At 66.5% G+C, this 56761-nt stretch carries 59 protein-coding genes and 1 tRNA gene (2 of these 60 cut by a window edge); 42 read left to right on the forward strand and 18 right to left on the reverse strand.

Annotated elements, in window-relative coordinates; all coding sequences use genetic code 11:
* The 9 genes from ACFC0O_RS45555 to ACFC0O_RS45595 form a co-directional block, all read left to right on the forward strand.
* Positions 1 to 528, forward strand: the 3' portion of a protein-coding gene (locus ACFC0O_RS45555; protein WP_375968520.1) for an ROK family protein. The gene continues 501 nt to the left of window position 1, outside the view; only the last 528 of its 1029 coding nucleotides appear in the window; its start codon lies off the left edge, out of view; the stop codon is at positions 526 to 528.
* A gap of 100 nt (positions 529 to 628) precedes the next feature.
* Positions 629 to 1771 carry an SIS domain-containing protein gene (locus ACFC0O_RS45560; protein ID WP_375968521.1) on the forward strand — a complete coding sequence of 381 codons (1143 nt, stop codon included), beginning with the start codon at positions 629 to 631 and terminating at the stop codon, positions 1769 to 1771.
* Between the two features lie 137 nt (positions 1772 to 1908).
* Positions 1909 to 2316 (forward strand): hypothetical protein, encoded by a 408-nt coding sequence (locus ACFC0O_RS45565; protein ID WP_375968522.1) that lies wholly within the window; start codon positions 1909 to 1911, stop codon positions 2314 to 2316.
* A 418-nt stretch (positions 2317 to 2734) separates the two neighbouring features.
* The gene (locus tag ACFC0O_RS45570; RefSeq protein WP_375968523.1) at positions 2735 to 4528 is read left to right on the forward strand and encodes a DEAD/DEAH box helicase; all 1794 of its coding nucleotides are present in this window, start codon (positions 2735 to 2737) and stop codon (positions 4526 to 4528) included.
* Between the two features lie 239 nt (positions 4529 to 4767).
* Positions 4768 to 5559 (forward strand): heavy metal-binding domain-containing protein, encoded by a 792-nt coding sequence (locus ACFC0O_RS45575; protein WP_375968524.1) that lies wholly within the window; start codon positions 4768 to 4770, stop codon positions 5557 to 5559.
* A gap of 3 nt (positions 5560 to 5562) precedes the next feature.
* Complete coding sequence (locus ACFC0O_RS45580; protein WP_364638710.1) at positions 5563 to 5931, forward strand: DUF5073 family protein; 369 nt, start codon at positions 5563 to 5565, stop codon at positions 5929 to 5931.
* A gap of 28 nt (positions 5932 to 5959) precedes the next feature.
* Positions 5960 to 6763 carry a transglutaminase family protein gene (locus ACFC0O_RS45585; protein ID WP_375968525.1) on the forward strand — a complete coding sequence of 268 codons (804 nt, stop codon included), beginning with the start codon at positions 5960 to 5962 and terminating at the stop codon, positions 6761 to 6763.
* Positions 6764 to 7119: 356 nt separating this feature from the next.
* Positions 7120 to 8493 (forward strand): ABC1 kinase family protein, encoded by a 1374-nt coding sequence (locus tag ACFC0O_RS45590; RefSeq protein WP_375968624.1) that lies wholly within the window; start codon positions 7120 to 7122, stop codon positions 8491 to 8493.
* Between the two features lie 182 nt (positions 8494 to 8675).
* Positions 8676 to 9596: a hypothetical protein gene (locus tag ACFC0O_RS45595; protein ID WP_375968526.1), complete on the forward strand. Its 921-nt coding sequence runs from the start codon at positions 8676 to 8678 to the stop codon at positions 9594 to 9596.
* Here ACFC0O_RS45595 and ACFC0O_RS45600 read toward each other — a convergent pair.
* A complete protein-coding gene (locus ACFC0O_RS45600; RefSeq protein ID WP_375968527.1) occupies positions 9589 to 10182 on the reverse strand; it encodes a helix-turn-helix domain-containing protein in 594 nt (197 codons plus the stop codon). The two genes, ACFC0O_RS45595 and ACFC0O_RS45600, sit on opposite strands and share 8 nt — an antisense overlap.
* Positions 10183 to 10328: 146 nt before the next feature.
* Between ACFC0O_RS45600 and ACFC0O_RS45605 the strand changes: the two genes are divergently transcribed.
* The 4 genes from ACFC0O_RS45605 (at position 10329) to ACFC0O_RS45620 (ending at position 17236) form a co-directional block, all read left to right on the forward strand.
* On the forward strand, positions 10329 to 11438 hold the full coding sequence (locus tag ACFC0O_RS45605; RefSeq protein ID WP_375968528.1) for an aryl-sulfate sulfotransferase: 1110 nt from the start codon (positions 10329 to 10331) through the stop codon (positions 11436 to 11438).
* Complete coding sequence (locus ACFC0O_RS45610; protein ID WP_375968529.1) at positions 11435 to 12739, forward strand: uracil-xanthine permease family protein; 1305 nt, start codon at positions 11435 to 11437, stop codon at positions 12737 to 12739. The genes ACFC0O_RS45605 and ACFC0O_RS45610 overlap by 4 nt, the downstream gene beginning before the upstream one ends.
* Positions 12740 to 12808: 69 nt before the next feature.
* Positions 12809 to 13171, forward strand: coding sequence for a hypothetical protein (locus ACFC0O_RS45615; protein ID WP_375968530.1), 363 nt, complete (start codon positions 12809 to 12811; stop codon positions 13169 to 13171).
* 264 nt (positions 13172 to 13435) lie between these two features.
* Positions 13436 to 17236 (forward strand): arabinosyltransferase domain-containing protein, encoded by a 3801-nt coding sequence (locus ACFC0O_RS45620; protein ID WP_375968531.1) that lies wholly within the window; start codon positions 13436 to 13438, stop codon positions 17234 to 17236.
* A gap of 70 nt (positions 17237 to 17306) precedes the next feature.
* Here ACFC0O_RS45620 and ACFC0O_RS45625 read toward each other — a convergent pair whose 3' ends face one another.
* The 4 genes from ACFC0O_RS45625 to ACFC0O_RS45640 form a co-directional block, all read right to left on the reverse strand.
* A complete protein-coding gene (locus ACFC0O_RS45625; protein ID WP_375968532.1) occupies positions 17307 to 18476 on the reverse strand; it encodes an alpha/beta hydrolase in 1170 nt (389 codons plus the stop codon).
* A 29-nt stretch (positions 18477 to 18505) separates the two neighbouring features.
* The gene (locus ACFC0O_RS45630; protein WP_375968533.1) at positions 18506 to 18637 is read right to left on the reverse strand and encodes a hypothetical protein; all 132 of its coding nucleotides are present in this window, start codon (positions 18635 to 18637) and stop codon (positions 18506 to 18508) included.
* A complete protein-coding gene (locus tag ACFC0O_RS45635) occupies positions 18634 to 18975 on the reverse strand; it encodes a hypothetical protein (RefSeq protein ID WP_364638737.1) in 342 nt (113 codons plus the stop codon). Before ACFC0O_RS45635 ends, ACFC0O_RS45630 begins: the two co-directional genes overlap by 4 nt.
* Positions 18976 to 19102: 127 nt before the next feature.
* Complete coding sequence (locus ACFC0O_RS45640; protein ID WP_375968534.1) at positions 19103 to 20017, reverse strand: SDR family oxidoreductase; 915 nt, start codon at positions 20015 to 20017, stop codon at positions 19103 to 19105.
* Positions 20018 to 20124: 107 nt separating this feature from the next.
* Between ACFC0O_RS45640 and ACFC0O_RS45645 the strand changes: the two genes are divergently transcribed.
* A complete protein-coding gene (locus ACFC0O_RS45645) occupies positions 20125 to 20787 on the forward strand; it encodes a TetR/AcrR family transcriptional regulator (protein WP_375968535.1) in 663 nt (220 codons plus the stop codon).
* Here ACFC0O_RS45645 and ACFC0O_RS45650 read toward each other — a convergent pair whose 3' ends face one another.
* On the reverse strand, positions 20788 to 21360 hold the full coding sequence (locus ACFC0O_RS45650) for a DUF664 domain-containing protein (RefSeq protein WP_375968536.1): 573 nt from the start codon (positions 21358 to 21360) through the stop codon (positions 20788 to 20790). It abuts the gene before it with no gap.
* Between the two features lie 23 nt (positions 21361 to 21383).
* On the opposite strand from ACFC0O_RS45650, the gene ACFC0O_RS45655 reads away from it, so the two are divergent.
* Positions 21384 to 22022 carry a hypothetical protein gene (locus ACFC0O_RS45655; RefSeq protein ID WP_375968537.1) on the forward strand — a complete coding sequence of 213 codons (639 nt, stop codon included), beginning with the start codon at positions 21384 to 21386 and terminating at the stop codon, positions 22020 to 22022.
* Between the two features lie 7 nt (positions 22023 to 22029).
* On the opposite strand, the gene ACFC0O_RS45660 is transcribed toward ACFC0O_RS45655, so the two are convergent.
* A complete protein-coding gene (locus tag ACFC0O_RS45660) occupies positions 22030 to 22464 on the reverse strand; it encodes an iron chaperone (RefSeq protein WP_375968538.1) in 435 nt (144 codons plus the stop codon).
* A gap of 117 nt (positions 22465 to 22581) precedes the next feature.
* Between ACFC0O_RS45660 and trpM the strand changes: the two genes are divergently transcribed.
* The 14 genes from trpM to ACFC0O_RS45730 all read left to right on the forward strand — a co-directional run bounded on the left by trpM (position 22582) and on the right by ACFC0O_RS45730 (position 34509).
* Complete coding sequence (trpM, locus tag ACFC0O_RS45665) at positions 22582 to 22746, forward strand: tryptophan biosynthesis modulator TrpM (RefSeq protein ID WP_375968539.1); 165 nt, start codon at positions 22582 to 22584, stop codon at positions 22744 to 22746.
* Between the two features lie 142 nt (positions 22747 to 22888).
* Complete coding sequence (gene trpB, locus ACFC0O_RS45670; RefSeq protein ID WP_375968540.1) at positions 22889 to 24121, forward strand: tryptophan synthase subunit beta; 1233 nt, start codon at positions 22889 to 22891, stop codon at positions 24119 to 24121.
* Positions 24118 to 24930 (forward strand): tryptophan synthase subunit alpha, encoded by an 813-nt coding sequence (gene trpA / locus ACFC0O_RS45675; protein WP_375968541.1) that lies wholly within the window; start codon positions 24118 to 24120, stop codon positions 24928 to 24930. The genes trpB and trpA overlap by 4 nt, the downstream gene beginning before the upstream one ends.
* Before the next feature lie 261 nt (positions 24931 to 25191).
* Entirely contained in the window at positions 25192 to 25635 is a 444-nt protein-coding gene (locus tag ACFC0O_RS45680) for a hypothetical protein (protein WP_375968542.1), read from the forward strand.
* A gap of 257 nt (positions 25636 to 25892) precedes the next feature.
* Positions 25893 to 26642, forward strand: a complete 750-nt coding sequence (locus tag ACFC0O_RS45685; protein WP_375968543.1) for a dienelactone hydrolase family protein — start codon at positions 25893 to 25895, stop codon at positions 26640 to 26642.
* 121 nt (positions 26643 to 26763) lie between these two features.
* Positions 26764 to 27051, forward strand: coding sequence for an antibiotic biosynthesis monooxygenase family protein (locus ACFC0O_RS45690; protein ID WP_364638758.1), 288 nt, complete (start codon positions 26764 to 26766; stop codon positions 27049 to 27051).
* Between the two features lie 143 nt (positions 27052 to 27194).
* Positions 27195 to 28628, forward strand: a complete 1434-nt coding sequence (locus tag ACFC0O_RS45695) for a sensor histidine kinase (RefSeq protein WP_364638761.1) — start codon at positions 27195 to 27197, stop codon at positions 28626 to 28628.
* Between the two features lie 71 nt (positions 28629 to 28699).
* Positions 28700 to 29071 carry a roadblock/LC7 domain-containing protein gene (locus ACFC0O_RS45700; protein ID WP_364640402.1) on the forward strand — a complete coding sequence of 124 codons (372 nt, stop codon included), beginning with the start codon at positions 28700 to 28702 and terminating at the stop codon, positions 29069 to 29071.
* Positions 29068 to 29412 carry a DUF742 domain-containing protein gene (locus tag ACFC0O_RS45705; RefSeq protein WP_364638764.1) on the forward strand — a complete coding sequence of 115 codons (345 nt, stop codon included), beginning with the start codon at positions 29068 to 29070 and terminating at the stop codon, positions 29410 to 29412. Before ACFC0O_RS45700 ends, ACFC0O_RS45705 begins: the two co-directional genes overlap by 4 nt.
* Positions 29387 to 30004 (forward strand): ATP/GTP-binding protein, encoded by a 618-nt coding sequence (locus tag ACFC0O_RS45710; protein ID WP_364638767.1) that lies wholly within the window; start codon positions 29387 to 29389, stop codon positions 30002 to 30004. The genes ACFC0O_RS45705 and ACFC0O_RS45710 overlap by 26 nt, the downstream gene beginning before the upstream one ends.
* Positions 30001 to 31227, forward strand: a complete 1227-nt coding sequence (locus tag ACFC0O_RS45715) for a cytochrome P450 (protein WP_375968544.1) — start codon at positions 30001 to 30003, stop codon at positions 31225 to 31227. The genes ACFC0O_RS45710 and ACFC0O_RS45715 overlap by 4 nt, the downstream gene beginning before the upstream one ends.
* Before the next feature lie 10 nt (positions 31228 to 31237).
* A complete protein-coding gene (locus ACFC0O_RS45720) occupies positions 31238 to 32455 on the forward strand; it encodes a cytochrome P450 (protein WP_375968545.1) in 1218 nt (405 codons plus the stop codon).
* 94 nt (positions 32456 to 32549) lie between these two features.
* On the forward strand, positions 32550 to 33014 hold the full coding sequence (locus ACFC0O_RS45725; protein ID WP_375968546.1) for a hypothetical protein: 465 nt from the start codon (positions 32550 to 32552) through the stop codon (positions 33012 to 33014).
* 316 nt (positions 33015 to 33330) lie between these two features.
* A complete protein-coding gene (locus ACFC0O_RS45730) occupies positions 33331 to 34509 on the forward strand; it encodes an alanine--tRNA ligase-related protein (protein ID WP_375968547.1) in 1179 nt (392 codons plus the stop codon).
* Here the strand turns inward: ACFC0O_RS45730 and ACFC0O_RS45735 are convergent.
* Together ACFC0O_RS45735 and ACFC0O_RS45740 are read right to left on the reverse strand one after the other, a co-directional pair.
* On the reverse strand, positions 34506 to 34949 hold the full coding sequence (locus ACFC0O_RS45735) for a hypothetical protein (protein WP_375968548.1): 444 nt from the start codon (positions 34947 to 34949) through the stop codon (positions 34506 to 34508). The genes ACFC0O_RS45730 and ACFC0O_RS45735 overlap by 4 nt on opposite strands.
* 264 nt (positions 34950 to 35213) lie before the next feature.
* Positions 35214 to 35831: a TetR/AcrR family transcriptional regulator gene (locus tag ACFC0O_RS45740; RefSeq protein WP_375968549.1), complete on the reverse strand. Its 618-nt coding sequence runs from the start codon at positions 35829 to 35831 to the stop codon at positions 35214 to 35216.
* Positions 35832 to 35917: 86 nt separating this feature from the next.
* Between ACFC0O_RS45740 and ACFC0O_RS45745 the strand changes: the two genes are divergently transcribed.
* The gene (locus ACFC0O_RS45745; RefSeq protein ID WP_364638785.1) at positions 35918 to 36847 is read left to right on the forward strand and encodes a metal-dependent hydrolase; all 930 of its coding nucleotides are present in this window, start codon (positions 35918 to 35920) and stop codon (positions 36845 to 36847) included.
* Positions 36848 to 38032: a hypothetical protein gene (locus ACFC0O_RS45750; protein ID WP_375968550.1), complete on the forward strand. Its 1185-nt coding sequence runs from the start codon at positions 36848 to 36850 to the stop codon at positions 38030 to 38032.
* On the opposite strand, the gene ACFC0O_RS45755 is transcribed toward ACFC0O_RS45750, so the two are convergent.
* From ACFC0O_RS45755 to ACFC0O_RS45775, 5 genes are all read right to left on the reverse strand, one after another.
* Positions 37971 to 39170: a hypothetical protein gene (locus tag ACFC0O_RS45755; RefSeq protein WP_375968551.1), complete on the reverse strand. Its 1200-nt coding sequence runs from the start codon at positions 39168 to 39170 to the stop codon at positions 37971 to 37973. The genes ACFC0O_RS45750 and ACFC0O_RS45755 overlap by 62 nt on opposite strands.
* Before the next feature lie 65 nt (positions 39171 to 39235).
* Positions 39236 to 40213: an alpha/beta hydrolase gene (locus ACFC0O_RS45760; RefSeq protein ID WP_375968552.1), complete on the reverse strand. Its 978-nt coding sequence runs from the start codon at positions 40211 to 40213 to the stop codon at positions 39236 to 39238.
* Between the two features lie 44 nt (positions 40214 to 40257).
* The gene (locus tag ACFC0O_RS45765) at positions 40258 to 40764 is read right to left on the reverse strand and encodes a hypothetical protein (RefSeq protein ID WP_375968553.1); all 507 of its coding nucleotides are present in this window, start codon (positions 40762 to 40764) and stop codon (positions 40258 to 40260) included.
* A gap of 22 nt (positions 40765 to 40786) precedes the next feature.
* Complete coding sequence (locus ACFC0O_RS45770; protein ID WP_375968554.1) at positions 40787 to 41239, reverse strand: MarR family winged helix-turn-helix transcriptional regulator; 453 nt, start codon at positions 41237 to 41239, stop codon at positions 40787 to 40789.
* A gap of 242 nt (positions 41240 to 41481) precedes the next feature.
* Positions 41482 to 42645 carry a glycosyltransferase 87 family protein gene (locus ACFC0O_RS45775; RefSeq protein WP_375968555.1) on the reverse strand — a complete coding sequence of 388 codons (1164 nt, stop codon included), beginning with the start codon at positions 42643 to 42645 and terminating at the stop codon, positions 41482 to 41484.
* A 244-nt stretch (positions 42646 to 42889) separates the two neighbouring features.
* Between ACFC0O_RS45775 and ACFC0O_RS45780 the strand changes: the two genes are divergently transcribed.
* The 3 genes from ACFC0O_RS45780 (at position 42890) to ACFC0O_RS45790 (ending at position 47429) form a co-directional block, all read left to right on the forward strand.
* Positions 42890 to 43852: a ferritin-like domain-containing protein gene (locus tag ACFC0O_RS45780; protein WP_375968556.1), complete on the forward strand. Its 963-nt coding sequence runs from the start codon at positions 42890 to 42892 to the stop codon at positions 43850 to 43852.
* A 294-nt stretch (positions 43853 to 44146) separates the two neighbouring features.
* Positions 44147 to 46846: a LuxR C-terminal-related transcriptional regulator gene (locus ACFC0O_RS45785; RefSeq protein ID WP_375968557.1), complete on the forward strand. Its 2700-nt coding sequence runs from the start codon at positions 44147 to 44149 to the stop codon at positions 46844 to 46846.
* A gap of 142 nt (positions 46847 to 46988) precedes the next feature.
* Positions 46989 to 47429, forward strand: a complete 441-nt coding sequence (locus ACFC0O_RS45790; protein ID WP_375968558.1) for a hypothetical protein — start codon at positions 46989 to 46991, stop codon at positions 47427 to 47429.
* 4 nt (positions 47430 to 47433) lie between these two features.
* Here ACFC0O_RS45790 and ACFC0O_RS45795 read toward each other — a convergent pair whose 3' ends face one another.
* Entirely contained in the window at positions 47434 to 47958 is a 525-nt protein-coding gene (locus ACFC0O_RS45795; protein ID WP_375968559.1) for a hypothetical protein, read from the reverse strand.
* A gap of 90 nt (positions 47959 to 48048) precedes the next feature.
* Positions 48049 to 48774 (reverse strand): helix-turn-helix domain-containing protein, encoded by a 726-nt coding sequence (locus ACFC0O_RS45800; RefSeq protein ID WP_375968560.1) that lies wholly within the window; start codon positions 48772 to 48774, stop codon positions 48049 to 48051.
* Between the two features lie 249 nt (positions 48775 to 49023).
* Between ACFC0O_RS45800 and ACFC0O_RS45805 the strand changes: the two genes are divergently transcribed.
* The 7 genes from ACFC0O_RS45805 to ACFC0O_RS45835 all read left to right on the forward strand — a co-directional run bounded on the left by ACFC0O_RS45805 (position 49024) and on the right by ACFC0O_RS45835 (position 54784).
* A complete protein-coding gene (locus ACFC0O_RS45805) occupies positions 49024 to 49917 on the forward strand; it encodes a LysR family transcriptional regulator (RefSeq protein ID WP_375968561.1) in 894 nt (297 codons plus the stop codon).
* Positions 49918 to 50119: 202 nt separating this feature from the next.
* Positions 50120 to 50956: an alpha/beta fold hydrolase gene (locus ACFC0O_RS45810; protein WP_375968562.1), complete on the forward strand. Its 837-nt coding sequence runs from the start codon at positions 50120 to 50122 to the stop codon at positions 50954 to 50956.
* Between the two features lie 39 nt (positions 50957 to 50995).
* Entirely contained in the window at positions 50996 to 51892 is an 897-nt protein-coding gene (locus ACFC0O_RS45815; protein WP_375968563.1) for an alpha/beta fold hydrolase, read from the forward strand.
* Between the two features lie 20 nt (positions 51893 to 51912).
* Positions 51913 to 52437 carry a MarR family winged helix-turn-helix transcriptional regulator gene (locus ACFC0O_RS45820; RefSeq protein WP_375968564.1) on the forward strand — a complete coding sequence of 175 codons (525 nt, stop codon included), beginning with the start codon at positions 51913 to 51915 and terminating at the stop codon, positions 52435 to 52437.
* A 53-nt stretch (positions 52438 to 52490) separates the two neighbouring features.
* The gene (locus ACFC0O_RS45825) at positions 52491 to 52898 is read left to right on the forward strand and encodes a hypothetical protein (protein WP_375968565.1); all 408 of its coding nucleotides are present in this window, start codon (positions 52491 to 52493) and stop codon (positions 52896 to 52898) included.
* Positions 52895 to 53767 (forward strand): NmrA family NAD(P)-binding protein, encoded by an 873-nt coding sequence (locus tag ACFC0O_RS45830; RefSeq protein WP_375968566.1) that lies wholly within the window; start codon positions 52895 to 52897, stop codon positions 53765 to 53767. The genes ACFC0O_RS45825 and ACFC0O_RS45830 overlap by 4 nt, the downstream gene beginning before the upstream one ends.
* Before the next feature lie 99 nt (positions 53768 to 53866).
* Positions 53867 to 54784 carry a hypothetical protein gene (locus tag ACFC0O_RS45835; RefSeq protein ID WP_375968567.1) on the forward strand — a complete coding sequence of 306 codons (918 nt, stop codon included), beginning with the start codon at positions 53867 to 53869 and terminating at the stop codon, positions 54782 to 54784.
* Between the two features lie 9 nt (positions 54785 to 54793).
* On the opposite strand, the gene ACFC0O_RS45840 is transcribed toward ACFC0O_RS45835, so the two are convergent.
* Both ACFC0O_RS45840 and ACFC0O_RS45845 read right to left on the reverse strand, forming a co-directional pair.
* Entirely contained in the window at positions 54794 to 55942 is a 1149-nt protein-coding gene (locus ACFC0O_RS45840; RefSeq protein ID WP_375968568.1) for a hypothetical protein, read from the reverse strand.
* A 70-nt stretch (positions 55943 to 56012) separates the two neighbouring features.
* Positions 56013 to 56085, reverse strand: a tRNA-Ala gene (locus ACFC0O_RS45845).
* A gap of 200 nt (positions 56086 to 56285) precedes the next feature.
* Here ACFC0O_RS45845 and ACFC0O_RS45850 point away from each other — a divergent pair.
* On the forward strand, positions 56286 to 56761 hold the 5' end (the start) of the coding sequence (locus tag ACFC0O_RS45850) for a serine/threonine-protein kinase (protein WP_375968569.1). Its footprint extends 655 nt past the window's final position; only the first 476 of its 1131 coding nucleotides appear in the window; its start codon is at positions 56286 to 56288; its stop codon lies off the right edge, out of view.

Below are 56761 nucleotides of genomic sequence, written 5' to 3' on the forward strand. Positions count from 1 at the left end.
GGTGTGGACACCGGGATCTACGTCAGCCTCGGCACCGGGATAGCGGCCGCGCTCATCGTCGGCGGCCGCGTCATCCCCGGCGCGCATCAGGCCGCCGGGGAGATCGCCTACATGAATCCCGGCAACTACCCCGTCGGCGCGGTAGCCGTGGGCCGAGCGCCCCTGGAGGAATTGGTGGCCGGACGCGCTCTCGGCGAACGCGCCTCCGCCCGGCTCGGCACCCCGATCACCAGCGCCGAACTCTTCCACCGCACCGACGCCGAAGCACGAAACCTGGTGCGGCACACACTGGAAACCCTGGCCACAGCACTGGCCAACCTCGCCGTCTTCGTAGACCCCGCCCGCATCGTCCTGGGCGGCGGCATGATGGCCGCCGCCGACCACATCCTCCCGGCCCTCACCGACCTGATCGCCACGGCCACCCCGTACCCACCCGAAATCCACGCCGCCCACTTCCTCGAAGACGCCTCCCTACACGGCGCAATAACCCTCGCCCTAAACACCGAATCCCTCGCCCCCACCCCGTAATCCCCGAGGGACGCGCGGCCCGATTCGTCCGCCTACCGCGATACCAACCCGGCGGGGCCACATCACGTCCCGATCCGACTGACATACCCGGAGGAATCCGATGACCGATACCCGACTCGGCAGACTGATGGAAGCCGAGATGCGTGATCAGCCGCGCGTGCTCGCCGCGCTAGCCGACCGCTTCACCAGGATTGGCAGTGAAGTCGCAGAGCTCTTCACCCGTGCGGGCGAGGGGTTCGCAGATAGCAGCGACGGTGGTGGCGCGAGGTCCAATCACACTGCGGCGGGCGACCCCGCCGGTGTCGCGGACAGCCCAGTCGGCGTTGCGGAAGGGCCCGTCGGCGTTGCGTTTCTGGCTCGTGGGTCATCCGATAATGCCGCGTTGCTGGGGCGGTACGCGGTGGAGTTGCAGACCGGGTTGCCGACGTGTCTGGTGGCTCCGAGTATTGCCACCGCGTATGGGCGCGAGCCTGCCGGGTTTCGGGGGTGGCTGCTCATCGCGCTGTCGCAGTCGGGGCGGACGCCGGAGATCGTGGATCTGACCCGGCGCTATATCGCGGCGGGGGCGAAAGTGGTTGCGGTCACCAATGATCCGGATTCGGCGCTGGCGCGGATCGCGGATTACACGGTGGCGCTGGAGGCCGGGCCGGAGCGGGCGGTGCCCGCGACCAAGACCGTGACCGCGCAGATGCTCGCGGTGCTGGCGATCGCGTCGGGGCTCGGGGCGGGCGGTATGACACAACTCGAGGCAGGCGAATTGCCAGCCGCCGCAGCCGATCTGCTGGCCGATGGCGGGGCGGTCGAGCGTGCTGCGGAGCTGCTCGCGACAGTCGATCGGCTGGCCGTGGTCGGGCGCAGTGCCTGCTATCCGGCGGCTCTGGAGACCGCGCTCAAACTTCAGGAGACCACCGGGCTTATGGCGCATGGTTTCTCCAGCGCGGATTTCCGGCACGGCCCGATCGTGGTCACCGGCCCGGGCGCGCCCGCATTGCTGATGGCGGGTTCCGGTCCGGCCGATACCGACACGCTCAACCTGCGCGAACCACTCAGCGCCCGGTATGCGCCGATTGTGCTGGCGGGCACCGCGACCGAAGCACCCATCACCTGGCCCGCGCTCGGAAACCTGGGCGAATGCCTGCTGGCGACCATTCGCGGTCAACAGCTGGCACTGGCCGTAGCAAGGGAATTGGGGATAGACGCCGACCATCCGACGGGCCTGGCCAAGGTGACTCTCACGCACTGATCAGTGCGACGGCTCGCCTTCGGCGGCGGAGGTCGGCGGTAATGGTCGTCAGCGGACTGTCGGTGGGCTGTCAGCGGACCCGGCCACTGTGGGAACCACGCCGGACACGGCGCTCAATCCCACACAGGAGTAAGCACATGAGCACCATCACACTCAGCAAGGACGACGCCCGCACCCTTCAGACCGCCGCCTACGGCGTGGTCACGCTGCTGGCGGCGGCCGATCCGGGCATGATCGCTTCCACCAAGGCCAGTGTCGCGGCAGCGCAGGCCCTGCGTACCGCCACCGGCCTGGTCGGTCATGCCCTGAACGACAAGCCGAAGCCGAACCTGAAGGCCGAAACCCTCGAAGGAGTGGCTCAGCTCGTGTTCCCCGCGCTGACCGCGTCGGTCCGGCTGCTGGAGCGGAAAGCCCCGGTGGAGGCCGAGAATTTCCGCCGCACCATTGCCACCGCGGTCGCGGCGGCGGCGCAGACCAGGTCCGGACGACCGCATCCGGCGACCGCCGAACTCATCCGGGAGATCGACTCGGCGCTGGGCAACTGACCCGCGCAACCCTGGTTGCCCGGAGGTAACAGACCGTTCTGCACTCTCGATTTCCGAGGTAGCGGGGCGGATCGGAACCGAAGGGCAGGCAGGGCGATGACGTTCATCAATGGGATCTCGAACGCGCTGTATCAGTATTCGATCGGGGCGCCGCAGGATGTTGTTGTCGGATGGTTGCTGTACGCGATCGGAATGTAGTTCCGCCGGGAGCAAGCGACATCACAGGCGGGCAATGACCTTGAATCTTGCGCACTGGGCTATGGTTGTAGCCGTTGAGTAGCGCGATCTTGCCTATTCTTCTCCGTCGTGGATGTCTTTTCCTTCGCGTCGGCCACGCAGCGAGGTCAGCAAGTGCGGACAAACAGTTCGGCACACCCCTGCGATTTCATCCGATGCTCGAAAGGCACCAGGAACCCCTATGACTTCTCATTCAACGAGCCCCGCCACGTCCTTCGCCGATTTCGGTGTGCGTCCCGCCCTGGTCGACGCCCTCGCGGCGAACGGCATCAGCTCGCCCATGCCGATTCAGGCCGCCACCCTGCCCGATGTGATCGCCGGGCACGATGTGCTCGCTCGCGGACGGACCGGCAGCGGTAAGACCCTCGCCTTCTCGGTGCCGATGGTGGAGCGCCTGGCCGCCGCCGGTGGTAGCCGCCGGCCGGGACAGCCGACCGGTTTGATCCTCGCCCCGACCCGTGAGCTGGCCACCCAGATCGCGACCGCGCTGGAGCCGATGGTCAAGGCGTGCGGATTGCGCGTGACCACCGTTTTCGGTGGCGTACCGCAGAATCGGCAGGCCAAGGCGCTCAAGGCCGGTGTCGATATCGTCGTCGCCTGCCCGGGACGGCTGGAGGATCTGATGAAGCAGCGCCTGGTGGCGCTGGATTCGGTGCGGATCACCGTGCTCGACGAGGCCGACCATATGGCGGATCTGGGCTTCCTGCCCGGCGTGACGCGCATTCTCGCGGCCACCCCCGCCGATGGGCAGCGACTGCTGTTCTCCGCGACCCTGGACAACGGCGTGGACAAGCTGGTGAAGCGGTTCATGCGGAATCCGTTGTCGCACAGCGTGGACGAGGCGCATTCGCCGGTTCCGGCGATGACCCACCACGTGTTCGAGGTCGGCGGCGCGGACGCCAAGAAGGATCTGGTCTACACCCTGGCCTCGGGCGAGGGACGCCGAATCCTGTTCATGCGCACCAAACATCACGCGCGCCGCCTCGCCAAGCAGCTGACCGCCGCGGGCATTCCGGCCACCGATCTGCACGGCAATCTCTCCCAGGCCGCTCGCGACCGCAACCTGGCCGCCTTCTCCGCGGGCACCGCGCGGGTCCTGGTCGCCACCGATGTGGCGGCGCGCGGCGTGCACGTGGACGACGTCGAACTCGTCGTACACGTGGATCCGCCCGCCGAACACAAGGCGTACCTGCATCGTTCGGGCCGCACCGCCCGCGCGGGCAGCGCCGGTGACGTGGTCACGGTCGTGCTCCCCGAACAGCGCAAGGATGTCGCCTTCCTGCTCCGCAAGGCGGGCATCGACACCAAACCCCAACAGGTGACCGCGCATTCGGCCCCGGTGACCGCGCTGGTCGGCCCCATCGCCGCCCTGGTCACCCCGCAGGCCGACGCCCCGCGCGTCGACGACCGCGATGATCAGCCCCCGCGTCGCGGCAACCGCCGCGGCAGCGCCTCCCGCATGGCCAAGGCCCGCGAGGGCGGCAACGCCCGCCGCACAACCGAATTCGGCGGCGCACGCGGTGACGCCCCCACCCGCCGCAATGGCGACGGCCCGGCCCGCGGCGACAACTCCGCCCGCCGCACCGGCGGCACCCGCAACGCGGACAACCGCGCCGCGGACGGCAACCGCGGCACCCGCGGCGACCGCAACTCCGACGCCAACCGCGGTACCGGAAGCGGCCGCAACTTCGAGGGCGACCGCACCGCGGGCAGCGGCCGTACTCGCGGCGCGGGCGTAACCGCCACTCGCGGCGCGCACGCCGCCGACCGGCGCGCCACCGCGGGCCCCGCCCCGCGCACCGGCGGCACCCGCCGCACCGCGGCCCCCGAGCGCGCCACGGCTACCGCCAACGGCCGCCCGCCCCGCACCGAGGACCGCGCCACCGCGACCAACGGAGCCCCGGCCCGCCGCCGCGCCTCCCGCCCCCAGGCCGCGGCCACCCGCGACCAAGCCGCACACTCCGGCCGCCGCTGATCCAGCGCGCACAACCGAATTCGAGCCCGGCCCGCCTCTCCACAGAGGCGGGCCGGGCTCGTTCCATACCGAGGGCGCTTGACCGACATCGTGCCGCGAGCCGCGCGCGGACGGCCGGGATATCAGGGAAGTGCCGCTGTACAGCGGTTGCGGTGGCGCGCCGCCGGTTGCGGGATCGGCGGGCGGGGTGGGATTCGGCGTCGTACAGTGGCGATGGTCGTCTATGGGAGGTAGGGGTCGTGCAGCCTAATCCACCGTTGGAACCGACCGCGGGTGAGCGGCTCTCGCATGCGGGGCGGATCTTCACCTCGGATCTGTCGGTCAATGAGTTCGCGCTATTGCACGGGGCCGGATTCGAGCCGATCGATCTGGTGATGGGGGTGTCGGTCTATCACGTGGGGTTCCAGTTCACCGGAATCCGGCAGCAGATGGAGTTGACGGTGCTGACCGAGGCCACCTATCGGGCGCGCTGGAATGCCATGACCCGGATGCAGGCCGAGGCGGACGCGTTGCACGCCGACGGCGTGGTGGGGGTGCGGCTGGAGTGGCGGCATGTGGGGACCGAGGCGAGCCATCTGGAGTTCATCGCGGTCGGCACCGCGGTGCGATTCACGCAGGAGCCGGGCAGGTTCCGCAGGCCGAACGGACAGGCGTTCACCAGTCATCTGTCCGGCCAGGACATGGTGACGCTGATGCGATCCGGTTTCGCGCCGGTGGCGTTCGTCATGGGAAATTGCGTATTCCACGTGGCCGTACAGGGTTTCATGCAGTCCATGCGCCAGATCGGCAACAATGTCGAGATGCCGCAGTGGACGCAGGGCAACTATCAGGCCCGCGAACTCGCCATGTCGCGCATGCAGGCCGAGGCCGAGCGGGACGGCGGGATCGGCGTCACCGGGGTGGAGTTCCAGATCCAGAACTATGCCTGGGGCCATCACACCGTCGAGTTCTACGCCGCCGGAACCGCGTTGCGCCGCACCGGATCCGGTGAGACGATCACCCCGCAGTTCGTCCTCCCGATGGGCGGCTGACCGGTGGATTTCGATCCGGAGCACGCGGCGCGGGTGATCGGCGCGGCACTGCACGGTCCCGGTGGGGTCGCGATGGTCTTCACCGTGTTCGCCGGGGTGCCGGGCGCGGTGCGCACGCCCGCCAAGCGCGGCCTGTTCCGCTCCGAACCCGAACGGCTGCAATTGGGTTCGTGGCGCTACCAGGTCACCGGTGATCAGCGTGTGCTGGCCGCGCACGTGGTGAACGGCATTGTGCTGGCCGAGGATGTGCTCACCGCGGCCGCGGTCGGACCGCATGTGGCGCGCGCCCTGTCCGATCTGGTGGCGGGTTTCGGCGAGCCCGCTGTTCCGCGCATCACAGCCGCGCTGGAGGTCTTGGAAACAGTCGGCTGACCGGGCGTTCACCTGCGAGTATTAGGGGGTGAAGCGCGACGTTTCCGCCCATCTCGACGTTCTTGTACATGCCGATTCCGTGCTCGAGTTCCAAATCGCCGTGGCGCGTCAGCCCGGTATGGATTTGAGCGAATCACTGGTGTTCGAATTGGACGGCCGGCGCTGTCAGGCGCGCGAGGTGCTCGGCCCGCACGGTACGCGAATTCACGTATTGCGCTGTGGCGCGGGGAATCTGCACGCGTATTACAGCGCGACGGTGCTCGGGACTGCGCTCGCCGAGCCCCCTTCGGAGTACGATCTCGCGATTTACACCCGCCCGAGCCGATTCGCCGAATCCGATAAGCTGCTGAATTTCGCCGCCGCCGAATTCGGCTGCGGCATAGATGATCCGGAAACCCCCGCCCGCGTCGCCGCCTGGGTCGCCCGCCGGGTCCGCTATCTCCCCGGCGGCAGCACCCCCAGTGACGGCGCGGTGGAGACCCTGCTGTCCGGCACCGGCGTCTGCCGCGATTTCTCCCACCTCACCGTCGCGCTGCTGCGCGCGGTCGGCGTGCCCGCCCGGGTCGCCTCGGCCTATCCCCCGGGCGGGGTTCCGATGGATTTCCATTCCGTCCCCGAGGCTTACGTGGGCGGCTCCTGGCGGGTCCTGGATCCCACCCGCATCGCCCCGCGCTCCACCCTGGTCCGCATAGCCACGGGCCGCGACGCCTCCGATATCGCCTTCCTCGGCAACCACGGTGGCGATATCACCGTGAACGGCCTGTGGGTCAACGCCTTCGTCGACGGCCCGCTCCCGTACGACGATTTCGAGCAGCCGCTGACCCTGGCCTGAGGGTCCGCGCCGGGTTCGCGGGCCCCGGAAGCCTGCACCAGATCCTGCCCCCTTCGCAGGATCTGGTGCCCTTCGAGCATGACTCAGCACCCCGGCTTCGATCACCCTCTCCGGAACCGGAAATCCTGGAAAAACGCTGATGGATGGGCCATTTCAAGACCGAAAAGGACTTTCCGGACCGGAAAGATTTGGCCGGAATCCAGTCGTTCCGCAATGACGCGCCCGCCCCGGAACCGCGAAATCCTCGCGTCTGCGGCGATTGCCGACGGTGTGCTCATGAAGGTGCGATGATGCTGATCGGCGATCGTGATCGCGGCACGGTCGAGGACGATATCGATCCCGTGGAAAGGCCGGCCATGACCGGATCGAAGCCCGTATCGACCTCGCGGCTGGCCCGCGGTTCCAAACTCGGTGCGGTGGTGGCCGTGCAGGCCGTTCGCAAGCGCCGGACCAAACTCGCCATGATCGGCAGATCGGCCGAGGTGCGCGCCCGCATGGCCGATGAGTCGGTAGTGCATCTGGCCGAATCACTGGTTTCGGTGCTCGGTCAGATGAAGGGCCTGGCGATGAAACTCGGGCAGCTGCTGTCGCTGCTCGATGTGGAGTTGGTGCCGCCGAGGTATCGGGAGAGCTTCCAGCGCCGCCTGGCGGTGCTGTTCGATCACGCGCCGCAGGTGGACTTCGCGGCCATGCGCGACGTCATCGAGGAGGATCTGGGCAAACCCCTCGACGAGCTGTTCGCCGAGTTCGAACCGGAGCCGATCGCGGCCGCCTCCATCGGGCAGGTCTACCGCGCACGGCTTTTCGACGGCACGGCCGTGGCGGTGAAGGTGCAGTATCCGGGCATCGATCTGGCGGTGCGCGCGGATCTGCGCAATCTCGGCATGCTGCGGGTGCTGATGCAGCAGGTGATGCTGCCCGGTTTCACCCTGGGCGTGCTGGACGAGATGCGCGCCAATTTCGAGAACGAACTCGACTACGAGGTCGAGGCCCGCACCCAGCGACATGTGGCGGATATGTACGCCGATCACCCGTTCATCACTGTGCCGCAGGCTTTTCCGGAGTACAGCAGCCGCCGCGTACTGGTGACCGAATACACCCCCGGCCTCGATTTCGAGGCCATGCGGGCGCTGCCGGACGCCGAACGCGATCGCATCGGCGAGATCGTCTACCGCTTCTACGTGGGTTCGCTGTTCGAGTTCGCCGAATTCTGCGGTGATCCGCATCCGGGCAATCTGCTGCTGCGCCCGGACGGTCGCGTGGCGTTCCTGGATTTCGGGCTCTACAAGCGAATGGCGCGCGAGCACATAGCCTTCGAGGCCACCTGTCTGCGCGCCGCGGCCGAGGATCGCGATGACGATCTGTACCGGCTCATGGTCGAGCGCGGTGTTATCGACGAGCAGTCCGGCGTCACCCCCGAGGAGTGCTACGACTACGTGCTGTCGGCGGCGGAGTGGAGCCTGGTGGACGAGGACCTGCCGCTGACCCCGGAGCTGGCCTCGGCCGCCTTCCTGCACGCGGTCGATCCGCGCATCGCCGAATTCGACGGTATGCGCAGGCAGAATCTGCCGCCGGAGCACCTGTTCTCCCGCCGGGTCGACTTCTGGACCTGCGCCACCCTGGGTCAGCTGCGCGCGACGGCGAACTGGCATCGCATTGCCCGGGAATGGCTGTACGACGAGGAGCCGATCACCGAACTGGGCCGCCTGCACCGAGATTGGCGAATGTGACCACCATCACCCCGTTAACGAACATAGCGTCATAGAGGATTTCACTGCGAATCACTCGTCCGGATCTTCCGGGCGTCGCGCACTGAGATGGCAAATCTTCTGGGAGGCAGAGCGTGCGATCGACAATCCAATCAAAAGGTAAAGCGGTGCAAAAAAGCCGCATATTCACGACCGTGGGGGCGGTGCTCGTAATCAGCACATCGGCATTGCTCATGACGGCGTGTAATGACAAGGACACCAAGGCCGGGCCGACCAGTTCGCAAATCGCGCAGCCGATGGGCACCGGCCAGCCCGGCGGCGGCAGCCCGGGCGGCACCTCCACCAACGGTCAGGCCACCGTCCGCACCGTCGGCAAGACCGGCTGGTACGAGGGCTTCGACATCACGGTGGACAAGGCGACCGTCATCCCGGACGAGTTCGGCGGGGCCAAGATCCGCATCGACATCACCTACAAGAACAACACCACCGATAACAAGACCCTGAGCGTCGTGCCGACGTTGCAGGTGGGCAATGAGATCGACGCCGGGGCAGGCTTCGACAATCCGGCCGTGCCCGGAAAGGGTTCGGCCACCGGCAATGTCACCACCACGGTGAAGAAGCTGTCCGACGCCCAGCATCTGCTGGACACCATCAAGGTCATCTACGGCACCGCCGCCGAGAATCAGACCACCATCCCGCTGTCCGCCGACGGCAAGGTCGAGAGCGTCAAGCCCAAGGAATTGAGCGTCTCGGGCACCCTGGTACAGGATCAGACGACGATCCAAATCACCGGCGGCACACTGAGTCCCAGTTACAGCAAGGGCGAGAACGGGAAGATGGATCTCGCGCTGCACGTCAAAATCATTGGCGGATCGGGTATTTCCGATGGCGGCTCGAATATCTTCTACGAATACTTCAGTGTGAAAACACCGGACGGCCAGAATCTGCCCGCCGATATTCGCGGACCCATCAACGAGTTGCTCGAACGCAATCAAACCATCGACAACGCAAAGAATTTCGCGATTTTCGTGGTGCCCTCCCCCGGCACCGGAACCTATGTGGTGACCTACGACGCCAAGAAGGGCGAAGGCACCGCGCCGACGTTCTCCTTCACCGTCAGCTGATCCGGGCGCGGCGCACGGTCCGGCCGTCTGCCACCGCGACCACCAGTGTGCGGGTCTCGGGGGTGTGCGCCCACCAGCGGTGAGCCACACCCGCCACGCAGTAGTAACTGTCGCCGGTGGCGAGGACGATCTCCTCGCCACCGGCGATCACCGTGATGGTTCCGGCCACCACGTGGATCAATTCGTCATTGCCGTGCGCGAATTCGCGGTCACCGCGTTCGGTGCCGCCGGTGAACTCCAGGGCGCGCAGATCCCGCGCGCCGTGCACGAGCGAGCGCACCGAGCCGTCGCCGCCGTGCTCGGCCTGCGCCAGCGCGGTGTCATCGGCGGCCCGCACCACCGTCGCGGTGGGAGCGCTGTCGGCGGCAGCAAGCAGTTCGGTGGCGGTGGTGCCCAGCGCGTCGGCGATGCGCTGGAGCGACCGCAGACTGGTATTGGTGCGACCGTTCTCCAGCTGGCTCAGGAACGATTGCGAGAGTTCGGTATGCGCCGCGAGCTGGGCCAGCGTCAGCCCGGCCGCGCGCCTGCGGCGATGGATGACATCACGCAGACCGGAATCGGATCCCGCCACACTCTCGCCGCTCACATCGCCCTCTCGTCGGTATCCGAACCGCCTCATTGTCGGCCCCGCACGGACGATCGCACGGGTTTGCCTCACCGTGAGCAGAAGGCTTCTGCCGAGCGCCGTCGTACTGAATATTCAGTATCACTAAATATTCAGGAGGTTGTTCGGTGGAGCAGAACACGCTCAAACGTCGGGGTACGGGTCTGATCGGCAGCGATCGCGAACTGGCCTCGCCCGGGTACACGCTGTACGCGCCGCTGGCCGGCAACGGCATCGTCGATCTGGTCGACCTGGACGGCGAGCTCGCGCACCGGTGGACACTGCCGTACCGGCCGGGCAGGCATGCCCGGCTGCTGCCCGACGGCGTGCTCGCCTACAACGGGGCGACCCTGAATATCGCGCCGCTGTTCGCCATGTGGCGCAAGTACAGTGGCGGCTCGATGGGCCGGTACGACGCACAGGGCGTGCTGCTCAACGAGATTCGCGACGACTACCAGCACCACGACGCGCATCACTACGACGACGGCCGCGTGCTGTACACCGCCGTGGAACCGCTCCGCGCGGCGGATGCGGCGCGCATCCAGGGCGGTGTCCCCGGCACCGAGGCCGACGGGATCGTCTGGTCCGATGTCATCAGGGAGGCCGCCCCCGACGGCACTTCGCTGTGGGAATGGCGAGCGGTCGAACACCTCGATCCCGCCGAATTCGGCTTGCAGCCGCACTATTGGCGCGAGCACTGGCCGCTGATCAACAGCGTGTACCCCCTCGATGAGCACACCGTGGTCGCCAGCCTGCGCAGCGTTTCGGCGGTGATCACCATCGATCGGCGCACCGGGAAGGCCACCACGCTGGCCGATCGCGCCAGCCTGGCGCAGCAGCATCACGCCACCCCGGTCGGGGACGGGCGGATTCTGGTGTTCGACAACGGCACCTTCCGCACCGGGGAATCGGTGACCTACAGCCGGGTCGTCGAAATCGACACCGCCACCGGCGATATCGCGTGGAGCTATCAGGATTCGCCGCGCGAGGCGTTCTTCACCCCGTTCATGGGCGGGGCGCAGCGGCTGCCCAATGGCAATACCCTGATCACCGAGGCGGCCTTCGGGCGCATCTTCGAGGTGACGCCGGAGCGGCGGATCGTCTGGGAGTACGTGGTGCCGTCCTTCACCGAATACCCGGATCCGGATACCGCGGCGGTGTTCCCCGGCATCTCCAATGCCATCTTCCGCGCCTACCGCTACCGCGGCGAGGACATCCCCTGGCTCGGTGCGCTGTGAGTGTTACCGCCGTGCGGCCGGATTCGGCTGTCGACGAGGTGCCGCCGCCGGGGCGTGCGTTCACCGCCGCGCTACAGCACCTGGCGGTCATGGTCGCCATGCCGATCACCTCGGTGCTGTTGATCGCGCACAGCCTGCGACTCGATGACGGTCAGGCGCGCGCACTGCTCTGCGCCACCCTGCTTTTCAGCGGTATCGGCACGATTCTGCAATCCAGCGGGCGGTTTTCGCTGGGCGCGGGACTGCCGTTCGTCATGCTGCCGGGCGGGGCGGCGGTGGTGCTGTTCATTCAGATCGCGCAGGAGTCCGATGCGGCGACGGCCAGCGGTGCGGTGATCATCACCGCGCTGGCCGGAATCGTGCTGGTGCCGGTGGCGCGGCGGCTGGTGACCCGGTTGCCGATGGTGGTCATGGCGAGCATGGTGCTGGTGATCGGGGTCAACCTGGTCAAGGTCGCGGGCAATCTCATTGTCGGCGAACAGCCTTCGCGGACCGCGGTGGCGCTGGCCGGGGTGACCGTGGTGAGCACCGTGGTGGCGCACCGGTTCCTGCCGCGGGCGTGGCGACGGGTATCGGTGCTGCTCGGCATGATCGCGGGCTGCCTGGTGGCGGCCGCGCTGGGGCAATTCCATCTGCAATCGGGATCCGAGGTCGCGCAGCTGCCGCGGTTGTTCCTCTTCGGCACACCGCATTTCGACTTCCTGGCGGCCGTACCGCTGCTGGTCTTCAGCATCGGTTCGATGGCCGAGGCGACCGGGCAGACCGTGCTGAACGCCAAGATCATCGGCAAGGAGATCGATACCGGCGTGACCACCGGGCGCACCATTCGCGGTGACGCGGTGACCTCGCTGCTGGGCGGACTGTTCGGCGGCGCGACCATGGTGACCAGCGGTGAGAATGTCGGGCTGCTGCGGCTGACCGGGGTGCGCAGCCGGTACGTCACCATGCTGACCGGTGCGCTGCTGGTCATTGCCGCCTTCGTGGCTCCCATTGGGCGACTGGTGAATTCACTGCCGGGACCGGTGGTGGGCGGTACCGCCGCCATTGTGTTCGCCATGATCATCGCGGCGGCCATCGGCATGTTCCGGCAGGTCGATCTGGATTCCGATGCCGCGCTCATCACCGCGACCGCCGCGCTCACCGCCGGACTGCTGCCGATTCTGGTGCCCGGGCTCTACAAGAGCTTTCCGTCGGATCTGCGGCTGCTGCTCGGCAGCGGGGTGACCATGTCCGCCATTACCGGAGTGCTGGTACACCTGCTGTTCAGCCGCCGTACACCGGCCGCGGCACCCTCGCCATAACTGGAGATCTCACAACTGGAGGGGGATACCGGGGATTCGGTACTGTGTGGGCGGATCAGGGGAGAAACAATGCGACTCATCTCGGTATCGGCGGCTGCCCTCGGCGCGGGTGTGCTGCTGGCCCTCACCGCCACACCCGCGAATGCCGAACGCGGAGACGATCATCCGGGCTCCTGCCTGGTGGTGGCGAATCACAGCGGGGGGCCGCTCACGCTCACCCTGAAATATCCCGAGGTGTCCGGCACCTGGAATTACGACGACAATGAGCAGCCCACGGTGGTCGCCGATGAGGCGAATTCGATCATCACCTCGCCGAACGGGTTCTGGGAGGTGCGCCTCGACAAGGAGGTCCCCCGGGACTGGACCTACGACGCCGAGCAGAACTCCGGTCAGGGCTGCAATGGCTCCTGGCTGCTCACCGTGAACAAATAATTCGGGAGGCGGCGGGCCACCGGCTATCGGTAGCCTCGGGGGCGGCAAAAGCCGGGGGTGGAATCGATCCGCGCCCCGGTGCGTGAACGGCAGTGACGTCGGCGGCTGTACGCCGGTGGATGGGGGACGATTCCGATTACGGCACGGGGAATTTCGCTATGGGGTGGGGCAGGCGGCGACCGACCGGGCGGGCCGGGGCCGATCGGACCGCAACGGATCAGGCTGATCGGACTCCTCGCGGGCGTACTGGGCATTCTGCTGGCGGTGCTGACACCGCTGCTACCGGTGCGCCAGGACCGCGCGAGCCTGGATTGGCCGCAGCCACAGTCGATCCAGCTCACCGCGCCCCTGGTGGATTACGTCCCCCTCGCCCTGGATGTGAGCATCCCCTGCACCGCCCTGCGTGACCTCACCACCGGCACCGTGCTGGCAACGGTCCCGCCCAAATCCCAGGGCGCGACGGCGAAGGGCCTGCTGGCTCGCATCGAGGACAAGAACGGCTCCGGCCGCACCCTCTCGGTCCTGCTCCGCGATACCCCGCTCCTCACGGTGCCGCTGACCGAGATATCCACGGCCGCGCCGATATTCGACCCGAATCCGCCGACCACCGCTCGCAGCCAACCCCCTGCCACCGGGCCACCCGGCGGCAATCAGCCGGTCGGGGGCAACACACCTCCATCTGGGTCCACCCCTCCCCCGGGCAGCACACCTCCGCCGGGCGCAACACCTCCGCCAGGTTCGACACCACCGCCGGGTGCGACTCCCCCGCCAGGTTCGACACCACCGCCGGGTGCGACTCCCCCGCCGGGATCGACACCACCGCCAGGTGCGACTCCGCCTCCGGGCAGTACTCCACCGCCGGGATCGACCCCGCCCCCGGGCAGCACACCGCCACCCGGCAGTACGCCGCCTGCGGATTCCACTCCGCCAGCTGGAAATACACCCTCGAACCCGGGCACGGATCCGGGCACCAACTCGGTGATCGGCAGCGGTGCGGGCCCGGCGGCGAATCAGGAGACGTCACCGCCTCCCAATTGCGTTGCGCTGGTCGTACATTCGACGTCCGGGGCGACCACGGTGGAGCTCACCGGACTGAATCGCAAGGACGGGACGCCGTATCGGACCACGGTCGAGAAGGATGTGCGCCCGCAGATCGTCGGCGTCTACACGGATTTGGATCGGGCGCGACTGACCGATGCGCGGCTGCACGCCGAGATCGATTCGCGGTTCTCGTCGAGTCCGAGCGCGCTCAAGCTAGCCGCGATCGTGGGTGCGGTGCTGTGCACGCTGATCGCGCTGGCCTGTCTGCACCTGCTTGACTCCGCCGACGGGCGCAGGGCGCGCCGGTTCCTGCCCGCCCGCTGGTGGCGATTCGGCCGGGTGGACGGCGTGGTGATCGCGGTGCTGGCGCTGTGGCATGTGATCGGGGCCAACACTTCCGACGACGGCTACATCCTCACCATGGCCCGGGCCTCCAAGCACGCCGGATACACCGCCAACTACTACCGCTGGTTCCAGGTCGCGGAGGCCCCCTTCGGCTGGCCGTACGAAATCCTCGCCCAGCTGATCAGATTCACCGACGCCAGCCTCTGGTTGCGCCTGCCATCCCTGCTCGCGGGCATACTGTGCTGGCTGGTCATCAGCCGAGAAGTGCTGCCCCGCCTCGGTTCCCGCGTCCGCGCGCACGCGGCCGCCCGCTGGACCGCCGCGCTGATCTTCCTGGCCATCTGGCTCCCCTACAACAACGGCCTGCGCCCCGAACCCCTGATCGCCCTGGGCGCTCTGCTCACCTGGTGCTCGATGGAGCGCGCCATAGCCACCCGCCGCCTACTCCCCGCCGCCATAGCGGTCCTGATCGCGGCCTTCTCCCTCGCCGCCGGTCCCAGCGGCCTGATCTGCGTAGCCGCCCTGATCGCCGGTTCCCGCTCGGTCATCCGCACCGTAATCGCCCGCGCCCGAACCGATTCCGGTCGCATCGCGGCGGGTCGCGCGCCGCTCGCGTCGCGCGGCGGCCAGCTCGATGCGAAGGCACAGGTCGAGGACCACTCCAACCGGCGCGACATCGCCCCGGCCCGAACCCATTTCGGCCGTGGTCTGTTGCGATATGGCGCGTTGGTGGCACCTATGGTGGCGGCCGGGGTGCTGGTGCTCGTTGTGGTGTTCGCGGATCAGACGATTGCGTCGGTGCTCGAGGCGACGCGGGTTCGGACGCTGGTGGGGCCGAATCTGGGGTGGTCGGATGAGCCGACGCGGTGGGAATCGCTGTTGTCGCTGACTCCGGATGGGTCGCTGGCCAGGCGGTTCGGGATTCTCGGAATGCTGCTGTGCCTGGTGGTGTCCGTACTGGTGGCGCGAGGTCGCGGGTTCCGGATTCCGGATACCGCGCGCGGGCCGGTGGCGCGGGTGCTCGGCATTGTGGTCATGGCGCTGCTGTTGATGATGTTCACGCCGACCAAGTGGACGCATCACTTCGGGGTGTACGCGGGGCTTGCCGCCGCGTTGGCGGCGATCACCACGGTCGCGTTGAGCGGCAACAGGGTTCGTGCGCCGTATCGGCGATGGCTGTTCGGTGCGGGGGTGCTGTTCCTACTCGCCGTCACTTTCACCGGGTCCAATGGTTGGTGGTATGTCTCCGGGTACGGGGTGTCGTGGCCGGATCGCGCGCCGGTGCTGGGCGGGATGAGTATCGCCACCATTTTCCTGGCGCTCGCGACGTTGAGCCTGGTGGTGGCGGGGTTGAAGTACTATCGCGATCCGCTCGGAACCGCCTCTACCACCGGGCGTTTCGATCGGATCAGGCCGTTGACGGTGGCGGCGGCCGCACTGGTGCTGTTCGAGGTGGCTTCCATGGCGCAGGCCGCGTACGCGCGATATCCGGCGTATTCGGTGGCGCTGTCGAATCTGCGCACGCTCACGGGCAAGGACTGCGCGCTGGCGGATGACGTACTGGTGGAGACTGATACGCCCGGTTCGGTGCTGGAGCCGTACAGTGGCAAACCCGCCGACGGGCTCGCCGCCGAGAACACCGGTTTCACCGCGAATGGCGCCGGCGATCTCATACCGGACGGACCGGGCGGTAAGCAATCCGGACCGCCCTCGGGCAGTGGACCTTCCGGCGGCGGACCTTCCGGAAGCGGTCCGGGCGGTGGCGGTCCGAGCGGTGGCCCGGGCGGTCCGGGCGCACACGGCGGTCCGCCGCCCGGTGGACCCGGCGGGTCCACCACCGAGACCGGAATCAATGGCAGCACAGTCGCTCTACCGTTCGGGCTGGATGCCGCGCGCACGCCGATACTCGGCAGTTACACCAGCGGCGACAGGCAGCCCGCGCATCTGACCACGCAGTGGTATCGCATGGATCTCGCTGCGGTGCAGAAGGATTCCGCATACCGCGTGCTGGTGTTGACGGTCGCGGGCCGAATCGCCGCGACGGATGACACTGGCCATCACGTCGACGGTCAGCAATTGCGCGTGGAATTCGCGCATCGCGCCGAGGACGGCACCGTCACCCCGCTGGGTGATCTGGTCCCGCCCGGTGTCGGCGGTGCGCCCATGTGGCGGAATCTGCCGATCGCGCTGGATCGAATTCCCGCGCAGACCAATGCGATTCGCCTGGTCGCCAAGGTCGATGATCTCACCGATAAGCAGTGGCTGGCGGTGACGCCGCCGCGCCTGCCCAAACTGGCGACTCTCAACACCGTCGTCGGCAAGTCCGAGCCGGTGCTGACGGATTTCCATGTGGGACTGGCCTTCCCATGCCAACAGCCGCTCAATCACCTGGACGGCGTCGGGGAACTGCCGGGCTGGCGCATCCTGCCGGATAAGCTCAACTCCCAGGTCTCGACCTCATGGCAGGGTGATTCCGGTGGCGGCCCACTGGGCTGGATCGATCTGCTGCTGACCCCGCGCACGGTCCCGTCCTATCTGGACCACGACTGGACCCGCGACTGGGGCGAGCTACAGCGCTATCAGTTCGCCGCCAATGCCCGTGCGCCGCAGGCGGATATCACGGTGCGCGTCGAAAACCGCTGGGGCTGGGTCGATGACGCCCCGATCAAGACCGAGTAACACGCTCGAATAGCCGAAAAGGTCCGCCGCACTCCGAATCCCGGACTGCGGCGGACCTTTTCAACCGTGCCTACTTCTGCGGCGGCGCACCGCCACCCGGCGGCGGCTGCTGCCCGTCACCGGGCGGCTGCTGTCCGCCCGGAGGCTGCTGCCCCGCGGGCAGCGGCTTGCCGATGTGCTGCGCGATATCGGGCAGCATGCGGTTGGCCACCTGCTCCCACTGTCCCCAGTTGTGCACACCGATGCTCGGGAAGTCGTAGGTGACATTGTCGTATCCGAGCCCCTGCAACCGCGACTGGAACGCCTTGGTATTGGCGAGCGCGATCCCCTCCAGCGGCATGCCCTGGATGACGGCGTCCACCGAGGACAGATCCTGTTGCGCCGGAACGGCACTGCCCGCGGCGATGTACAGCCGGATGTTATTGGTGATCAGCGTCGGCGCGAAACCGACGGCGTCCTGTCGCTCCCAGGCCGGGCTGCCCGCCGCCGCCATGGAGTCGATGTTGTAGCCGCCCGCGGCGATCATGGCCAGCCGCAACGCTTCTCGCATGCCCGGCGCGGACGAATGCAGATAACCCGAGAGCGATCCGGCGTACACGAATTGATCCGGATGGTAGGCCGCCAGCACCACCGCGGCGCTGCCGCCGCTGGAGAGCCCGAAGACGCCATTGCGACTATCGCTGAACCCCAGCCGATTTCGCAGCGCGTCGCGCAGCTCGTGGGTGAGGAAGGTTTCCCATTTGTAGGTGTTGGTCTTGCCCTGCGTCTCATCCCAGCCCGCGATGGCCGATCCGGAGTCGCGCCCGGGCAGCAGCGACGCATCGGGGTTGACGCCGCCGAAGCTGCTCGGCTCATTCCAGTCCGCGTAGAAACTGGATTCGCCGCCGACCGGCATCACCACATTGATATTGAACTTGGCCAGTGCCGCCGGAATGCTGGTGTGCAGCTCCCAGCCGTTCAGATCGTTCTGCGCGCGTTCCCCGTCGAGCAGGTACACCACCCGATCGGTATTGCCGTCCGCGGCGCGAATGATCCGGGTGTTGATCGCGCCCATGGCGGAGTCGACCGAGAAGTCGAACGCCGCCGGATCACGTTCCGCCACAGCGGGTCCCGCCACTACCACCGACGCCCCGAACGGTAGTAGTGCGACCGCGACGGCACCTACAACGGTCCGCCTGCCCCACCCACCCCGGGATCTGTGTCGGCGCTCCCGCGCCCCTCGCACAGCGAAGCCACCCATATCCTGTTATGCCCTTCCGCAATGCGGCCCTACTCGACCGCTCCCCACACCGCCCCGCCATACCGAACAACGGCGCGGCCCATATCGCCGAGCAGCATAACGCGCCCCCGCACCCCCGTCCCCACGAAATCCACCGGGCACAGACCCGGCCAAATGATCACGGGGCAATGGTGAAGGCGAGGCTGCGGCCGCGCGCGTCCAGGCGGCCGTCACCCCAGCTGGCGCCGCCGTAGCCGTCGACTTCGATGGCGTACTCCCCGGCCGGCAGGGTGCCGGGTAGGCGCACCGTCGCCCAGGGGTGGCCGTCGACGAGTTCGAGGTAGGTGCGCTCGGCCCCGATTGCCAACGGCACCAGGAAGATTCGCGCGTATTCGAGTGTCATGTGCGCGGCTGTCGCACTGGCGGGCGACCAGCCGATTCCGACCTCGCGGGTATCCGCCTCGAATTCCACGGTGACCCGCAGCCGCGCCTGCCCCTCCAGTCCCGCCTGATAGCCCACGACATCCTCCTCGACCGCCTGCCCGGTGCACCGCGAGTGGCGGCGCGATCGGGCATGCTCTGTCTTCCAGGCTGGCATGAAGAGTTCGGGCGGGCAACGCGGCGTACCCGGCCGGGCCGGACGCCGGTCAGGCGGGCAGCCGGGTGCCGGTGAGCCGCTCGGCCAGTGCCCACAGTTCGGTATTGGTCTCGCGATCCCGGGCGCGACGCGTGATGGTGGCGGTTCCGGTGGGGCCGACCAGTCCGAATCGTCCTGTGGGGCCGTAGTATTCACCATTTCGCGCACCGGGATCGGCGGCGGCGTAGAGCAGCGGTTCGGCACCCTGTTCGGCCTCTTGCGAAGGCAGGAAGCCGAGATTGTTGAGCCAGCCGCGCGCGGGCTTCTCGCGCCCGAGACTGGCGCCGGCGGTTTGCAGATTGGTGCGGGTGTAGCCGGGGTGGGCGGCGGCGCTGAGCAGGTTCCAGCCGCGCTGCTCGGCGACCTCGGCCAGGCGCAGCGACAGGATCAGGTCGGCGAGCTTGGATTGCGCGTAGGAGCGGTTCGGGCTGTAGCGGCGCTCCCACTGCGGATCATCGAAGTTGATGCGGCCGAAGTTCGCGGTGCCGCTGCTCATGGTCGCCACGCGCGGACGTTCGGCGCGCAACAGCAGCGGAAGCAGGCGCATGGTGAGTGCGAAGGGGCCGAGAAAGTTGCTGCCGAACTGCAATTCGAAGCCGTCGGCGGTGGTGTGCCGGTCCGGCGGTGCCATCACACCGGCATTGTTGACCAGTACATCGAGCGGTGTGCCCGCGGCGGTGAGCTCATCGGCGAAGGACCCTACCGAGGCGAGGTCGGCAAGGTCGATCCGCCGCACCTCGAGCTTCGCCCCCGGATGCCGCGCGAGGATTTCCGCCTTGGCCGCCTCACCCTTGGCCGGGGTGCGCACGGCCATGATCACCTGTGCGCCCGCGGCTGCGAGCCGTGCCGCCGCTTCCTTGCCGGTGCCACTGTTGGCCCCCGTGACGACAATGGTCTTACCGGTCTGATCAGGCACTTCGTACATGGTGAGCTCCTTCGGCGGATTTAGAGACCATCGGTCTCTTGCATGATTCGAGGTTAAGAGACCACCGGTTCGTTGTCAATAGACCGGTGGTCTGAAATACTCGGGGCATGGTCCACTTCCAACGAGCCCGCAACGATGAGCAGCGCGAACTACGCCGCCGCGCCATCCTCGACACGGCCGCCGCCATGCTCGCCGAAATGCCGGTGGTGGACGTCGGGCTCAATGAACTGGCCCGCCGCGTCGGCCTGGCCAAGTCGAATGTGCTGCGCTACTTCGAATCCCGCGAGGCGGTACTGCTCCAGCTGCTGGATCTGCGCTATCGCGAATGGATCGGCACCGTGACCCCGCTGCTCGCCGATCACACCGGTGACCTGCGCACCCGCCGCACCCGCCTGGTCACCGCGTTCGTCTCGACCCTCGCGGGCGAACCGGTGCTGTGCGATCTGTTCAACGCCCAGGCCGCCATCCTCGAGCGCAATATCTCGCCCGAGGTGGCGGCCGATTACAAACGCACGTCACTGGGAGCCACCGCCGAACTGATGGCACCCGTCGACCACCTGATCCCGGAGTTCGGCCCCGAATCGGCCCTGAAATTCTGTGCGGCGGCACTGCTTTCGGCGGGCGCGCTGTGGAGTCACAGTCATCCGGCCCCCGCCATGCTCGCCGCCTACGAAGCGCATCCGGATCTGGCGGCCCTGCGGCTCGACTTCGTCCCCACGCTCACCGATCTGCTCACCGTGCTCGCCCGGGGGCTGCTGGCCCCGGACTGATCACGGGCGCTGATATTCGGCGCTGCGCCAGCCAGGCGGCGGATCCTCGCCGACGCGGCCGTCGACGGCTTCGCGGATCAGGTCGGCGTGGCCGGTGTGGCGGCCGTACTCCTCGATGAGGTCGCAGAGCAGACGGCGCAGGCTGAGGTGGTCGCCGTCCCAGTTGAGGTGGACGGATTGGTCGAGACCGCCCGCGGTGAGGGCGGCGGCGAGAGTCGCCCGGGATCGCTCGATGGTCCGATCCCAGAGGGCGTAGAGCTGTTCGGGGGTGTCGGCGGCGGCCGATTCGAAGTCCCAGTCTGGGGCGGTCTTCCAGTCGACCGTGTCCCAGGGCGGACTCACCGGCGCTCCGGACAGTTTGGCGGTGAACATCTCGTCCTCGGCCCGGGCGAGGTGTTTGAGCAGACCGCCGAGGGTGAGCGCGGAGGCTCCGATGCGGACGGCCAGCCCGGCGGAGTCGAGATCGTCGGTCTTCCAGCGGAAGGTGGTGCGCAGGCGTTCCAGCGCGCCGATGAGCTGCTCGGCCTCGGTCCCGGCCAGCGGCGGCTCCCAGGGAGTAGCGCTCGATGTCATAGGGCCACGCTAGCCTCGGGCGCATGGGGTTGGCAGTGGCAACACACGCGTTGGCTTACGCGCTGGAACATGATGAAGAGCATGCCGAAGCGCTGCGCGAGCAGCTGCACGCGCTGAACGAACTGCTCGCGGCCGAGGGGCTGGCACCCCATGATGAGCCCGCCGTCCACGGCCCGGCGACGGCCCGCGATCGACTGGGCGGGTTCCCCTACAGCTTCGTGCATTATCTGCGGCGCGCGTACGCCCGAGCGCTGGAGCACCCCGAAGCTCCGCTGACACCCGTTGCCGCGGGCGAGGATCCGACCGCGGACGAGGCGCTGGACCGTGTCATGTACACCTTCGAATCGCACCTGATCTGCCATTCGGACTGCGAGGGCTTCTACGTCCCGGCCGATTTCGAGGAGGTGCTCTTCCCCGATGCCGCACTGGAGATCCCGGGCGGCATGGTCGGCTCCAGCGCCGCCCTGCAGCGCGAACTCGTCTATGTCGCACCGTATCTCGGCATCACCCTGGTCGACGGCGAGCTATCGGACGCGGAGATAGCCAAGTTCGCGGAGGACGAGGACGAGCATCCCCTCTACCGCGAACGCGAAACCTGGCTGGTGCTGTTCGAGCAGGCACGCGTCTCGATGGCAAACCGCACCCTGATCACCTTCTGCTGAAACCGGTTCAGCCGACCGCTTTACGCACGAGTTCGGCCAGGCGCTTTTCATCGGCGGCGGTCAGTTTCGTGAGCCCGAACGCGGTCGGCCACATGGAGCCGTCGTCGATCTTCGCCTCATCACTGAAACCCAAAGTGGCATAGCGGGTTTTGAACTTGGCGGCGGCCTGGAAGAAGCAGACGACCTTGCCGTTCAGGGCGTAGGCGGGCTGGCCGTACCAGAGTTTGGCCGTCAGCGCGGGCGCGTTCTCGGTGATGACGGCGTGTACACGCTCGGCCAGTACGCGGTCGGCCGCGGGCATCTCGGCGATCGTCGCCAGCACATCGGCCAGCGGATCCTTCTTGCCGCGACCCGAGGCCGCCTTCAACTCCTTGGCGCGATCCTTCATGGCCTCGCGTTCCTCGGCCGAGAATCCCTCGTAGCTCTTCTTCGTCGCGGCCATTTCGGTCCTCCTCCAGTGGTCTGATCTGGGCATTTCCCATGCTAGGGGGCGGGCGGGGCGCAAAGCTTCTTCAAACCTGATCGATCGACGCGCGTCGGGATGGGTTACGCTGCGGGCATGTCCATCAGCGTTCGTCTCGCTCCCGGTTGCCGCCCGCGCGGCTGCCGTGCGCCTGCGCGACGGGTGCTGGGGCGACGGGTGCGGTATGTGATCGGTTCCGAACCCGGGCAGGTCAATGGAATGCGATGGCTCAACGCGTCGCGTGCCGGGCGGGGTGTCTGAGGGAGCGTTCGCTCCCGGTTCCGCCCTCTCCTTTTCGAGGGTGTCAACGGTTGTCGAGCCGTCGGCGTCGGCGCGCGCATACGCGTTCTCGTGACCCATTCCGAGCCTGCCGACCGGGGCATACGCCCCAGGAGACCGAACCATGACCACACAATTCTTCGTTCCGGACCTCGATGGCCGAACGCCCGACGCCGAAGGTTATTTCGGCGCTTTCGGCGGCAAATTCATTCCCGAGGCGCTGGTCGCCGCGGTGGAAGAGGTGGCGGCCGAATATGAGAAAGCCAAGGTGGACCCCGCTTTTCTCGCGGAGTTCGATGAACTGCTCGCCGATTACGCGGGACGGCCGACCGCGCTGACCGAGGTGCCGCGATTCGCGGAGCACGCGGGCGGGGCGCGGATCTTCCTCAAGCGCGAGGATCTGAACCACACCGGTTCGCACAAGATCAACAATGTGCTGGGCCAGGCCCTGCTCACCAAGCGCATGGGCAAGCGCCGCGTCATCGCCGAGACCGGGGCCGGATCGCACGGTGTCGCCACCGCCACCGCCTGCGCGCTGTTCGGGCTCGAATGCGTCATCTACATGGGCGAAGTCGACACCCAGCGGCAGGCGCTCAATGTGGCGCGCATGAAAATGCTTGGCGCGGAGGTGATTCCGGTGCTGTCCGGGGCACGAACGCTCAAGGACGCCATCAACGAGACGTTCCGGGACTGGGTCGCCAATGCAGCCAGCACGCACTACATTTTCGGGACGGTCGCGGGACCGCATCCCTTTCCGGCCATGATCCGCGACTTTCAGCGCGTCATCGGCGTGGAGTCGAAGGCCCAGATCCTCAGGCGGGCAGGGCGATTGCCGGATGCGGCGATCGCCTGCGTCGGCGGCGGATCGAATGCGATCGGGCTCTTCCACCCCTTCCTCGACGATGCCGGGGTGCGCCTGATCGGTTGCGAGGCGGCCGGTCACGGTATCGAGACCGGTGAGCACGCGGCCACGCTGTCGGCGGGCGAGCCCGGCATCCTGCACGGTTCGCGCTCGTACGTGCTCCAGGACGACGAGGGTCAGATCACCGAACCCTGTTCCATCTCAGCGGGTCTGGATTATCCGGGCATAGGACCGGAGCACGCGCATCTGCACGATATCGGCCGCGCGGAGTACCTTCCCATCACCGACGACGCCGCCATGCAGGCATTTCGGCTGCTGTCCGCCACCGAGGGCATCATCCCCGCCATCGAGAGCGCGCACGCGCTCGCGGGTGCGCTCGAGGTCGGCCGCGCACTCGGCCCGGACGGATTGATCCTGGTCAACCTCTCCGGTCGCGGCGATAAGGATATGGACACCGCCACCAAGTATTTCGCACAGTCGGAGGATGCCAAGTGAGCGGGAACACGCAACTGCTGAGCGATACGCTCGCCCGCGCCGCCCGGGAGAACCGGGCCGCGCTCATCGGATATCTGCCCGCCGGGTTTCCGACCGTCGACGGCGGTATCGCCGCGATCAAGGCGGTGCTGGACAGCGGGGCCGATGTGATGGAAATCGGCCTGCCGCACAGTGATCCGGTCATCGACGGTCCCGTCATCCAGGCGGCCGACGATATCGCGCTGCGCGGCGGCGTCCGCATCAAGGATGTGCTGCGCACGGTGCGCGAGGCATTCGAGGCGACCGGGAAACCGGTACTGGTGATGAGCTACTGGAATCCCATCCAGCGCTACGGGATCGAGCGATTCACCGCCGAACTCGCCGCGGCGGGCGGTGCGGGCGCGATCCTGCCCGATCTGCCGGTGCAGGAGTCCGCGGTGTGGCGCGAGCATGCCGAACGGCAGGGTCTGGCAACGGTTTTCGTGGTCGCGCCGAGCAGCCGCAATGATCGGCTCGCCGAAATCACCGCGGCCGGATCGGGTTTCGTCTACGCCTCGGCGCTGATGGGCGTCACCGGCACCCGGCAGTCCGTCGGCACGGCGGCGAACACCCTGGTGCAGCGCACCAAGGCCACCACCGAACTGCCGGTCTGCGTCGGCATCGGCATCTCCACACCCGCCCAGGCGGCTGATGTCGCGACCTTCGCCGATGGCGTGATCGTCGGTACCGCGCTGGTCAAGACGCTGCTCGACGCGGCCGATCTGGATAGCGGAATCACCGCCGCCCGGGAACTCACCGCCGCGCTCGCGGAGGGGGTGCGCAGACGCTGACGGCTCAGTGCGCGCCCAGGAAGGGAGCCACCGCGGTCCACCAGCCGTACACCGTGTCCACGAGCAGTCCGACGGCCAGGCCGGAGAGCACCGACAGGATATTGGGGTCCATGCTCTCCAGCCTAGTCCGGGGCTTCACACGGTCCAGTCGGGCCTTCGTGCGGCAACACTCGGGGCCTTCATGCGGCACAGTCCGAGCTTGTTTCGGACACTCGGTGCTTCGTGCGGCACGGTGCGGCGAACTCTGGTTGTATGCCCCGCATGGCATTGCATATGAGCCCGGACGGAGACTGGCACATCGGTGACAACCCACTCGATTTGGATGCGTTTCTGCACGAAATCGGCGCGGAAGGCTATGCGATCCACGAGACCAGACACTCGCTCTGCGTTAACTGCGGGTCCACTGTTTTCGGCATATCGGGCGATCCCGACCAGGGTGCCATTCGCCGCGATTGCCGCGGTTGCGGCGCAGGGCATTTCGTCGCCGGATGCGATGACGATTGGTCCGACGACCATACCGATGCGGTGGTATGCGTATGCGGCGAAAAGGATTTCAATATCGCCGTCGGCTATTCGCTGTACGCCGAGCGCACCGGAATTCGCGCGCTGACCACCGCCGAGCGCTGTCTGTCCTGCGGGCGCATCGAATCGTTCACCGGCTGGATGGTGCGGGGAGGCGCACTGCACCTGCTCGATCTGGCCTGAGCCCGAACACGAAACCGGTTGCGGTGGCGGCGGAACGAACGCCACCGCACCCTCCGGTCGGCGCGCGAACGCCGAGATAAGCGATGGACAGTCGGCGACCGGGTGTGTAACGTACCGCGGGCCGTGACTTCGACCGAGGAGGTGAGACCCATGAACGCTGTATCCGTATGGGTGCTCCCGCTCGGTTCACGGTTGAGCGATTGACGTAGGTGTCGCTGGGAGTGCCTCGAACGCAAGGCATTTCGAAAGGCACCATCATGAACATTATCTCCGAGACATCGTCCAACGGTGTCGTCGAACGCGGTTTCGTCCTCGATGAGGTCACCGGCGTTCTCTTCTCCCCCGAATCCGGTTCCACGGGCGCACCACTGATCCTGAGCGGCCATTCCGGCGGCGTGCACAAGCGCGCACCGGGACTCGTGGCCAATGCCCACCACCTGGTGACCGAACTCGGCTATTCGGTCGCCGCGATCGACGCACCCGGGCACGGCGATCGGCCGCGCAATGAACGCGATCAGCAGTGGGTCGCACAAATGCAGGCGGCGCGGGCGGCGGGCGAATCCCTCGCACCCGTCATCACCGAGTTCAACCTGTCCCTGGCCGAGCGGGCCGTTCCGGAGTGGCAGGCCACCATCGACGCCCTGCAACAGCTGCCCGAGATCGGGCCGGACGCACCGATCGGGTTCGGCGGCATGACCCTCGGCGTGGTCACCGGCCTGTTGCTGGTCGCGGCCGAACCGCGGATCACCGCGGCGTCATTCGGTCCGGTGTTCGTCTTCGACGAGTTGCTGGAGGCGGCCAAGAGCATCACCGTCCCGGTCGAATTCCTGATCGCCTGGGACGATGAGGAGATCGATCCGCGGCCGGGTCTGGCGCTGTTCGACGCCTGCGGCTCCCTCGACAAGTCGGTGCACGTCTATCCGGGCAGGCATAACCGGATGCGCGGCGTCCCGGCCGACAGCCGGAGCCGCTTCTTCGCCCGGCATCTGAATGGAACCGCTGTCTGACCGAGGCTGTCCCGGGCGTTCGGTACATACCGGACGCCCGGGTTCGGTTCCGATGAATCACACCGCGCCGCACCGTCCTACCCTGCGACAGATCGTTTCGAATCGAGCGAAGGAATCGCACATGCTCATCGTCGCGGGACACCTCATCGTCGACCCCCAGGACCGCCGGTCGTATCTCGCCGAGTGCGCCGAGGTCGTAGAATCGGCGCGCAACGCACCCGGCAATCTGGACTTCTCGCTCACCGCGGATCTGCTCGATCCCGCGCGCGTCAACATCTTCGAACGCTGGGAGTCCCAACAGGCGGTCAATGACTTCCGGGGCAGCGGTCCGACGGATTCGCAAGCGGCGATGATCCGGTCCGCGCAGGTAGCCGAGTATGACATCGCGCAAGTGCGCTCGCTGACCTGATTGTGCGTGAGCCCTCAATTTGCGGGGATCGCAAGTGAAAGTATCGCTGGGATAACGGAATAGGTATGTTGTGGGCTACGGTCGGGCGTGTTGCGCGAGTGCGCCCGACCCCGGTGTAGCCGACAGGATTGACGAAACCCCATATGGCCGTGATGTTTCTCTGGATAGTTGTTCCCCTACTTGTGGTTGCGGTGGCGGCGGCCGGTTATACGGCGCTGCGACTGCGGGCGGAGCGGGCGCGGGCCGACGCGCTGACCGCTCAGGTGCGCGGCTGGGAGCAGTTGCTCGAACAGCTTGTGCGCAAGACGCTTCCATCGGTCACCGAATCGATTCGGCGACCCGGAATGCCGGTCACCGGGACCGATATCCCGGTCGGACTGGAGCAGTCGAGTATCGCTCCGCTGGTGTGGCAGACCGTCGAATACTATGCCGAGGATTTGCGGCTGCTCTGGTCCGAGGCCGCCGAACAGGGCAGGCGCGAGGTGGAGACGCAGGCCCGGCAGGCGATCGCCAAGGCGGAGCAGACCGTGCGCGATGAGGCGCAGGCCGTGCGCGATGCCGCCCAGGGCGCGTCCCGCGATGTCACCGGCGCGGCCGTGCGCTCGTTCGGCACCTCGGTGGTCAGCCTCGGCGCGGACGTCGGCAAGGTGGTGAGCGCCGCGCTGCGCGAGCATCGCGATGACGCGGTGTACGAGACGCTGATCCGCATCGATCACAGTGTGCAGCAGATGATCCGGCAGGCGCAGTCCTACGTGATCGTCAGCGGCGGGCTGCCCGGACGCCGCTGGCCGCAACAGGCGGTCACCGATGTGGTGGGCGGCGCGATCGGCCGTGTCCGCGATTATCTGCGGGTTCGCTCCACCCAGGCCGACCGCGTGGTGGTGAGCCGCGTCGTGGAGCCGCTGGTGCACACGGTGGCGACGCTGCTGGACAACGCGCTGCGCTACTCGCCGCCAACCTCGTTCGTGGACATCAGTTTTCAGGAAGGCCACCACGGTGTGACCATTCTGATCGATGATGCCGGGGTGCGGATGAATCCCGAACAGCTCGAGGATGCCCGGCAGGTGCTGGCGGGTGAGCGCGCCATCGACATTCTCGAACTCGGCCCCGCGCCCAAGATCGGCTTCCCGTCCATCGCGGCGCTGGTGCGCCGCTACGGATTCAGCGTGTACGTCGACGGGCCGAACGCCTACGGCGGCGTGCGCGCCATGGTCTTCATTCCCGAATCACTCTTGGTCGCACCGCAGGACGTGCGGGAGCAGCCCGCGCTTGCAGCGCCTGTGGTCGCACCCGTGCAGGAGCGCAGTGTGGCAGAAGAGGAAGAAATCGCCGCGGCGCTGACCGCGAGCGGACTGACGAAACGTCGGCGGCGCACCGTGGTTCAGCCCAGCGCACCGACTTCGGCGCCCATGCCCGCATTGCAGGCGGCGCCCAATCTCCAATCCGCACCGGCGCTCGCCCCCGCGCCGACGCTCCAACTCGCTCGACCCGATATCGCGGTGGCGTGGTACAGCGGTTCGGTGAGCGGCCGTACCGCCGCGGCCGAAGTCGATCAGACCGAAGGGAACAACTCGTGAATTCACCGACAGCGGCCGACTCGCACACCGCGGTCGACAATCCGTCCGACGGCAGCAACCGGCTCGGCTGGATGCTCGCCGATCTCGACATTCCGGGCGTGCGTTTCGCCGTGCTGCTATCGGAGGACGGGCTGCGGATCGCGCATTCGGGCAATATCACCAAGGACAACGCGGAACGTTTCGCCGCCGCGGCCTCGGGATTGCGTTCGCTCGGTAAGGCACTCGGTGAATTCTGCGGCGGCCCGGGCGATCGCGTACGCCAGAACGTCACCGAATACGACGGCGGGATGATCTTCATTACCGCCGCGGGCGAGGGCGCGGTCATCGGCGTCTCCACCACCCCCGAGGTCGATGTGGCGCTGGTCGCGCACCGGCTCAACGAGCTCGCGGCGCGGGTCGGGCACGAGCTCGGTGCCATACCGCGCGGCGGCGCCCGGCCGTGACCGGGCCGCGGCGGGATCCCGATCTGGTCCGGGCCTATGTGCGCACGGGCGGGCGTTCGCGCGCCTCCCGGCAGCTGGACCTGGTCACCGTGATCGTCGCCGCCGAAACCCCACCGCAGGGCGGCTCGCCCGATGCCCGGCGCATCTACGCGCTGTGCCGGGACGCGTTGTCGCTTGCGGAGATCGCCGCATATCTCGATCTGCCGCCCTCGGTGGTGAAGATCGTCGTGGCCGACCTGCTCGATGGCGGTCACCTGATAACCCGGACGCCCGCACACACCCTGCCGGACGTCAGCCTGCTGGAAGAGGTACTGAATGGGCTCCGCGCCCTTGCGGTCTGAGTTGGCGCCCCCGGGCGTCGACTATCTGGCCCCCACCGTCGTCAAGTCGGTAAAGCTGTTGGTGGCAGGCAACTTCGGCGTCGGTAAGACCACGTTCGTCAGCAGCGTGTCGGAGATCAAGCCGCTGCGCACCGAGGAGACGATCACCGAGGCCAGTGTCGGCGTCGACGATATGGCCGGACTGCGTGAGAAGACGACCACAACGGTCGCAATGGATTTCGGCCGCATCACGCTGAATCCGCAACTGGCGCTGTATCTATTCGGTACGCCGGGTCAGCAGCGGTTCGTCCCGCTGTGGGAAGAACTCGCACTCGGCGCGCTCGGCGCGCTGGTGCTGGTCGACACCCGGCGCATCGAGCAGTCCGATGAGGTGCTGGCCGTGCTCGAACAGCGCGGTGTGCCGTATTCGGTGGCGGTCAATGAATTCGAAGGCGCGCACCGGTATCCGCTGTCGGAGATCCGCGATGCGCTCGACCTCGCCGAGGGCACCCCGCTGACCGCCCTGGACGCACGCGATCGGCGTACGTGCGTGCAGTCGCTCATCACCCTCGTCGAGTACCTGTTCCAATCTCGTCAGGAGTCACGACTTTGACCACTTCGACCGGGCCCACCGTCCTAGTCGACGGCACGCAATTCCCGCTCTACGCAGAGGAATTCGCGGCCGACCCGCACGGAAACTATCGCGAGATGCGCCGGCGTTACGGCTCGCTGGTGCCGGTGGAACTCGCGCCGGGGGTGTCCGCCACCCTGGTGATCGGCTATCACGACGCGGTGCGGATTCTCAATGATCCGGAGCATTTCCCGGCCGATCCGCGCATCTGGCAGCAGAACATTCCGGCGGACTGCCCGGTCAAGCCGATGATGGAGTGGTATCCGAACGTGCTGCGCAATGCCGGTGAGGCGCATCGCCGGTACCGGCAGGCCAATGTGTACGCCGTGGACGGGGTGGATCTGCACGGGCTGCACGCGATCGTCGAGCGGGAGGCGATTCCGCTGATCAATACGTTCTGCGAGAACGGATCCGCGGAACTGATCACCCAGTACGCGTTCCCGCTGGTGTTCGCGGGGCTCAACGACATGCTGGGCTGCCCGCCGGAGATCGGGCAGCGGGTGGCCGCGGGTATGGCGGCGCTGTTCGACTCGGTGGACGAGAACGCCGAGCTCGGAATGCAAACGCTCAGTGGGGCTTTGCTCGAGCTCATCGAGCTCAAGCGGAGTGAGCCCGGCGACGATATGGTGACGCGGCTGCTACAGCATGACGCGGGCCTGGACGACACCGAGATGCTGGCCAACATCATCAGCATCTACGGCGCGGGGCTGGAACCGCAGCAGAATCTGATCATCAACACGCTGCGGCTGATCCTCACCGACGATCGCTTCGCCGGTGATGTGCTGGGCGGAAGTCTTTCCACCCGTGACGCTTTGGACGAGGTGCTGTTCAACGATCCGCCGATGGCGAATTTCGCCATCTCCTACCCGCGGCAGCCCATGCTGGTCGGTGAGACCTGGCTGCCCGCCCATCAGCCGGTGGTGATCAGCCTGGCGGGCTGCAATAACGATCCCGCCATCGGCGGCGGGGAGCGCATCGGCAATCGCTCACATCTGGCGTGGAGCCTGGGACCGCATGCGTGCCCGGCGAAGTCGGTCGCATCACTGGTGGCACAGGAGGCCATCGACCAACTGCTGGACGCGCTGCCCGAGCTGCGTCTCGCCGTTCCGGTTGATGAATTATCTTGGCGTCCAGGGCCATTCCACCGCGCGCTGGCAGCGCTGCCGGTGGTGTTCCCTGCGTGCCCGCCGTTGAATGTGAAGTAGGAGAGCTGTTTTGACGATCGAACCCTTGGCATTGGACCTGACCGGTGTCGACATTCAAGGTGAGAACGCCCGCATTCGTGCACGTGGACCGGTGACCCTGGTCGAGCTCATGGGTGTGCCCGCGTGGTCGGTGACCGACGCGGATGTGTTGAAGCGTTTGCTGGCCGATCCCCGGGTGTCCAAGGATCCGGCGCAGCACTGGGCGGCGTTCGGCAATGGTGAGGTCACCCCCGAATGGCCGCTGTTCCCGTGGGTCGCGGCGACCAATATGTTCACCGCGTACGGCTCGGATCACCGCCGCCTGCGCAAACTGGTGTCCCCCGCGTTCACGCACCGCCGCACCATGGCGCTGCGCCCGCGCATCGAGGAGATCGTCACCACCCTGCTGGACAACCTCGCCGCGACCCCGGCGGGTGAAACCGTCGATCTGCGTGAGGGTTTCGCCTATCCGGTGCCGATTCAGGTGCTCACCGAACTGATGGGCGTCCCCGAGGATCGTGAACCCGCGCTGCGCATCTGCGTGGCGCGCTTCTTCGACACCGAGATCTCCCCCGAGGCGGCCGGTGCCAACTACCTCGAAATGTTCGGCCTCATCGAGGAACTCGTCGCTTTCAAGCGCGATAACCCGGGCGACGATATGACCAGCGTCCTGATCGCCACCCGCGATGAGGACGGTGAGCGTCTCACCGAGAAGGAAATGGTCGACACGCTGATGCTCGTCATCAACGCCGGCCACGAAACCACGGTGAACCTCCTCGACCAGGCCATCGTCGCCCTGCTCACCCACCCCGAACAGCTCGCCGCCGTCCGCGCCGGCGAGGTCACCTGGGACGACGTCATCGAGGAAACCCTCCGCTACGAGGCCCCCGTAGCCCACCTCCCCCTCCGCTACGCGGTCGAGGACATCGAAATCGACGGCATCCAAATCCCCAAGGGCCAAGCAATTCTCGCCTCCTACGCCGCCGCCGGCCGCGACCCCAAAATCCACGGCGAAACCTCCGAATCCTTCGACATCACCCGAGTCAACAAGGACCACCTCTCCTTCGGCCACGGCGTCCACCACTGCATCGGCGCCCCCCTGGCCCGCCTGGAAGCAACCATCGCCCTCCCCGCCCTCTTCACCCGCTTCCCCGACCTGGCCCTCGCGGACCCCACCACCCTCTCCCCCGTAATCGGCTTCATCTCCAACGGCCACCGCGACCTCCCCGCCCGCCTCACCGCCAACTAGCCCCCACCGCTCAGGCCCGGCCACCCGCCGGGCCTGAAGCCCCTCAAATCTGATACAAAGTGCTCCGATCGAAATCACTTGTGAGGGGCCGAAAGTGGAGCAGCCGCAGAGCGGATATCACCCGATATCGCTACCGCAGGATCAATGGAATCCCGAACCGCTGCCCGGCTACTGGACCGGAAGCGGCAAGGCGATCTGGGCCGCGATAATCGCCATCGGCTTCGGGACATTCCTACTTTCAATCGTCGTGATCGAACTGGCCAAGCTGGACCTGTCCGGCATTCCGTTGTGGCGGTACATCTTCGTCATCGTCCCGGCCTCGACGCTGGCGGCGCTGATCGTCGGCGCCGTCCTGCTGCTGTGTCGACTGAAAGCCGGAAAGATCGTGCTGCTCAGCGCATCCGGGCTCATGATCTTGCAAATCGTCATCGCAAATTTCCGCACCACCGACAGCGTCGCCGTGCGAGTCGTCATCCTCATCCTGTTCTGTCTCCCCGTGCTCATCTCCGCAGCCCTGACCGCCAGCACATCCGTCCGAACCTGGCTGGCAAAACCCTGACCACTATGTGCGGGTAGCGTCTTCGACATCGGCCTCGACGGCTACCCCTGCCTACGTGGGCCCACACGGCCGATCCCCGGACTGGATCGCCGGATAATCCGTCGCGATGAGGTTGGGTGGATTGCTACCGTGCAGCGATGCAGGTTCCTTCACCAAGCGCACGCACGGCCGCACGAGCTAACGGCTCGCCGGTCGCTGCCGCCTGACTTTCCCACCCGCCGCGACCGGAAACGGTCGACTGGTGTGTGCCGGGATTCATTGCCGGACTTGCCAACTGCGGTCCGGTTCCGGTCGTCTTCTCGATGGAGTAACCACCGTGATCACGACCGATCAGACTATTCACACCTTTCTCGAATTCTTCCGCGAACGCGGGCATGAACTCACGCCGGGCGGATCGCTCATTCCAGAACCGGGGGATCCGGTGCTGTTCACCACCTCCGGTATGCATCCGCTGACCCCGTATCTCCTGGGCCGCCCACACCCGATGGGCCGTCGACTCACGAATTTGCAACGCTGCCTGCGCACCACCGATCTCGATGAGATCGGCGACAGCACGCACCTCACCGTCTTCGAAATGCTCGGCTCGTGGTCGCTCGGCGACTACGAGGGTTCTCAGAGCCTGCGGTGGGGATATGAACTGCTGCGGGACGGCTTCGGCATCCCACCGGATCGACTGCACGTCACGGTATTCGGTGGGGATGATCAGGTCGGGCCCGACCACGAGTCCTGGCAGACGTGGGACGAACTCGGCGTTCCGGTGGAGCCGACCACGCACGAGAACTGGTGGTCCAACGGCCCTATCGGCCCCTGCGGACCCGATTCCGAGGTCTTTATCTGGACCGGACACGAAACACCCCGGGGCACACCGACATCCGACGACCGATGGGTCGAGGTATGGAATCACGTCATGATGCAATACCTCCGACATCCCGACGGGAGCCTGGAACCGTTGCACCGTCCCGGCATCGACACCGGGCTCGGCCTGGAACGATTGGTGCGCATCCTGCAGAACCGGCGGTCGGTCTTCGAGATCGATCTCTTCCGCCCGTGGCTCAGCACGCTGCCCCTGCTCTGGGGCCCACTCGATGAGCCATCCCTGCGGCTACTCTCGGATCACCTGCGCTCGAGCATCGTGGTCCTCGGCGACCGAGTCTCACCCTCCCCCACCCACCGCGGTCACATACTCCGCCGCTTGATCCGCCGCACCCTGACCACCCTGTGGCGCGACGACCCCTCCCGCACCCTGTCCGACCTCCCGATAGACCTGATCGAACACACCCTCGACCACTTCCGCCAAGCCACCGATCCCGGCCGAATCCGCGGCACCCTGCTGAACGAGGAACACAAATTCGACCTGCTACTCCAGCGCGGCCGAAAGGTACTGTCCCGCAACCGCTTCACCGCCCCCCTCGGCGAAGGCGACTACCTCTACCTCCACGACACCCACGGCCTGCCTCGCGAACTCGTGGACTACCTGAATACGGAGGACAGTTAAGCCCGGTGCAGGGCGACTTGTCGGCGGGAGAGGTTGAACCAGATCCATGCGCCCGCGACCACGCCGAGTGGGATCAGCCACCAACCGTGCAGCAGAGGGGTGAAGATGAAAAGGGCGAGGGGGAGGGCCGTGGGGAGGGCGCGTTGCCAGGGGTGAGCAGGTTCCGCGCGGAGCGAGCGGGGTAGCGGGCCACCGTTTTGCCAGGCGCGGGACGACCATGCGAACGTCGCGGCAATTCCGATGATCAGCGTGATCGCGGTGAGGCCGACGATGGCGGCGATCCGACCCTCGAGCCACCAGCAGACCAGGACGAAGGCGATACCGCCCAGCACTCCACCGATCGGCGGTGCCCATACCGGCAGGATAGGTGCGGTTCGGGCCCGCTCGGTCGTAGCGGCGGCGATGTTCAGCGCTTCCTGCGGTGTCGGAACGTCGATCATGCGGCCACCATATACTGCCCGGTTTCCATTCATCAACCAGTTTCCACGACCGCGACGTGAGCGTCCCGCTGACCGGTCGGAAGATGTCGATTGGTCAGGCGAAGCGCCAGCTTGTTGCGCCGTGGAGTTCAGTGAGGGCTACGCCGACAGCGGTGTGGATGGTGAAGCGGTAGAGGTACCAGGGGCGGGGCCGGCGCTTTGGGCGCTGCAGGGGGCGTTTACGGTGTCGCCGGCGCGTTCGGCGGGATTCATCGCCGCGGGTGATCAGGGCACGTGCAGGGTGGCCTGCGCCAGCATCGCGGGACCCATCCAGCGACGCAGGTAGCGGCGCAATTCTTCCTCCGAGCGCGGCGGATGGCCGGGCGAGACGAAGAAGGATTGCATTGTGCGGAGCAGGTATTCGACCAGCTCCCGCAGGGATTCGTCGTCGTAGCCGTACTGCGACCAGTCGACGTCGAAGCGTTTGATCATGGTCATACCGAAGGCCTGCGCCTCATCGGAGGTGACGCCCTCCGGATCGGCGGCGGAGTAGGTCGGGGTCAGCAGGATGCCCAGGTGCGGGGTGCGGTGCACCTCGGTGAGGGTGTAGACGACCGCATCGGTCATGGCCTCGACCGGATCCTCCTGTCCGCGTACCTGTTCGGTGAGCCGGTCCAGGAACCCCGCCACCGACGCCAGGGCCGAGGCGCGCATGAGCGCTTCCGCGCTCGGGAAGTAGCGGTACACGGTCTGCCGGATGACACCGAGCGATTCGGCCACGTCGGCAATGCTGATCTCGCGGCCCGTACGACCGATCAGGTCGACGGCCGCGGCCACGATACGGCTCGCCGCCTCGTCGTCACTCTCCGGCGGACTGCCGCCCCACCCGCGCCTTCGTGCCACGAAAACCGACGTTAGCACGTCGTGGTCACCCAATATTTCGATTGAACATACACCTAGACGTCAGAGTGTATGTTTGTATGGTCACCATGACGGATCTGATCGTGCGAAAGATGAATTTCGCCTTCGAGGACTACGACGTGCCCTTCCTCTGGAACGAGGAGAATCCGGCCTTCGCGAGCATGGCCAATGCCGTGTCGTTCCTGGCCATCGGCTTCGAGAAGATGATCGTGCAGATGATCATGCAGACGAAACCGCTGATCACCGATGCCGAAGTCGCCGAGGAGGCGGACGCGTTCATGCGGCAGGAGGGTCAGCATTCGACCGCGCACCGCCAGCATGTGCGCGGGCTGATCCGCAGCCATCCGGGCCTGCAGGAAACCCTCGACGAGGTGATCGGCGAATTCGACCGCCTCACCGCCAGCACCCCGCTGAACTACCGCCTCGCGTACACCGCGGACCTGGAGGCCACCTTCACCTCGGTCTTCAAACTGATGCTCGACAATGAGGCGGCGCTGTTCGCGCCCGGCGACGATCGCGTCGCATCCTTGTTCATCTGGCACTTCGTCGAAGAGGTCGAGCACCGCAGTTCGGCGCTGATCATCTTCGATTCCGTCGTGGGCAGCGATCTCTACCGCATGCGCATGGCCCCGTCGATCTTCCGGCATGTGCTCAAGGTGGTCCGGATCGCCTGCGCGGGCTTCAATAAGCATGTGCCCGTTGAGGATCGGAAGGTGGACGCGCTCGCCATGTTCGCGAACTACCGCAGACAGCAGCACCTGCGCCGCCTGCTACCCGGCCTGCACCCGCGCAACAGCGGCCCGATGCTGCGCGCGTTCGACGCGCTGCCGCTCGGTGAGCAACTGGTGGCGTTGAAGGGCATCATTCGCAGTCAGCTGCCCAAACACAATCCCGCGCACGAGAAACTACCCGCGCTCGCGGATGTGTGGTTCCGGCGCTACGAAGCCGGATACGACGTATCCCGCTGGTACACAGCGGATTCGATCGGAGCAAAGTAAATGACCGACCACTGTGCCCCCACCTTCGATCAACTCGCGCACTCGCTCGGCTTCTCCTGCGAGGAAGCGGGCGGCCTGGTCGAATTCCGCAATCCGTTCGGCCTGGAGAACTGGACCCTGACGGTCCTGGAAACCACCGTCGTCCTCGGCTCCATCCTCGCGCTGATCTGGGCGGTGATCCGGCTGCGCCGGCACGGCGACCCCACCAACCTGGTGCTCTGGTTCGGCGCGACCGCCTACCTGTTCATCATCGAACCGCCGCTCTACTTCCCCGCCGCCTTCGGCATCGAAGAGCACGTCGATACGATGTTCGCGCACAACGTCTTCACGGTGGATTTCCTATGGGGCCGCCTGCCGCTCTATATCGTCGCCATCTACCCCTTCATGGCGACCGTGGCCTATGAGATCGTGCGCTCACTGGGCGTATTCCGCCGCTACGGCGCGCTTTTGGGTGCGACCTGCGTGGGTTTCGTGCACCACGCCTTCTACGAGATCTTCGACCATCTCGGCCCGCAATTGCGCTGGTGGGAATGGTCGACCGGTAATTCGCTGAATCAGCCGTTCTTCGATTCGGTCCCGCTTCCCAGCGTGGTGGTGTTCGCCGCCCTGTGGCCGATGTCGCTGGCGTTCTGCGTCTACTGGTTCGTCGGCCGCAAGGTCGACGCGGGCACCCACTTCACCGGGCCCCAATTGGTGGGCCGCACAGTCGGAATCGGCCTGCTGGCCTCCCTCGGGACTTTCATCCTCCCGCTCCCCGCCACCGTCTTCGGCGCGGGCAGCACCACCGTGCGCGGCACCCTCTACGCCGCCGAACTGATCGTGCTGACCCTCGTCGCCATCCCGATCCTGTTCCGCAGCTGGCAAAGTCAGCGTCAGTCGACCGAAATACCCCATTACACAAACGCTTTCGTCCGTGTCTACAGCCCCCTCTACCTGCTGGTGATGGCCATCCTCTGGATCACCGCACTCCCCGATCTCCGCGACGCCACCAACGGCCTGACCGCGAACGGCGATCCGATCGGCAACCCCTGGTACACGCTGGCCTGCTTCGTCATCGCAATCCTCTGCGTAGCAGCCATATTCACCACGGCATCGCCCAGGGATCGATCGACGCAGCCGGAAATCAGTGATGGAAGTCAGCGCTCGACAGAGCGTGCAGCGACCACCACAGAAGCGGCACCGTAGCGATTACGACAAGCAGCGTGGCGCGGATGACCAGCAGGGCACGATTCAGGACGATGGCTTCGATCACCAGGGTGGCGAGAACAATGGCCGTAATGCCGGTGGCCACCCAGACCGCGTCGGGCTGATGCGTGAATCTGCCCAGGGTCCAGCCGAAGAGCAGCAGTAGCGGCACCGTGAAGATCAGCCAGCCGAAGGCGAATCGGAGCAGGCGTCCGCCGTGCGCCGGGCGGTCGGTCTCGGGTACACCGTCGACCAGTTCGTCCGGCACCGTGCGGGTTCGGGACAATTGCACGACGGCATGACCGATACCGGCCAGCAGGCAGGACACCAGCAGGGTGCGATAGCAGGCCGCGAGATAACCGGAGGACTCCCGGGGATAGCGCCACGCCCACAGCGCCGGGAGCCATCCGGCGGCGAACATCAGCGCCAGGGCCGGAATCGTTTCGGGCCGCGCGGATAGCCGCTGCCGCAGATAACCCGGCGGCAGGGCGCGGCGCGTGCGGCCGAACAGCAGATAGATCTTGGACAGCGATGCGATGCCGATGATCAGGGTGAGCCAGCGCCAGCGTGCGGCATCGGTGAACATGGAGACGACCGCGAGCGGCAGGCTGGTAGCCCAGATCGCGGTCGCCGCCCTGCCGACCGCCATCCACATGGCGTCGGCCGCGACCAGGCGCGGATCCGGAACGAACTCGTGTTCCGAATCCTCGTGCGCCGCAGAATATTCCGCGACTGCCTCACCCTCGGGCACGGGCCATTCGCCGATGTGGGTCGAACCCGGGCACAGCAGTGGGCTGTCGTCGGTGTCGTAGTCGTAGTCCGGATCGACCAGGCCGCGCCACCGCATGGCCGACATGCGGGCGGTGATGGCCAGCCCGTGCCAGGGCTCATCGCAATAGGGGTTCGGGCAGTCCGGATAGGTCGGATCGTCGAAGTCGTAACCGGTTTCGGGTTCGCCGTCGCGCAGGCTGTCCTCGACGAGCGCGTCGATCTCGTCGAGTAGCCGCAGCACCGGATCGACGGGTGCGGCGTCCTCGGCGTCGAACGGGTTCAGGGCGGGATTCGGCCGCGGCGCACCGGCATCCTCGGCGCGGCGTCCGATCGGGCGCACCCGCTGTTCATCCCCGGCAATACTCACCCGCCGATAGTAGGGCGGGCCCCCGACACCCGTCATCGAAAAATACCGCGAATCAACGGGATCCGTCAGTGCGCGTTGAGGGCGTCCAGAATCATGGGGCGGGCGTTCGCCAGTGCCTGCTGCCAGTACGGCCAGGTGTGCGTGCCATTGCCGAGTTCGATGCGCGCGGGAATCCCCAAGGCTCCCAGCCGATCCCGGAACATCTGATTCGCGATCAAGGTCATCGCTTCCAGCCCCATGGCATTGAGGGTATTGCCCAGCCCGAACGGCAGATCGGCCAATCCGGGCAGCGCATTGCCGGACCAGATGTACATCGGCAGCCCGCGCAGCAATTCGGCCTGATCGGTGGCGTCATTGCGCACCCACGCGGGATCCGAAGCCGGACCCCACATATCGTCGACATTGAAGTTGCCCTCATCGCGCATGGCGGCGCGCATGGCCTCATTCCACATCGGGAACGTCGGGTGCACATAACCGGAGAAGGATCCGGCGAAGCGGAATTGATCGCGATGATGTGCGGCCAGCGTGAGCGCCGCATTACCGCCCATGGACGCGCCGACGATCGCGTTATTGGTGCGCGAGACGCCGTAGCCCGCCAGATACGCGGGCAGATCCTTGGTCAGGAAGGTTTCCCACTTGTACTTCGTCGCTTGCTGATTGGTGCTGCTGGGCCGATACCAGTCCGTATAGAAGCTGGAGTGCCCGCCCACCGGGAACACCAAAGTCACATTGTCCCCGACGAATTGGCGCAGCGCGTCGGTATCACTGGTCCATTGACTGTGATCCCCCGGTGCGCGCAACCCGTCCAGCAGATACAGCGCCGAACTCCCGCCGCGCGCCGCCCACTGCACCTGAACCTTGATCTTCCCCATCGCGGACGGCACCCAAAGCTCCTGGTAACCGCCTGCGGGAGAACGCAATACCGGACCGGGCACGGGAGCGGCGGCGGCGACCTCCACCCCCGCCGCGCCGAGCAGGACCACCGCCGCGGCGATCGTACCGGCCTTGCGCCGCCAATTCCCCCGCGAGTTTCGATGTCGCATCACGGTATCCACCCTTATACCTCCCACCTGATTGCCCATCAAAGTTACCCCAGGCGGCTCGAATCCCACTGTCCCTCAGCCGAAGTTGCCGAATTTCCGGCGGATTCGGTCTTGTCACCGCCGCGACGTCCGGTCAGTCGCAGACCGTCCCGGATACTGAGCGACATCAGCACGATATTGACCGCGCCCGCCATGATTTCCACCGCCTGCACGCTGTAGAAGACGATGCCGAAATCGCCGCGCCCGGCGAGTACGTCCAGGGTGATCGCGGACGGAATCAACACCAGCAGCCCATTACCTGCGATGAACGGCATTCGTCGTTTCTTGGCGGCGATGATCGGGTGGGAGGCTTTGCCCGCCAATCGGAATCCACTCGCTCCGGTGAGCGCCAGGGCGAGCACCAGTAACGGCAAACCCCATGGAACAGCCTGTTTGACGGTCGTGACGGCCTGTTTCGAACCGAAGATCTCGGTCGCGACGGTGGCGAGCCAGAAGGTGAGGATGGTGGTCAGTCCGAGTGCGCCCGCGATGGGATGGATGCGGGAAAGCATTGGTGCACCTCTTGTTCGATGATCAGGTGGGGCGATCGTCCTCGAGATTGCCGATCGCGTGACGCACGGCGCGCAGCAGTGCTTCCCGCTCGGCGTCCGAAAACCCTTCGGTAGCAGCGGCATTAACTTCGCGCGCGGCCGATTGCAATACGGCGCGCAAGCCACGAGCCCGGTCGGTGAGGTGGATCAGTGCTCGCCGCCCGTCCGCCGGATCGGGACTGCGTTCGATGAGCCCGTCTCGCTCCATCCGCTTGAGCGTGTGGGCCATGGTGGACTGATCGATGCGGACCCGCTCGCAGAGTTCGTGCTGGGTCAGGCCCTCCTGCTCGTAGAGCGCCAGCAGTTGTGCGAATTGTCCCGGCACCACGCCGTGTTCGGCGATTCGATCCCGCAGGGCCTGTTCCATGAGGCGCGCCAGATGGTTGATCCCGTAGCCCAGTGAGGAACTGCGGTCCAGCGGCTCGCGCGGCGTCATACCCGCAATATTAGATGGCAAGCCATGTATTTTACAAGACGTACCCGCACCCGGGGCGGCTCACACCGCCCCGGGTGGTCCGGCTACGGAAGCAGCAACCTCCCGAGGAGGTCGTTGACCGCTGCGACCAGGTCACCGATGAAATGCGGGATCATGCCTTTCCTCCTTCGCGAAAGATACTTATAGATCAACTAGATTCGCCCTTCCCCGCGAACCGGAATCCGGATCGAAGGGTGTGCTGATCATTTATTCGTTGCCGAGAGCGGGAAGGATGGCGACCGGTACGAAATCAGGAAGCCGTAGAGCAGCACGGCGAAATAGACCAGGATGTGGGAGTTCTCCAGGATGGCCTCGCTGTGCCAGGGTTTCGGTAGCAGGAAGATTCCCACCGACACATAGTTCTCGCCCCAGTGATACGCCCACGCGCCGGTCGCGACGAACAGCGCCGCGGCCGCGATCCACCAGCGGGAGTTCGATTGCGCGCGATGGACGAGATGGACCAGCAGCGGGACGAACCACACCCAGTGATGGCCCCAGGCGTACGGGGATACCGCGCAGGCCGTCATGCCCGCGATGGTCACCACCAGCAGGCGTTCGCCGCGGCGCTGCAGGGCCACGGTGAGCGCGAGGCTCGTGAAGGTCACCACTACGACGACCGCGAACCAGAGCCAGATCGGCGCGGAACCGCCGGTCCAGTGCGCGAGCATGCCGCGCAGTGATTGATTGGCCGGATTGGTGTCGGGTGCGATGCGCTCGGACTGGAAGAAGGTCTCGAACCAGTAGCGATGCGAATCGGCGGGCAGAATGAGCCAGGCCAGTGCGATCGAACCGAGGAATCCGGCCACGACGGTTGCCGCCGAACGCCATTGGCGCAGTGCGAGGTACTGCACCGCGAAATACGCGGGGACGAGTTTGATGCCCGCCGCGATACCGGCTCCGATACCGCGCAGGCGGCTGTCGTCCGCGCGCGCGAAATCCCAGAGCACCAACAGCATCAGCACCAGATTGATCTGGCCGTAGAAGAGCGTGGTGCGCACCGGTTCCAGGAACAGGCAGGTAATCGCAAGCAGCGCACTGATTCCCGCCAGCCGGGCGTTCAGGCGATATCCCAGGATGCGCCAGCTCAACAACACGCAGCCGTACAGCACAACGACATTCACCAGCAGCGATGAGTACGTGACCCAGCTCCAGGGCAGCACCACGATAGGCAGGAATACCAGTGCCGAGAACGGTGTGTACGTGTACAGCAGCCCGAAAAACGTTGGCTCCGTGTACAGCGGGCGGCCGTGCAGCACCCGGTCCGCGCCGTCGCGGTACACGTGCGCGTCCAGCCCGCCCGCGAGGATGCCGCCGGATTCGTGCATCCACGGGTCGACCGTGGCGAAGACCAGCGTCAATGCGATCACCGCACCGAGGGATAGTGCGAAAACCGTTGCACCCGAACATCTGAACTCGCGTAGCCCCTCTTTCAACACAGGTCTTTACCTTACGTAAAGATCTAGCCGTGTCATGACCCGGAAAGCTGGGTTTCGCCGTGTGGTTGCTCACCCCGAACCCCGCGCTGTGATGTTTCGGATGCGATCAGCGGGTAGTCCAACCAATGGCGCACTTCGCGCCATCACCCAATGTCGATGCGAAGGACCAGAATCCATGAGCACACGCGACACCACCACCCTGCTGACGCAACTGCGCACCGTGCGCGATCTGACCCATACCGAAATCCAGATCGCCGAAACCCGTACCGCGCAGGCTCGCACGGAGGCCGTGCGCCGCGAGCTGTCCGAGAACGCGGACAACGCCCGCGCCCGCGCCGAGGCCGTCGAGGCCGCCATTCGCGAACTAGGCGGCGTACCGCAGCTGATCGGCCCCTTCCTCGGACGGGCCGCCGCTAGCTTCAAAACCGTTGGCGAGCAGGCACAGTCGTTCGACGAGGCACTGTTGAACGATCTCGCCCTCGAACACCGGCTGCTCGACCGAGCCCGCTATATCAAGGCCCTGGCCACCGATGCCCAGCGCGCGGATCTGGTCACCCTGGCCGACCGCCTGATCAGCGCGCACACCGCGACCGTGCAGTGGCTCACCACCGTGCTGGCCGAGGACGCCCTCGGCGGCCCGGCCGCCCTGCGCCGCACCCCCTTCCAGGCCGCCACCGGCACCGCGGTACGCCTGGCCAACCTCCCGATCACCTGGTCCACCCAGGGCATAGACCGCCTGCTCGACCTCTTCCGCTCGGCCGGACCGGCCCTGGAGGAAGCCCTCGACCGCGGCGCCCACGCGAGCCAGGTAGCCGCCAAAACCCTGAGCGCCTCCCGTGACTCGGCCCTGGCCACCGCCGAACGAGTCACCCGCCGCGAGGGCGTCGACACCGCCGCCGACACCCTCCACTCCCTGCGCACCACCACCGGCGTCCTGGAATCCGACGAACTCCCCGTAGACAACTACGACAACCTCAACGTCAACCAGGCCGTAAGCGCCATCAAATCCCTCACCCGCCCCGCCGACATCCGCGCGGTCCTCGCCTACGAGGAAGCCCACAAAAACCGCACCAACGTAGTCTCAGCAGCCGAAACCCGTTTCGCCGCAATAGCCCAGGACGTAACGGGCCTCAACTGATAGTCACTTCAGCCGATAACACGGGGCGGTGCGTCGCAAGACGCACCGCCCCGTAGCTGTCTGCGTCGCGGAACGCCCGGGTGACGGTGGTGAAGGAATACCGGTGGGACGGGACGCCATCCGGTGGCGGTCGGTGCGCTTCGTCAACCCCTCGACATCGAAGCGACGCAAACCGGATGGTCGTTCCGATCTCCGTTAGAGACCCTAGGAAGGCGCGGGGCGGGGCGGTATCGGGCATGTGCCCTAGAAAGTATCTGTTTGCCGCGCCTTTGCCTCACCGATAAGTTTGGCTGCATGCTGTACGGCCGAGAGCTCGAGGAACGGCGGATCAGCACACTTCTGAACCAGGCCGGGAACGGTCAGAGCGCTGCCCTGGAAATCGTCGCCGACGCGGGCTCCGGCAAGACCGCGCTGCTGGACCGCGCGGTGGAGCTGACCGGCGGAACGTGGCGGATACTGCGTTGTGCCGGGGTGGACGGCGACTCCGAATTCCCCTTCGCCGGATTGCACGCACTACTGATCGCCGCCTGCGGGCATATCGAGGCACTGCCCCTGGACACGCTCCCGCAACCGCAGGCGGACGCACTGCGGGCGGTGATCGGCCTCACCGTCGCGACCCAGCCGGTCGATCGCTTCCTGGTGGGCTTGGCCACACTCTCGCTGCTCGCCGAACTCGCCGACGAACAACCGGTGCTGTGCACGGTCGACGATGTGCAGTGGCTGGACCGGGCATCCGCGGAAGCGCTGCGGTTCGCCGCGCGCAGGCTCGGCGCGGAAGGCATCGTGATGCTCTTCGCCAGCCGCGGCGACGCCGAACTCCCCGGAGTGCCCGAACTCCCGCTGCCGCCGCTCGATGAGCGCGCCGCCGCCGCACTGCTCGCCGACCGCTGGCCGAGCCTGAATCATGCTGTGCGGCGCAGAGTTCTGCGGGAGGCCGGTGGAAATCCCCTGGCGCTGCTGGAACTACCACGCATGGACCTGGACGCACTGCCCGTCGGCCCGCTCCCGCTGCCGTATCGGATAGCCAGTGGCTATCAGCGCCAGATCGCCGCGCATTCCGCGGGCTGCCGGACCGCACTGCTGATCGCGGCCGCCGAACCGGCCGGTGATCCACGGCTCATATTGCAGGCGCTGGACGCGCTCGGTCTCGATCACGACAGCCTGACCGAGGCCGAGACCGCCGGACTGATCGATATCACCGCGCAGGCGATTCGATTCCGGCATCCCCTCGCCCGCGCGGCCGTCTATCACGGCGCGACCTTCCGTGAACGCCAGTCCGCGCACACCGAACTCGCGGCCCTGTCGACCGACGATCCGGATGGTCGCGCCTGGCATCTGGCCGCCGCGACCATCGGCCAGGACGAGGACACCGCCGCACTGCTGGAGTCCGCGGCCGCGCGGGCGGTGAACCGCGCCGGATATTCGGCCGCCTCCGCCGCCATGGAACGCGCCGCCCTGCTCACCCCCGATCGCGAAATCCGCAGTCGCCGAATGCTGCTCGCCACCGAATGGGCGGCCGCGGCCGGCGGCTATCAGCGCGCATCGGACCTGGCACGACAGACCGAACAGCTACCGCTGGCCGCCGACGGCCGCGCTCGGCTGGGCTGGATCGACGCATTCATCGAATTCGAACGCGGCAATCTGCGCAAATCGCGGGACTCGCTGGTCGCGGCGGCCGACCACGTCGCCGCCGTCGACCCCGAACGCGCGGGTCCACTGTTTCTCCAGGCGGGCCACGCGTCCTGGGCCATGGGCGATCCGGTATCCGCACGCGCCGCACGCGCCAAACTGGCGGCGCTGCGACTGCCCGACGGCGAGCGCGCGGCATTCCTCGCCGCGATGGACGGACCGCTGGCTCTGCATACCGATGAGCTGTCCACGGGGATCACGATCGTGCGGGCGACCGTCGCGGCCGGGCATAGCACCGAGGATCCGGCGCTGATGCTGGCGGCGACCGGGCAGGCCATGCTCATCGGCGACCTCGAGGACGCGCGGACGCTGGCCAACCGAATGCTGGACAGCGCGCAGAGCCGGGGCATGATCAGCCGGTTCCCCACCGCGGCCCTGCTCGCCACCGCCTCCGAACTCATGCTGGGTCGGTTGCACGAAGCCGAATCGATGGCGGCGCAGGCGCAACGGGTCGCCCGCGATATCGGCCAGGGCGGCAATATCGCCACCGGCGAGACCTATCTCGCGCTGATCGCCGGTTTTCGCGGCGATGAGCAGCGCTGCCACGAATTGATGGCATCGCACCGCTCCTTCGGCCAGGACAATTTCATCGACCACGTGCATCACGAATGGGCGCTGAGCCTGCTCGATCTCGCGCATGGACGCTATGAACCGGCACTGGATCGTCTGGACGCACTACACCGCGTTCCCAACCGGATTCGCGGGCACTGGCTGCATCTGCTGCGCGATCTGGTCGAAGCCGCGGTCCGGGCGCGGCAACCCGAACGCGCCGCGGCGGCGATGGCGGAGATCGAGCACTGGACCGCCGCCCTGGGCTCCCCCTTCGCCGACGCCATCGCGCTGCGCTCGCGCGCCCTGCTCGACGGGAATGGCGAAGCCTATGCCACCGCTCTGAAAATCCAAGCGTCCGAAGGTCTTCGGTATGACCAGGCGCGCACCGCGCTGCTCTACGGCGAATGGCTACGCCGCGAACGCAGCATCGGCGAGGCCCGCACCCAATTGCGCACCGCCGCAGAGACTTTCGATCGTTTGGGCGCGCTCCCCTGGGCCGCCCACGCCCGCACCGAACTCCGCGCCGCCGGGGATGCCTCGCCTCAGCTCGCCACCCCCATGATCGAAGCCGTCGCCGCCCTCACCCCGCAGGAACTCCAGGTGGTCCGGCTCGCCGCCACCGGGGCCACGAACAAGGAGATAGGCGCGAAACTCTTCATCAGCCCCAAAACCGTTGGCCATCATCTCTATCGGGCCTTCCCCAAACTCGGCGTCGCCAATCGAGTGGAATTGGCCCGCTTGGCCGCCTTCTGAGCGCTCGTCAAGCCCCTATCTTCAGCTGCCTGAATCAAGCTCCACGCAATTTGAAGCGTGATAATTTCACTTGGTCGGCGTGATCTCGGATTCGTGCCGGAGGTCCATGAACGCATGGGCATTTCGTAGTGGAAGGGCTCTCATGACAACTTCTCGGGTGCGCGGCGCCAAGCTCGCCGCGACGGCGATCGCCGGACTCGGCGCGGTATTGCTGGCGACCGCCCCGAACGCGGCGGCGGCCGACTACGGCGCCGTGACGCTGGATGGCTCATCGGCGCCGCAGGCCGGGTGCAGTTACACCCTGACCAGCGGAGATATCGTCGGCGGCGGTAGCAGTTCGACCAACAGCATGCCGATCACGTTCTCCGACAACGGCGCCGTCATCGGCACCGGCAAAGTGGGCGGCCTGATCCCCAGCCCGGCGAAGGTCACCTGGACCCCGAAGACCGCCGGTCAGCATGTGCTCACCGCGACCGGCGGCTGGGGCTCCGACTGGATCACGCTGGCACCGCTGACCGTCCAGGTCCGCGCCTCCGCCGCCACCGGCAGCTTCGGCTGCCCGCTGCCCAGCATCTCCGGCTAGCGCGCTACGGCACGAATATCTCGGTCACGGCCGGGATATTCGGCTTATCGGTGCGGAGCGTGAGTCGCACTCGGCCGGAACCGGTTTCGGCGAGGATGATCGCCGGACTCAATCGCTGGCCCGCCGGAATGAAGCGGGTCACCGTACCGGCCTGACCGCTGTCGAGATTCTGCCAATCCACGACGGCCGTCACATCACAGGCCAGCAATTGCGGTCCCCATTCGCCCACCGGCGAAAACCCTTGTGTCACACGCAGAACGACCGCGTGCGTGGCACCGGGCGCCTCGGTGTACTGCGCGAGCGGACCGTCGAATCCGGTTCCGCCCGCGGACAACATCCCGGCGCACACACCGTTCCCGAGCGTGAACACCGGGCTGAGCGTGAAATCGGTCTTGGCGCAGGTGCGCGGTCCGACATTCGACCAGCCGAGCTGACAGGCATCCCCGGGATCGGCCGTGGCGGGCGCGGCAATCGCCGCACCCGCACCGATGAACGTGGCGGCAACAGCGCCGAACAGCATGAATCGCATTGTCGTACTCCCCTCATCGCACATTCTCGTTACCAAAGGCAAGCAGTGCGATGGTAGCGATGCGCGGGCCGCGAGCGGGCGGACGACTCGCTAGCGACGGCCGCCATCGCGTTCGGCGAGAATGCGACGCCATTCGTCCATGGCCCCGTTCAGCGCGTGATTCACCAGGTCCAGGATTTCGGCGGCGTATTCGAAGCGCGTCCCGGCGGGGGTGCCGGGGCCGAGGATCTCGGCGGCTCGTTTGGAGGTGACGGCCAGCGCGTGATTCGTCTGCATCGAGGTCAGCAGACTGCACAACCAGACCTTGTCATCGATGACATAGCGTTCGCGGCGCAGACCGGGGACGCGCTCGCGGCGGAGCATGGACTGACTCTCCAGGAACCCGACGGCATGCGAAACCGATGCGGCACTGACGCTCAGCCGTCGCACCAGATCGGCGGCGGTGAGCGCGCCGGAATCGGAGAATTGCAGACAGGACAGCACCCGGGCCTCCATGCGCGGCAGGCCCTGCGCCATCAGTTGATCGGTGAAGGTCTCGCTGATGTCCCGAACCGCGCCCGGATCGCGGCCGTGCGCGGTGTCGAGCGGCGGCGGCGTGGCGGGCCGGGGCTCCTTCCTGCGACGCGCGCGTTGACGAGTGTCCCTGTGCGCCTGGGCCGCCCGGTATCCGTCGGGGCCGCCGTTGCGGGTGACCTCACGCATGATGGTGGACGCGGGCCGATCGAGTCGACGCCCGATTTCCGCGTAGGCGAGCCCGGCCGCCAGTCCGGCGGCGATGCGTTGACGGTCTTCATCGGTGAGCCTGCCTCCGGGCATCGGTGCCGGTGTCCTATCTGCCGAATCGTGGTGCGGCGCTGCCCGCGCCGCTGGCCAGTATGCGTTCACGCTCACCTCATTGCAAAGCAGGGTTCGCGAAACGCATTGCATTTACGCGCATAACCATTGCAATGTGCGTCCGAGGTGCTGCGCGCGAATGTTGATCAAATAGTAAACGCAATGTACTTTGGCGATCGTTCATGAAATTCCGAACGCTGCGTTGAGTCCGGCTTCACGATGGAGGAACACATGCTGGAGCGGCTCGAGCTGGAGGCGTTTCTCACGCTCGCCGAGCAACTGCATTTCGGCCGCACCGCCGAACGCCTGCACGTGACGACGAGCCGGATCAGCCAGACCATCCGCAAGCTCGAAAGGCGCATCGGTGCACCGCTTTTCGAGCGCAACAGCCGCACGGTGACGCTCACCCCACTCGGGAAACAGCTGCGCGACGATCTGCGACCTGCCTACGACCAGATCTCCGCCGGCGTCACCGCCGCCAGCCGCGGCCACAACGTTCAACGCACCATCACCCTCGGCTTCTCCGGAGCCTGGAGCGGGAACCTCCTGGTACGCGCAACCGAGCTGTTCCGAAACCGCTACCCGCACACCGCCGTCGACATCGAGGAAATCCAACTCACCGACCCACTGGGCCGAATGCGTTCGGGCGCGGTGGATCTGCAGCTGACCGAATTCCCGATCGCCGAACCCGACATCACCACCGGTGCGATCATGTTCAGCGAACCCCGCGGATTGCTTGTCCCGCAAGGCCATTCATTCGCGACGCGGGAATCGGTGGCGCTGGAGGACCTCGCGGACACCACGCTGGTCACCCTCGACGACGCACTGATCCCGCGCTACTGGATGGACCATCACTTCCCGCGCCGAACCCCGTCCGGCCGCCCGATCCCGCAGGGACCGGCCACCACCTTCTGGCCCGAGGTTCTGGTACACGTGAGCCAGGGCATCGGGGTCAGCACCGTGGCACTGCGCGCCGAACAATTCCACGCCCGCCCCGGCATCGTGTTCGTCCCCGTCCACGATGCGCCGACCATCGACTACGGCCTCATGTGGCCGAGCGCGGGCCGGAACCCACTCGTACCACCCTTCCTCGAAGTCATCGCCGAAGCCGCACAACACGAGTGAGCGTTGAGCCCGGCTACACCCGGCGTTGCCGACTCGGCGCTTGCCGGGCCACGCGGCCGTTGGCGAAGATTGTGCTGCGGACCGAAAACATATGTCGCGCATCACAGTGAGCGAGTGATGAATTCCGGCGCGAACCGTCGTCCTGACAGGTGAGCGCGCCGGATATCGCCGCTGAAAACCATTCGCCGAGAAGGACATTACGTTGGAAACCATAATTACGCCCGGGGGCGTCGAGCTGGCATACGATCGCGTCGGTGGCGGTGACGCCGGAACGGTGATTCTGATCGGCGGAGCGTTCAGCTATCGGAAATTCCCGAAAATGGTGGAATTGGCCGAGAAATTGGCGCACGACTACGGCCTCACGGTGGTGAACTACGACCGGCGCGGGCGCGGTGACAGCACCGATTCCCCCGGCGAGTATCACGTCGGCAATGAGATCGACGATCTCGCCGCACTGGTCGAGGCCGTGGGCGGCCGGGCCGCGATTTTCGGCTGGTCCTCGGGTGCGGGACTGGCGTTGCAGGCCGCCGCCTCGGGCCGAATTCCGGGCCTCACCAAGGTGATCGCCTTCGAACCGCCCTTCGTCACCGATCGCGAGAACTTCGTGCCACCGGCCAATTTGGCGGTGCGGCTGCATGAGCTGATCGCCGCGGACCGGCGTGCGGATGTGGTGCGCTACTACATGATCAATGCGATGGGTATGCCCCGCGCGTTCACCGCGATCATGCGCTTCACCCCCTTCTGGAAGAGTCTGCTGGCCACCGCACCCGCCGCCGCGCACGACTGGGCGGTCATGGGTCCGTTCATGCGCGGTGAGGCTTTGCGCCCGGCCGATTGGGCGAATATCCAAATTCCGACCCTGGTTATCTCCGGCGGTAAGAGCGGAGCACTGCTGCGCACCGCCGCGCGCGCCATCACCGCGGTGCTTCCGAACGCGCGTCATACCGAAATACCCAAGCTGAGCCACAATCCGAATATCGGACTGCTGACGCCGGTTTCGGGGGAATTCCTGATCAGCGCGGATCAATTGGCGCACTGACGCGCCCGCTTACTTCTTATTTTCGAGAGGATCAATTCCATGCGAATCCGCATTCTGCCGCTGACCGCTCTGGTCGCATTATCCGCACTGATCGTCAGTGGCTGCGGCAACGACGACACCGCCGACGCTGGCACGTCCGCGACCACGCCCGTCGCGGCGGCCGATCGCGCATCGGCCGACGGCAAAGGCCACTACGCCCAGATCAACGGCGGCAGTGTCTATTACGAGACGCAGGGTTCCGGACGACCGATGGTGCTGCTGCACGGCGGGCTCGGCACCGCCGAATCCACTTTCGGTCCTTACGTTTCCGAGCTCGCCAAGACCCGCCGGGTGATCTCGGTGGAGTTGCAGGCGCACGGCCACACCCCGGATCGCGATCGGCCGCTGGCCTATGAATCGCTCGCCGAGGACGTCTCGGCGCTCATCACCCATCTGAATCTCGGCAAGGCCGATATCGTCGGGTATTCGCTCGGCGGGTCGGTGGCCATGCAGGTGGCCGCGCGCACACCGGAGCTGGTCAGCGGGCTGGTCGTGATCGGCGCGCCGTTCCGATCGGACGGCTGGCGGCCCGAAAGCCGCGCGGGCATGGCCGCACTCGATCCGGAGGCCATGCGCGGCACCCCGCTGCACCAGCTGTACACCGCTATCGCCCCGGACCCGAACGGCTGGACCTCCCTGGTCACCAAGACCAGGGAACTGCTCGCCCAGAATTACGACTGGACGGCGCGACTGGCCGAGATCCAGGCCCCCACCTTGATCGTGACCGCGGAATCCGATGTGATCTTCCGGGAGCACGCCGCCGATACGGTCACCCGGCTCAATGCCGCGCATCCCAATCTGGCCCGTCTGGAAGTAGCTCAGGGCACAACGCATTACGACATCATGTACCGCCCCGACCTGCTCCTGCCGATGCTCGCCACCTTGCCGAAACAGTAGTTAGGTGCCATATTAGTCGGGTGGACACCGATTCGACCGGGGCGGCGACCCCCACCCTGGCACAGGCCCGCTCCCAGCTCCGGCGATACGGACTGGAGCGCGAGGCGGACCCGCAGGCGGTACTCGTCGCGGTACGGCTGCTGGCCACCGGGGCGAAACTGAGCCAGGCCACCGAGATTCATTTCGCCAGATTCGGGCTGTCCACCGGCCGCTATCGACTACTGGCCCACCTCGAGGATTGCGACGGCGAGCAATCGCCCTCACAGCTGGCGGCCGCCCTCGGTGTCACCCGGGCCACGGTAACCGGGCTGATAGACACGCTGGAGAAGGAAAAACTGGTGTGCCGCACGCGATCCGGCGAGGACGGCCGTTCCGTCATGGTCGTCCTCACCGCTCGCGGTGCGAGCAGGCTGCGGGAGATCGCACCCGAACACTTCGCCCGCCTGCAATCCATGGTCACCACCCTGACCCCGGAGGAGCGCAAGCTCTTCCTCGACCTGCTCGAGCGCATCACCTCCGGCATCGGCGCGCTGGTCGCGGACTGAGGTCCGTCGCCCCGCGCGCTTTTTTGTAGACACATAGTTAGGTTCCTAACGATATGTTCGAAAGACCGCCACCTAAGTTCGTGCTGTGGCGCGAAGTCCTGGTCGCCTATCTCGCACCCGCGCTGTCCGCCGGTATCGGCGGCCTGCTCACCGGACAGCGGGATCTGCTGTACGCGGCGTTCACCTCGATCGCGGGAACTTCCGCCATCGTTGCCGCGCTCATTGGAATGTTGTTGCGAGGCAGGAGATATCGACGGCATTCGGGCACACCGAGGGTTCCCGTCGTCGCCGCCGCTGCCGTCGCCGCAGCCGGGCTCGCGGCGGTAATCGCTTGGCTCGCAGCGCATTACCTGCCCGGTCTGCCCGTCCGCATCCGCATCGATTTCCCCATCGCTGCCGCGCTCGCGGCCACCATCACCACCTGGCGCTGGATCGGCAGCGCCCGAAGGGATTCGCAATGATCGTCGTCATGGGCGCGTCGAGCGCAATGGGATCCGCGTTGGTACGCGGGCTCGCCGCGCTCGGCAGGCCGAGCCGGGCCCTCACCCGCGACCCCGAACGCCTGCGCGCCGAGCTGTCGCCGGCCACGCTGCGATGGACCGAAATCCACCCCGCCGACGCGACGGATCCCGCCACATTGCGAGCCGCGTTCACCGATGCCCGGCAACTGTTCCTCACCATGACCAACGATCCGCGCCAGGTCGAAATGGAGAACCGGTGCATCGATATCGCGGCGGCCACCGGCATCGAGCACATCGTCAAACTCTCGGCCCCGGCCGCCGAACCCGGTTCCCCCGTTGCCTTTTCACGCTGGCACCACGCCATCGAAGAGCAGCTGCGCGCGTCCCGAATAGAACACACCATCCTGCGCCCCTACGCATTCATGCAGAAGCTGCTCACCCTGGCCCCCGGCATCGCGGCCCGGTCCCTGTTCACCGGAGCCATGGGCACCGCCGCCTGCAACTACATCGACTGCCGTGATATCGCCGATGTGGCCGCAGCCGTCTTCACCCGACCCGAACTCACCGGCCGCACTTACACACTCACCGGCACCGAGGCGATCACCCACGCGGAACTGGCCACTCGCCTCACCCGGCTGGTCGGCCATCCCATCCGCTACCTGGACCTGCCGCCAACCGCGTTCCGCGACAGCCTCGTTCGAGAAGCCGGTATGCCGCCCTGGCTCGCCGCCCACGTGATGGAGATCCAGCAGCTCGCGGTGACCCGCCCCGAACACCCCACCGATACCGTCACCCGGCTGCTCGGCAGCAGCCCGCGCACCCTGGACGACTTCCTGCGCGACAACCTCGAACTGTTCCGGCGGCAGTGAGAACCCGAAAACAGACTGGTCGATTGTGTTGCCTGGCAGTGCCGGTACTGTCTGGCAATTATGGGGTACGACGTTAGTTTTCATGCGGTTGATATGCGGATGGCCGAGAGCCGGGTGCTTCCGTATATCGCCGGTTACGGCGACGACCGGGATCTGGACGATCTGATCCGGTTCGGCGTGGAGCAGGCCAAGGTCCGGTTCCGGGCCAATGCCTGGGGGCTGGGAGCGATGCAGGCGATCGGGCACGACAGTGGCTTCGACGCACAGCTGTATGTCTGGGGGCGACCGTATTTCGTCACCGCGCAATCTCCGGAGGATGTCGCGGAGACGGTGCTGCAGTACAACCGGTGCACCCCGGATCAGGTGGATCAGCTTGCGATGCACCAGCTCTCGATTCTGGACTCGCGCCTGCCGGGCCGAGTGCGGCCGGATACCGAGGGCAGACTCCCGGCGGATCAGCATCTCGCCGAAGGGATTTCCGGCAAGGTCGTGCTGCTGCGCAATGCGGTGCGGGCGCTGCGTGCCGGGCAGCCGTTCACCAAACCCAATGGCGAACAATCTCATCCGGGCGAAGTCCTCACCGGCAACCTGCAATTCGTACTGGTCGAGTTCCTCGCGAATATCCTGCCGGGCTGGATCCAGCGCGGTAAGGCCTGGCCGACGCTGCTCGAGCGCGAGGCCGAACTGACCGGCTATTCGGGCCTGGTCGACAACTCGGCGCTACTGGGCCTGCTGCGCACGGAATTCCCGGCGCTGGAATGGGAAGCCAACTACACGATTCCGACCAATTACGAGATCGGCGGATTCGTCAGCCCGCCCGCCGTCCAGCTCACCCGGCACTGGCTGGCGCGCAATGCCGACGAGCTACTCGAACTGGGCGAGGACGATGACGACCGCGACTTCTATCGCGTCGCGATGCGCAAGACCGATGAGGCACTGGCCCTGGCCGCGCGGATCGGCGGCGCGTTCGTGGAGGCGGCGGAGGTCTACATTCCGATGGAAGGCTCGATGAACTGAGCCGGGCGGCTAGAGGTACGAACAGGCCGAGAAGCTGCCGTCATCGCAGACGACCATCAGGTGGTACTGCAACTGCACCGTCCCGGCCCGCACCGCCTCGGCCAGTGCGGGTCTGGCGCGCAGCACCTTGGCGAAATCCGGGTCCGCGGCGAGCATTCCGTCGAGGTACGGACGGGAGCCCTGGTGCGTATCGACCTCGTCGAATTCGCGCAGCGCCAGGTATGCGCCGACATCCTCGCCCGCGGGCACATCGAGCACCACGTCCATTACCAGCAGACTCGTGGGACCGGTCTGCGCGATGACATCCAGGGTGCGCTCGCGCGTCGGGGGCCAATCGTCCTCGGCGCCGATCACCAGCACCTCCGCGTGCTGGTTCCGGGCATAGGATCCCGCGATCCCCACCCGGAGCCGGTGCGCGCGAGCGCCTTCGGACCGCTGATGGTCGAGCATCTCCTCATGGATGGCGAGCAATTCCTCCAGCCGTTCGGCGGGGAAGCTCGTCATCGTCTCGGCATCGACGGGATCGTGTTCGAACAGCGGGATCTCGAGCTCGGCGTCGGTTTTCACATCGACGGCGATGGAGACGAGTTCCTGCGGCCATTCCGCCGAACTGACGTATCGGAACGCCTCCACCGCGGCATCCGCGACCTCTTCGAATTCCGTGTAGGCGCCCGGCCATCCGATGATCCGGAACCAGCTGTCCATACCCTTTTTCGGGTCCGGCTCCTGCCATTCGCCATAGCTCCACGTATCGACGCTGCCGCGCCGCTTCTTCGGATTGCGCTGTTCGCTGTCGTACGTCGTCGAGGTCTCGCAGAGCAGGAACTCGTCGAACCTGGTGAATCGCACGAATCTGTCGGTCTCGCCGTCGACCAGATTGGCGAAGATCAGGCGGCTGTCCGGCGGCAGGGTGAACAGCGTGTACGCGAGCGCCTCGGCGAACCAGTCCCACATGCGTGTTCGCACCTCGGCGGACTCCGACATCGGACTCGACCCGAGCGATGCGAACGCATCGGCCATCGACATGGTCTCGACGACCTCGTCGCTACCGTCGAAGGAGACCGTGGTGACGGTGAAGTTCATGGCGCTGAAGTCGGTGGCGTCGAATGCCGCCCGATCCCGCGCCTCCCGTAGCTCGTGCTTCCAGAATCGGCTCACTGGCCCTCCCCAATCCAACCCGTGAAACGAACAAAGCCGCAGGCTCAGTGCCTGCGGCTTTGCCAATGCGTGGAGCTAAGGGGATTCGAACCCCTGACCCCCTCACTGCCAGTGAGGTGCGCTACCAGCTGCGCCATAGCCCCGTTGCCCCGATTGCCCGGGGCGACTGGAAGAAGTTATCGGAGACCGGTGCGGAACCGCAAATCGGCTGGTGAACGAGGTGTGGGTGAATACGCGTCGGTGGGGGCTGAGGTTTTGCTGAATGTTTTGCGGGACAGCGGAATATGGGGAGGTGCCGGGGTGGGCGCGCGCGTAGACTCGGCGGGGATTCGAGTTGTCCTAGGTGGGCCGAGGGAGCGCGGTTCATCGGGCTTGGAGGGATCGCACGCGGTTGAGGCTGATCAATGGCCGGTATGAGCTTCGGGAACTCGTCGGCAGAGGGGGTATGGCCGAGGTCTGGGACGCGTGGGACCGGCAGCTGCGACGGCGAGTTGCGGTGAAGGTGCTCGACTCGGGCAGTTTGATGCCGCTGGAGCGCGATGAGCGGGTCCAGCAGGAGCGGTTCGAACGCGAGGCCCGGATCGCGGCCCAGATGAACAGCGTGAACATCGTGATGGTGCATGACGCGGGGGTGTTCGTCGAAAACGGCCGCAGATACCCGTTTCTGGTGATGGAGTTCATCGCCGGGGAGAATCTGCGCCAGCATCTGCGGTACCGGGAGAACTGGGCGCTGCCGAGCCTGCTCCGAATTCTCACCGATGCGCTCGGCGGACTGGTGTACGCGCACTCCAAACAGGTGGTGCACCGCGATATCAAGCC

The sequence above is a fragment of the Nocardia sp. NPDC056100 genome, from assembly GCF_042266325.1.
GTDB lineage: Bacteria > Actinomycetota > Actinomycetes > Mycobacteriales > Mycobacteriaceae > Nocardia.

What these genes read in the sequence shown, in the direction of transcription:
- ACFC0O_RS45560 (WP_375968521.1), top strand. Translation starts at nt 629, where the DNA reads ATGACCGATACCCGACTCGGCAGACTGATGGAAGCCGAGATGCGTGAT.
- ACFC0O_RS45565 (WP_375968522.1), top strand. Translation starts at nt 1,909, where the DNA reads ATGAGCACCATCACACTCAGCAAGGACGACGCCCGCACCCTTCAGACC.
- ACFC0O_RS45570 (WP_375968523.1), top strand. Translation starts at nt 2,735, where the DNA reads ATGACTTCTCATTCAACGAGCCCCGCCACGTCCTTCGCCGATTTCGGT.
- ACFC0O_RS45590 (WP_375968624.1), top strand. Translation starts at nt 7,120, where the DNA reads ATGACCGGATCGAAGCCCGTATCGACCTCGCGGCTGGCCCGCGGTTCC.
- ACFC0O_RS45615 (WP_375968530.1), top strand. Translation starts at nt 12,809, where the DNA reads ATGCGACTCATCTCGGTATCGGCGGCTGCCCTCGGCGCGGGTGTGCTG.
- ACFC0O_RS45625 (WP_375968532.1), bottom strand. Translation starts at nt 18,476, where the DNA reads ATGGGTGGCTTCGCTGTGCGAGGGGCGCGGGAGCGCCGACACAGATCC.
- ACFC0O_RS45640 (WP_375968534.1), bottom strand. Translation starts at nt 20,017, where the DNA reads ATGTACGAAGTGCCTGATCAGACCGGTAAGACCATTGTCGTCACGGGG.
- ACFC0O_RS45645 (WP_375968535.1), top strand. Translation starts at nt 20,125, where the DNA reads ATGGTCCACTTCCAACGAGCCCGCAACGATGAGCAGCGCGAACTACGC.
- ACFC0O_RS45650 (WP_375968536.1), bottom strand. Translation starts at nt 21,360, where the DNA reads ATGACATCGAGCGCTACTCCCTGGGAGCCGCCGCTGGCCGGGACCGAG.
- ACFC0O_RS45655 (WP_375968537.1), top strand. Translation starts at nt 21,384, where the DNA reads ATGGGGTTGGCAGTGGCAACACACGCGTTGGCTTACGCGCTGGAACAT.
- ACFC0O_RS45660 (WP_375968538.1), bottom strand. Translation starts at nt 22,464, where the DNA reads ATGGCCGCGACGAAGAAGAGCTACGAGGGATTCTCGGCCGAGGAACGC.
- trpM (WP_375968539.1), top strand. Translation starts at nt 22,582, where the DNA reads ATGTCCATCAGCGTTCGTCTCGCTCCCGGTTGCCGCCCGCGCGGCTGC.
- trpB (WP_375968540.1), top strand. Translation starts at nt 22,889, where the DNA reads ATGACCACACAATTCTTCGTTCCGGACCTCGATGGCCGAACGCCCGAC.
- ACFC0O_RS45680 (WP_375968542.1), top strand. Translation starts at nt 25,192, where the DNA reads ATGGCATTGCATATGAGCCCGGACGGAGACTGGCACATCGGTGACAAC.
- ACFC0O_RS45685 (WP_375968543.1), top strand. Translation starts at nt 25,893, where the DNA reads ATGAACATTATCTCCGAGACATCGTCCAACGGTGTCGTCGAACGCGGT.
- ACFC0O_RS45690 (WP_364638758.1), top strand. Translation starts at nt 26,764, where the DNA reads ATGCTCATCGTCGCGGGACACCTCATCGTCGACCCCCAGGACCGCCGG.
- ACFC0O_RS45695 (WP_364638761.1), top strand. Translation starts at nt 27,195, where the DNA reads ATGGCCGTGATGTTTCTCTGGATAGTTGTTCCCCTACTTGTGGTTGCG.
- ACFC0O_RS45700 (WP_364640402.1), top strand. Translation starts at nt 28,700, where the DNA reads ATGCTCGCCGATCTCGACATTCCGGGCGTGCGTTTCGCCGTGCTGCTA.
- ACFC0O_RS45710 (WP_364638767.1), top strand. Translation starts at nt 29,387, where the DNA reads ATGGGCTCCGCGCCCTTGCGGTCTGAGTTGGCGCCCCCGGGCGTCGAC.
- ACFC0O_RS45735 (WP_375968548.1), bottom strand. Translation starts at nt 34,949, where the DNA reads ATGATCGACGTTCCGACACCGCAGGAAGCGCTGAACATCGCCGCCGCT.
- ACFC0O_RS45745 (WP_364638785.1), top strand. Translation starts at nt 35,918, where the DNA reads ATGACGGATCTGATCGTGCGAAAGATGAATTTCGCCTTCGAGGACTAC.
- ACFC0O_RS45750 (WP_375968550.1), top strand. Translation starts at nt 36,848, where the DNA reads ATGACCGACCACTGTGCCCCCACCTTCGATCAACTCGCGCACTCGCTC.
- ACFC0O_RS45760 (WP_375968552.1), bottom strand. Translation starts at nt 40,213, where the DNA reads ATGCGACATCGAAACTCGCGGGGGAATTGGCGGCGCAAGGCCGGTACG.
- ACFC0O_RS45765 (WP_375968553.1), bottom strand. Translation starts at nt 40,764, where the DNA reads ATGCTTTCCCGCATCCATCCCATCGCGGGCGCACTCGGACTGACCACC.
- ACFC0O_RS45770 (WP_375968554.1), bottom strand. Translation starts at nt 41,239, where the DNA reads ATGACGCCGCGCGAGCCGCTGGACCGCAGTTCCTCACTGGGCTACGGG.
- ACFC0O_RS45780 (WP_375968556.1), top strand. Translation starts at nt 42,890, where the DNA reads ATGAGCACACGCGACACCACCACCCTGCTGACGCAACTGCGCACCGTG.
- ACFC0O_RS45785 (WP_375968557.1), top strand. Translation starts at nt 44,147, where the DNA reads ATGCTGTACGGCCGAGAGCTCGAGGAACGGCGGATCAGCACACTTCTG.
- ACFC0O_RS45790 (WP_375968558.1), top strand. Translation starts at nt 46,989, where the DNA reads ATGACAACTTCTCGGGTGCGCGGCGCCAAGCTCGCCGCGACGGCGATC.
- ACFC0O_RS45795 (WP_375968559.1), bottom strand. Translation starts at nt 47,958, where the DNA reads ATGCGATTCATGCTGTTCGGCGCTGTTGCCGCCACGTTCATCGGTGCG.
- ACFC0O_RS45800 (WP_375968560.1), bottom strand. Translation starts at nt 48,774, where the DNA reads ATGCCCGGAGGCAGGCTCACCGATGAAGACCGTCAACGCATCGCCGCC.
- ACFC0O_RS45805 (WP_375968561.1), top strand. Translation starts at nt 49,024, where the DNA reads ATGCTGGAGCGGCTCGAGCTGGAGGCGTTTCTCACGCTCGCCGAGCAA.
- ACFC0O_RS45815 (WP_375968563.1), top strand. Translation starts at nt 50,996, where the DNA reads ATGCGAATCCGCATTCTGCCGCTGACCGCTCTGGTCGCATTATCCGCA.
- ACFC0O_RS45825 (WP_375968565.1), top strand. Translation starts at nt 52,491, where the DNA reads ATGTTCGAAAGACCGCCACCTAAGTTCGTGCTGTGGCGCGAAGTCCTG.
- ACFC0O_RS45830 (WP_375968566.1), top strand. Translation starts at nt 52,895, where the DNA reads ATGATCGTCGTCATGGGCGCGTCGAGCGCAATGGGATCCGCGTTGGTA.
- ACFC0O_RS45835 (WP_375968567.1), top strand. Translation starts at nt 53,867, where the DNA reads ATGGCCGAGAGCCGGGTGCTTCCGTATATCGCCGGTTACGGCGACGAC.